Annotated in this window: 44 protein-coding genes and 1 pseudogene; 21 read left to right on the top strand and 24 right to left on the bottom strand. The window is 73.3% G+C overall.

The window, feature by feature from the left end:
• Positions 1-364: 364 nt before the first annotated feature.
• A complete protein-coding gene (locus TR49_RS11745; protein WP_042380550.1) occupies positions 365-1,171 on the top strand; it encodes a class I SAM-dependent methyltransferase in 807 nt (268 codons plus the stop codon).
• Between the two features lie 189 nt (positions 1,172-1,360).
• Here TR49_RS11745 and TR49_RS11750 read toward each other — a convergent pair whose 3' ends face one another.
• The 11 genes from TR49_RS11750 to TR49_RS11800 form a co-directional block, all read right to left on the bottom strand.
• The gene (locus TR49_RS11750; RefSeq protein WP_042380552.1) at positions 1,361-2,650 is read right to left on the bottom strand and encodes a phosphodiester glycosidase family protein; all 1,290 of its coding nucleotides are present in this window, start codon (positions 2,648-2,650) and stop codon (positions 1,361-1,363) included.
• A 124-nt stretch (positions 2,651-2,774) separates the two neighbouring features.
• Complete coding sequence (locus TR49_RS11755) at positions 2,775-3,596, bottom strand: peptidoglycan recognition protein family protein (protein WP_063770069.1); 822 nt, start codon at positions 3,594-3,596, stop codon at positions 2,775-2,777.
• Positions 3,597-3,645: 49 nt separating this feature from the next.
• Complete coding sequence (locus tag TR49_RS11760) at positions 3,646-4,260, bottom strand: 2'-5' RNA ligase family protein (RefSeq protein ID WP_042380554.1); 615 nt, start codon at positions 4,258-4,260, stop codon at positions 3,646-3,648.
• 251 nt (positions 4,261-4,511) lie between these two features.
• Complete coding sequence (locus TR49_RS11765) at positions 4,512-5,132, bottom strand: hypothetical protein (protein WP_042380556.1); 621 nt, start codon at positions 5,130-5,132, stop codon at positions 4,512-4,514.
• A gap of 123 nt (positions 5,133-5,255) precedes the next feature.
• Complete coding sequence (locus TR49_RS11770; RefSeq protein WP_084724826.1) at positions 5,256-5,480, bottom strand: ferredoxin; 225 nt, start codon at positions 5,478-5,480, stop codon at positions 5,256-5,258.
• A 5-nt stretch (positions 5,481-5,485) separates the two neighbouring features.
• Positions 5,486-6,847: an NADH-ubiquinone oxidoreductase-F iron-sulfur binding region domain-containing protein gene (locus tag TR49_RS11775; RefSeq protein WP_236653329.1), complete on the bottom strand. Its 1,362-nt coding sequence runs from the start codon at positions 6,845-6,847 to the stop codon at positions 5,486-5,488.
• Positions 6,844-7,608 carry a ferric reductase-like transmembrane domain-containing protein gene (locus tag TR49_RS11780; RefSeq protein ID WP_063770070.1) on the bottom strand — a complete coding sequence of 255 codons (765 nt, stop codon included), beginning with the start codon at positions 7,606-7,608 and terminating at the stop codon, positions 6,844-6,846. Before TR49_RS11780 ends, TR49_RS11775 begins: the two co-directional genes overlap by 4 nt.
• Entirely contained in the window at positions 7,605-8,600 is a 996-nt protein-coding gene (locus tag TR49_RS11785; RefSeq protein ID WP_042380560.1) for an FAD:protein FMN transferase, read from the bottom strand. The genes TR49_RS11780 and TR49_RS11785 overlap by 4 nt, the downstream gene beginning before the upstream one ends.
• Positions 8,597-9,058 carry a hypothetical protein gene (locus TR49_RS11790; RefSeq protein ID WP_042380562.1) on the bottom strand — a complete coding sequence of 154 codons (462 nt, stop codon included), beginning with the start codon at positions 9,056-9,058 and terminating at the stop codon, positions 8,597-8,599. The genes TR49_RS11785 and TR49_RS11790 overlap by 4 nt, the downstream gene beginning before the upstream one ends.
• 114 nt (positions 9,059-9,172) lie before the next feature.
• Positions 9,173-10,630 (bottom strand): sensor histidine kinase, encoded by a 1,458-nt coding sequence (locus TR49_RS11795; RefSeq protein ID WP_084724806.1) that lies wholly within the window; start codon positions 10,628-10,630, stop codon positions 9,173-9,175.
• Positions 10,627-11,406 (bottom strand): response regulator transcription factor, encoded by a 780-nt coding sequence (locus TR49_RS11800; protein ID WP_084724807.1) that lies wholly within the window; start codon positions 11,404-11,406, stop codon positions 10,627-10,629. The genes TR49_RS11795 and TR49_RS11800 overlap by 4 nt, the downstream gene beginning before the upstream one ends.
• A 194-nt stretch (positions 11,407-11,600) precedes the next feature.
• On the opposite strand from TR49_RS11800, the gene TR49_RS43740 reads away from it, so the two are divergent.
• The gene (locus TR49_RS43740) at positions 11,601-11,915 is read left to right on the top strand and encodes a hypothetical protein (protein ID WP_042380564.1); all 315 of its coding nucleotides are present in this window, start codon (positions 11,601-11,603) and stop codon (positions 11,913-11,915) included.
• Between the two features lie 47 nt (positions 11,916-11,962).
• Here the strand turns inward: TR49_RS43740 and TR49_RS11810 are convergent, their stop codons facing one another.
• Entirely contained in the window at positions 11,963-12,916 is a 954-nt protein-coding gene (locus TR49_RS11810; protein ID WP_042380566.1) for a LysR family transcriptional regulator, read from the bottom strand.
• A gap of 80 nt (positions 12,917-12,996) precedes the next feature.
• Here TR49_RS11810 and TR49_RS11815 point away from each other — a divergent pair, with 80 nt between their 5' ends.
• From TR49_RS11815 to TR49_RS11835, 5 genes are all read left to right on the top strand, one after another.
• A complete protein-coding gene (locus TR49_RS11815) occupies positions 12,997-13,893 on the top strand; it encodes a DMT family transporter (protein ID WP_042380845.1) in 897 nt (298 codons plus the stop codon).
• A 72-nt stretch (positions 13,894-13,965) separates the two neighbouring features.
• Positions 13,966-14,829 carry an SPFH domain-containing protein gene (locus TR49_RS11820; RefSeq protein ID WP_042380568.1) on the top strand — a complete coding sequence of 288 codons (864 nt, stop codon included), beginning with the start codon at positions 13,966-13,968 and terminating at the stop codon, positions 14,827-14,829.
• Positions 14,830-14,837: 8 nt separating this feature from the next.
• A complete protein-coding gene (locus TR49_RS11825; RefSeq protein ID WP_042380571.1) occupies positions 14,838-15,107 on the top strand; it encodes a type II toxin-antitoxin system antitoxin in 270 nt (89 codons plus the stop codon).
• Between the two features lie 55 nt (positions 15,108-15,162).
• Positions 15,163-16,191 carry an ABC transporter ATP-binding protein gene (locus tag TR49_RS11830; RefSeq protein WP_052434208.1) on the top strand — a complete coding sequence of 343 codons (1,029 nt, stop codon included), beginning with the start codon at positions 15,163-15,165 and terminating at the stop codon, positions 16,189-16,191.
• Complete coding sequence (locus tag TR49_RS11835; protein ID WP_042380574.1) at positions 16,188-16,940, top strand: ABC transporter permease; 753 nt, start codon at positions 16,188-16,190, stop codon at positions 16,938-16,940. The genes TR49_RS11830 and TR49_RS11835 overlap by 4 nt, the downstream gene beginning before the upstream one ends.
• A gap of 20 nt (positions 16,941-16,960) precedes the next feature.
• On the opposite strand, the gene TR49_RS11840 is transcribed toward TR49_RS11835, so the two are convergent.
• From TR49_RS11840 to TR49_RS11845, 3 genes are all read right to left on the bottom strand, one after another.
• Positions 16,961-17,170 (bottom strand): SGM_3592 family protein, encoded by a 210-nt coding sequence (locus tag TR49_RS11840; RefSeq protein WP_042380577.1) that lies wholly within the window; start codon positions 17,168-17,170, stop codon positions 16,961-16,963.
• Positions 17,171-17,287: 117 nt separating this feature from the next.
• A complete protein-coding gene (locus tag TR49_RS43745; protein WP_160311578.1) occupies positions 17,288-17,452 on the bottom strand; it encodes a hypothetical protein in 165 nt (54 codons plus the stop codon).
• 49 nt (positions 17,453-17,501) lie between these two features.
• Complete coding sequence (locus TR49_RS11845; protein WP_042380579.1) at positions 17,502-18,956, bottom strand: MFS transporter; 1,455 nt, start codon at positions 18,954-18,956, stop codon at positions 17,502-17,504.
• 276 nt (positions 18,957-19,232) lie between these two features.
• Between TR49_RS11845 and TR49_RS11850 the strand changes: the two genes are divergently transcribed.
• Entirely contained in the window at positions 19,233-20,234 is a 1,002-nt protein-coding gene (locus tag TR49_RS11850) for a glycosyltransferase family 2 protein (RefSeq protein WP_160311579.1), read from the top strand.
• 131 nt (positions 20,235-20,365) lie between these two features.
• Here TR49_RS11850 and TR49_RS11855 read toward each other — a convergent pair whose 3' ends face one another.
• The 3 genes from TR49_RS11855 to TR49_RS11865 form a co-directional block, all read right to left on the bottom strand.
• Entirely contained in the window at positions 20,366-20,611 is a 246-nt protein-coding gene (locus TR49_RS11855) for a hypothetical protein (RefSeq protein ID WP_152627204.1), read from the bottom strand.
• Between the two features lie 199 nt (positions 20,612-20,810).
• Positions 20,811-21,131 (bottom strand): hypothetical protein, encoded by a 321-nt coding sequence (locus TR49_RS43750; RefSeq protein WP_160311580.1) that lies wholly within the window; start codon positions 21,129-21,131, stop codon positions 20,811-20,813.
• Between the two features lie 173 nt (positions 21,132-21,304).
• Positions 21,305-23,158 (bottom strand): cholesterol oxidase substrate-binding domain-containing protein, encoded by a 1,854-nt coding sequence (locus TR49_RS11865; RefSeq protein WP_084724810.1) that lies wholly within the window; start codon positions 23,156-23,158, stop codon positions 21,305-21,307.
• A 184-nt stretch (positions 23,159-23,342) separates the two neighbouring features.
• Here TR49_RS11865 and TR49_RS11870 point away from each other — a divergent pair, with 184 nt between their 5' ends.
• The 9 genes from TR49_RS11870 to TR49_RS11905 all read left to right on the top strand — a co-directional run bounded on the left by TR49_RS11870 (position 23,343) and on the right by TR49_RS11905 (position 31,933).
• Positions 23,343-24,596: a glycosyltransferase gene (locus tag TR49_RS11870; protein ID WP_236653330.1), complete on the top strand. Its 1,254-nt coding sequence runs from the start codon at positions 23,343-23,345 to the stop codon at positions 24,594-24,596.
• A gap of 179 nt (positions 24,597-24,775) precedes the next feature.
• On the top strand, positions 24,776-26,383 hold the full coding sequence (locus tag TR49_RS11875) for a M48 family metallopeptidase (RefSeq protein WP_042380587.1): 1,608 nt from the start codon (positions 24,776-24,778) through the stop codon (positions 26,381-26,383).
• A gap of 120 nt (positions 26,384-26,503) precedes the next feature.
• Positions 26,504-27,811 (top strand): hypothetical protein, encoded by a 1,308-nt coding sequence (locus TR49_RS45475; protein WP_052434210.1) that lies wholly within the window; start codon positions 26,504-26,506, stop codon positions 27,809-27,811.
• On the top strand, positions 27,808-29,025 hold the full coding sequence (locus TR49_RS41380; protein ID WP_236653335.1) for a DUF4132 domain-containing protein: 1,218 nt from the start codon (positions 27,808-27,810) through the stop codon (positions 29,023-29,025). Before TR49_RS45475 ends, TR49_RS41380 begins: the two co-directional genes overlap by 4 nt.
• On the top strand, positions 29,025-29,417 hold the full coding sequence (locus tag TR49_RS11885) for a hypothetical protein (protein WP_042380590.1): 393 nt from the start codon (positions 29,025-29,027) through the stop codon (positions 29,415-29,417). Before TR49_RS41380 ends, TR49_RS11885 begins: the two co-directional genes overlap by 1 nt.
• Before the next feature lie 100 nt (positions 29,418-29,517).
• Entirely contained in the window at positions 29,518-30,123 is a 606-nt protein-coding gene (locus tag TR49_RS11890) for a hypothetical protein (RefSeq protein ID WP_042380593.1), read from the top strand.
• A 79-nt stretch (positions 30,124-30,202) separates the two neighbouring features.
• A complete protein-coding gene (locus tag TR49_RS11895; RefSeq protein WP_042380596.1) occupies positions 30,203-31,210 on the top strand; it encodes an FAD-dependent oxidoreductase in 1,008 nt (335 codons plus the stop codon).
• Positions 31,211-31,337: 127 nt separating this feature from the next.
• Positions 31,338-31,628: a hypothetical protein gene (locus TR49_RS11900; RefSeq protein WP_042380599.1), complete on the top strand. Its 291-nt coding sequence runs from the start codon at positions 31,338-31,340 to the stop codon at positions 31,626-31,628.
• On the top strand, positions 31,625-31,933 hold the full coding sequence (locus TR49_RS11905; protein WP_042380601.1) for a hypothetical protein: 309 nt from the start codon (positions 31,625-31,627) through the stop codon (positions 31,931-31,933). The genes TR49_RS11900 and TR49_RS11905 overlap by 4 nt, the downstream gene beginning before the upstream one ends.
• 44 nt (positions 31,934-31,977) lie before the next feature.
• On the opposite strand, the gene TR49_RS41385 is transcribed toward TR49_RS11905, so the two are convergent.
• The 3 genes and pseudogenes from TR49_RS41385 to TR49_RS11915 form a co-directional block, all read right to left on the bottom strand.
• Positions 31,978-32,427 (bottom strand): GNAT family N-acetyltransferase, encoded by a 450-nt coding sequence (locus TR49_RS41385; protein WP_084724827.1) that lies wholly within the window; start codon positions 32,425-32,427, stop codon positions 31,978-31,980.
• Positions 32,428-32,487: 60 nt separating this feature from the next.
• Positions 32,488-32,919 (bottom strand): annotated as a pseudogene (locus TR49_RS11910) (nuclear transport factor 2 family protein); the annotation flags it as partial.
• 145 nt (positions 32,920-33,064) lie between these two features.
• Positions 33,065-33,892, bottom strand: a complete 828-nt coding sequence (locus tag TR49_RS11915; protein ID WP_042380603.1) for an aldo/keto reductase — start codon at positions 33,890-33,892, stop codon at positions 33,065-33,067.
• 328 nt (positions 33,893-34,220) lie between these two features.
• Between TR49_RS11915 and TR49_RS11920 the strand changes: the two genes are divergently transcribed.
• Entirely contained in the window at positions 34,221-36,284 is a 2,064-nt protein-coding gene (locus TR49_RS11920; protein ID WP_042380605.1) for a phosphocholine-specific phospholipase C, read from the top strand.
• A gap of 95 nt (positions 36,285-36,379) precedes the next feature.
• Here TR49_RS11920 and TR49_RS11925 read toward each other — a convergent pair whose 3' ends face one another.
• The gene (locus TR49_RS11925; protein ID WP_042380608.1) at positions 36,380-36,913 is read right to left on the bottom strand and encodes a hypothetical protein; all 534 of its coding nucleotides are present in this window, start codon (positions 36,911-36,913) and stop codon (positions 36,380-36,382) included.
• A gap of 393 nt (positions 36,914-37,306) precedes the next feature.
• Here TR49_RS11925 and TR49_RS11930 point away from each other — a divergent pair, with 393 nt between their 5' ends.
• Together TR49_RS11930 and TR49_RS11935 are read left to right on the top strand one after the other, a co-directional pair.
• A complete protein-coding gene (locus TR49_RS11930) occupies positions 37,307-38,188 on the top strand; it encodes an SGNH/GDSL hydrolase family protein (RefSeq protein ID WP_042380611.1) in 882 nt (293 codons plus the stop codon).
• 771 nt (positions 38,189-38,959) lie between these two features.
• Positions 38,960-40,315 carry a glycosyltransferase gene (locus tag TR49_RS11935; protein ID WP_052434212.1) on the top strand — a complete coding sequence of 452 codons (1,356 nt, stop codon included), beginning with the start codon at positions 38,960-38,962 and terminating at the stop codon, positions 40,313-40,315.
• 126 nt (positions 40,316-40,441) lie between these two features.
• On the opposite strand, the gene TR49_RS11940 is transcribed toward TR49_RS11935, so the two are convergent.
• A complete protein-coding gene (locus TR49_RS11940; RefSeq protein WP_236653331.1) occupies positions 40,442-41,011 on the bottom strand; it encodes a methyltransferase family protein in 570 nt (189 codons plus the stop codon).
• A 340-nt stretch (positions 41,012-41,351) separates the two neighbouring features.
• Here TR49_RS11940 and TR49_RS11945 point away from each other — a divergent pair, with 340 nt between their 5' ends.
• Positions 41,352-42,860 (top strand): IPT/TIG domain-containing protein, encoded by a 1,509-nt coding sequence (locus TR49_RS11945; RefSeq protein ID WP_042380614.1) that lies wholly within the window; start codon positions 41,352-41,354, stop codon positions 42,858-42,860.
• 87 nt (positions 42,861-42,947) lie between these two features.
• Here the strand turns inward: TR49_RS11945 and TR49_RS11950 are convergent, their stop codons facing one another.
• A complete protein-coding gene (locus TR49_RS11950; protein ID WP_152627206.1) occupies positions 42,948-43,694 on the bottom strand; it encodes a hypothetical protein in 747 nt (248 codons plus the stop codon).
• Positions 43,695-43,758: the final 64 nt, after the last annotated feature.

The raw sequence follows: 43,758 nt of genomic DNA on the forward strand, positions 1-43,758 counted from the left end.
GGCCCGACGGCCCGCCGCTCCCCGCCGTCGCGCAGAAGGTCGCGCGCAGGAAAGTCGCGCCGGCGGGTTTGAACACCGGTGATGCGGTCAGGCGCGCCTGGAAAACAGGAACACCGGGCTCTCGATCGTGAGATCTCCTACAAGCAGTCGGACACGCGGTGCGTCGAGGCGATGACAGTTGGTGGATCTGACCCGGATGGTGCAGATCATGGGAACCGCGATCGCGGAGGAGGACGCGGACGCCGGCGCCCTGGTCCGCGGTGAGATCACCACGCACGACGTGCTGGGCACGCGCCACCGCGACCCGCGCTGAGTCCGCAGGGGAGGCGGCAGGCGTGAAGGCCCGTCCGCGTACAGTGGTGTGATGGGCAATGACACCTGGGCCGATCTCGCCGACCAGTTCGCCGACGGCGCGTACGCCACGGTGAAGGGGCGCGTGCGCACCTACGTGATGCACCATCAGCTGCTGGAGCAGCTGCCGGCGGCCCCGGCGTCCGTGCTCGACGTCGGCGGCGGCGCGGGGCACCAGTCGTTCCCGCTGGCGCAGGCCGGCTACGAGGTGACGCTGATCGATCCGTCCGCCGCGATGCTCGACAAGGCCCGCGAGCGCCTCGCACGGCTCCCCGCCGAGGTGCGCGAGCGGGTGACGCTGCTGCAGGCGGACGGCGAGCACGCCGACGAGGCGGTGGGTGGCCGGCACTTCGACGCCGTGCTCTGCCACGGCATGCTCGGCTACATGGAGGACCCCGAGCCGCTGGTGGACCAGCTCTGCCGGTGCGTCGCGGACGGCGGCATCGTGTCGATCATGGCGGGCAACGCCCACGCGATGGCGGTCCGCCCGGCCATGGAACGGCGCTGGGAGGACGCCCTGGCGTCCTTCGACGCCAGGGCGGAGATCGGCGTGCTGGGCGTGCCGACGTGGCCCACCACGGTGGAGGAGATCAGCGGCCTGCTGCAGGCCCGCGGCGTGGAGCCGGTGCGCTGGTACGGGGTGTGGCTCTTCGTCGACTGGCTCGACTTCGGCGGCGCCGAGCTGGACCCGAACGACCGTAAGCAGGTCGAGGCCGCGGCCGCGGTGGAACTGGAGGCGAGCCGTCGCGACCCCTACCGTGCGATGAGCCGCGTCTTCCACCTCGTCGGGCGCAAGCCGTCCGGCCAGGGCCGGTCTTAGAAGTCGCGTCGGATCGGCCCGGGTCGTCCGGCGCCGGCGTACCTCCCGGGCGAAGGCGGGGGAGCATCGCAACGCGGAGGGTCGGCCTCGTGCCGGGTGTGCCTGGCCGTGCCCGACGACGCGGCGAGGTGCCGTGCCAGGCCGGCCGGGCCCCGCGGGTTCTCACGCCGGCCCTGAGCCGCGCGGCGCTCACTTGGCGTAGACGGCGACGAAGTCGCGGGTGGCCTGGGTGTAGTAGCGGTCGGCGGCCTCGCCGAAGTCCAGGATGTTGCTGGGCTTCGGGTTCGCCGGGTCCGCGCTCGCGTCGTAGCTCATGAACGAGGGCCACGCGCCGTTCATGTCGAGCGGCATCGCGCGCACCGCGCCCGCGTGCTGCATCAGTTCGGCCAGCGTGCGGGCCGACAGGGCCTGGCCGACCACCATGATGATGTCGCCGTTGGCCGTCACGCCGACGCCCGAGCGCTCGACGTACTTCTTGCCCTGGTAGGCCCAGCCGTAGGCGTACGGCACGTCGATGTTCGAGGCGAGCCGGCCGCCGTCGACCATCAGCTGCAGGCACTGGCGCACGCCGACCACGTCCGCCGTCATCGTGACGTCGCGGCCCCAGGTGCCGATGCGGATGGATCCGTCCTTGTAGAACACCTCGGAGGCGGCGCCGTCGCGCAGCGTTCCGTCGGTGCGGCCGTCGAGGTAGAAGCCACCCTTGGAGGTGCCGTCGGTGATCCGGAAGCCACCGTTCCAGGTGGCGATGAGGCCGGTGCGCTGTCCGACGGGGATGGTCGGCGGGACGGCGAACGAGCCGCCAGGCTCGCGGAAGCCCGGGTGCAGAAAGAACGTCGCATGGGAGGCGCTGATCCAGGCGACCGCCGCCTCGTAGGAGGAGTGCTCCGCGTCCGGGCGCACGTAGGTGCCCTGGACCAGTGGCAGGCCGTGGGTGGTGACCAGGGCGCGCCAGACGCCCTCGCCCGGCAGGCGCGGGGTGATGCTGGTGGGCATCGGGGCGCGCAGCGGCACGGCCCCGCCCTCGGGCGAAGCCTGCTGGGTCGCCTTCATTCGGGCCAGTTCGGCCGCCGAGAGCGAGCCGCCGACCCGCGGCGGGTTCAGCGCGTACTGCCAGTCCTCCAACTGGTTGATGACCAGCCCCAGGTGGTGGTCGCGCCCCCACTCCGCCAGCCGCGCCTCGACGCCGTCGCGGCCGGGGTAGGTCAGCGCCTGCCCGATCGACCAGCCGAGCCAGCTCGCGCAGAGCAGGACCGCGGCCAGCGCGCAGCGGGTGACGATCTGCCGACGGCGGCGCTGATCGGGCGTCAGGTCCCTGGGGTGCTTCCACGGCAGAAGCCGACGGCGGCGGCGACGGCGTCGGGGCGCCGCCACGGCCGTGGCGCCCTCGGCCCGGTCGGTTGCGTCGGCGGGGGCTGCGGCGGCGGACGCGTCCGCGCCGGACGCGTCGGGGAGGACGTCCGCGTCGTGGTCGGTCATGGTGATTCCCTCAGGGCGTGCGCGAGCGGCGTACGGATCATCGGATGATGTGTATGCATCACCGGATCTGAGGCCCTGTCACGCCCGGTGGGGGTGAATCACCCGCACGCGCGGGCGGACCCGCTCAGCGGCCCGGGGTCGGCTTGGTCTGCAGCACGGGCCGGTCGGTCCCGAAGACGGGATGGTCGCTGGACTGCTGGATGCGGGCGGCGTCCTGACGAATGCCCGGGAGCGCCGCGTAGAGCGTCGACCCGGGGCAGAGGGTGCAGTCGGCGTCCGTGTGGCCGGAGACGACCGCGAAGCCGGCGCGGCTGCCCACCTTGTAGCGGCTGTCGGAGTCGGTGCAGGTCAGCGTCGTCGACGAGAGGGCGTCGACGCCGTGCAGGCTCAGCTTCCAGGCGACGAGCGCCCCGATGGCCGTCAGCATGGCGGCGGTCGGCGTCGCGCCGTCGGTGAAGGTGCCGATCGCGGCGATGCCCGCGGTGTTGAGGTTGAAGCCGCTGCAGTGGGCGCCGATCACCGGCTTGTCGACCCCGCCGTGGCGTCCCTCGTAGACCGTGCCGAAGCGGTCGACCAGGAAGTTGTAGCCGATGTCGTCCCAGCCCCGCCGGCCCGTCTGGTCGTCGTGGATGCTCCAGATGATGCTCGGGACGTCGCTGAGGGAGTACTCGTTGCCGCTGTCGGTGTGATGCACGAAGACGGCCTTCACCGCCTGGGCGTAGCGCGGTGGGGGCAGCGGGCGGGTGGGCGCGACGGTGTCCCAGTCGGCGCGGCGGACGATGGCGGGCTGGTCGGCGACCCAGTGCAGGTCCGCCGGTTCGGCCCAGACGCGTGCGGGGGCGTCCGGCCCGGCCGCGCCGGAGGCGCGTACCAGCGCCGCCGTGACGCCGCCGACCAGGGTGGCCTGCGCGGCCCGACGAAGGATCAGGCGACGTTCGACGTGCATGAGAAAGACGATAAGCAGATGATCGGCCTGTGCGCGCTTCGGCGGAAGATCACCGGCGTGTCGTGTCCCTGCCCGCCGACCGGCGGATCACGCCCGTGCCGAGCGCGACACAAGCCCGCGGCCGCATCGGATCGTCGGCCCCGCGGCGCGACAGCAGCGCCAACTCGACCACCCGGGCGGAGTACGCGTCGAGGCGGGCCGCGCACTCGGCGGCCACCCGCCGCGGATCGGTGGTCCGGCCCAGGGACAGGTGTGGCGTGAAGGCCTCGAAGCGCCCGCGGCAGCGCGGGAACCGCTCGACCAGCTCCTCGTGCAGGGTCTGCCAGGAGCCGTCGCCCGAGGCGTCCGGGTCGAGCCAGACGGTGCTGTACGCGTGATGCCGGAACGTCCGCACCCCCGCCAGCCGGGCGGTGAACGGCGGCACGCCTGCCAGCGCCTCGGCGATCAGGGGCGCAGCGAGGTCGAAGTCGGCCTCGGGCACGAACCCGAAGAGCACGTTGACATGCGGCGGCCAGCGCCGGATCTGCGGGTCGTGATCGCGCCGAACCGCCTGGACCGGCGGCCACACCTCGTCGGGAGGGAGCCAGGCCAGCGCCGTCCAGGGCGTCGGCGCCACGTCGAAGACGCCGCCGGCCGCCATGCGCCGGGGGTCCGGATCCGTCATCGGCCCACCGTCTCCCGCACCGGATCGTCGCCCGCACCGGCTGCCCGGCCGCTCTTCAGGTGGTGACGCGGTCCCGGGATGCCGGAGTACCCACGTTCCCGGCATCCCGGGTGAGGAGCCGCGAGGATACCTGTCCTTGTCCTCGCGGCACGGGGCTCCGGCCGCTCAAAGCGGAGTCCCCGCAGTGCCCACGTACCCACGCTGGCCTGCGCAAACCATGTCGCTGTCCGTGTCGGACCGGGCCGCGAGGGTCACCTGCCGAAGTGGCCGGGCGCCCAGCCGGAGACCAGGTGCACGCCCAGCAGGGCGACCACCAGGCCCGTGCCCAGGGCCGCGGCGAGCAGCGCCCAACGCAGTCCGCGTCCGGTCACCGCCCGGCGGCCCAGGTCCGAGGCGAGCAGCCGCGGCAGCCGCCACAGGTGCGCCAGCACGTGGATCCCGGCGAGGCCCACCCAGAGGACGAACGACGCCTTGTGCAGGAAGAGCACCTGGTCGGCCGTGCGGCCGCGGCCCAGCAGGGCCAGCGTGATGCCGGTGGTCAGCACCGCCGCCGACGAGAGGACCAGCAACGGGCCCAGCAGGCGCAACGGCATCACGGGCGCGCCCTTGCGCCGGTAGGCGTCCGCTCCGGTGTAGTACCGGAAGGCGCGGTAGCCGGTCGAGCCGATCTTCAGGGCGACCGGGCCGGTCAGCAGCAGGCCGACGAAGAAGTGCACCGTCAGCAACTGCGTCAGGGACAGGATCGTTACGCCCTGGACGGCGAAGAGCACCAGCAGCACGGTGCCGGTGGCGGCCGTCAGCCGTTCGTTGCCCTCGGGGCCGCGCGCGGCGCGGTGCTCCTGACGGGTCACGGCGGCGGGGGCAGTGGTCACCGGGTGCATCCTTCCGGGGGCGCGCTGGGAGCCTGCGCGCAGGACTCGGACTCGTGGCCGAGAGTCTGCCGGACCGGTGACTAAGAACTCGTTCAGCTCCCGTACCGCGCACCGTCCCTGACGTCAGGGACGGGACCGCTCCAGGCGGAGGGCCAGCACCGGGCAGGCGGCGACGGCCCGGCGCGCGTGCGCGGCCAGCCCCGGCGGAACCGCCGCGGAGTGGACGACGGGATATCCCCACTCGTCCAGCGACAGCAGCTCCGGCAGCAGCTCGGCGCAGGCCCCGTGGCCCTCGCAGGCGATGCGGTCCAGCCGCAGGGACAGCTCGGTCGATCGGGTGATCGCCATGCCGGTCACCTCCATTCGTCCGCGCCGGGGACCGAACCCGTCGGCACATGCAGGACGGGCGGCTGGTGCACCGCCGGGCAGGGGCCGTGGTGCAGATGGCGCTCCACGTCGGCGGCGAACGCACGCAGGGCGGTCGCGGCGAACCGGGACGCGCCGTCCGGGTGGCGGCAGGCCCCGCGTCCGGCCAGCAGGCCGACGCGGTGCTCAAGCCGCCGCAGCCCGTCGACGTCGAGCCGGCCGAAGGCGAGCGCTGCGAAGTCCTCCCCGACGGCGGGGAGCCCGAACCGGCACGGGCCGCACTGCTGCGCGCCGTTGCGGGCCAGGAACGCCAGCACGGAGGCGGTCTCCGCCAGCCCGCACGCGCGCTGGGGCAGCGCGACCAGCACCCCCGCGCCGGGACCGGCGCCCAGCGCGGCGAGGTCCTGTTTGGTGAACCGCGTCGGCAGGGCCTCGTTCGCCGGCAGCCAGCTGCCGAAGAAGCCGCCGACCAGCACCGCCGCCAGCGGCTCGCTCGGCCCGCCGCCGTGCGCGAGCAGGCGCCCCAGCGGCGCGCCCATCGGGGCCTCGTAGACGCCGGGATGCCGCACCGCACCGCCGAGGGTGACGAGCGTCGTGCCGGGCGCGTCGGGGGCGCCCGCCTCCCGGTACCAGGCCGGGCCGTAGCGGGCGATCAGCGCGAGGTGCGCCAGCGTCTCGACGTTGTCGATCAGGGTCGGGCGCTTGCCGACGCCCTTCTCGAACGGGCGCGGCGGCGTGGACATCGGCCTGGCGTCGCCGCCGTTCAGCCATCGCACCAGCGCGCTCTCCTCGCTGGAGACGTAGTGGTGCGGCAGCTCGTGCAGGCGCACCGGCACCGGGTCGACGCGGTGGCGCTCGCGCTCGGCCAGGGCCGCGTGGAGCTCGCGCGCCTGCTGCTGCCGGGTGCGGGCGACGCACAGGTGCGCCTCGCGCGCGCCGACCGCCTGGGCGGCCAACGCGATCCCGTCCAGGACCAGGTGTGGCGCGAGCTGGAGCAGCGTCGCGTCCTTGGCGCTCGCGGGCTCGCTCTCCATGGCGTTCGCGACCACCACGGCGGCACCGCGGCCGTCCGCGACGGCCTGCAGCTTGCGGGCGGTCGGGAACGCCGCGCCGCCGCGACCGGTCAGGCCGGCCTGGTCGACGGCATGGATCAGCGGGGACGCGTGGCCCCGGTGGGCGCGGTCGAGCGGCAGGGGGCCGTAGCGGTCCAGATGGTCCGCCAGGTCGGCCGCCCGCCCGGTGGTGAACCAGCCCGACAGGAGCCGGGTGCCGTGCGGTCCCGGCTGCGAGCCGTCGGCGGGGACGGCGGGCATCGGGCGGGTCGACTCGTGGACGCTCTCGGCGGTCATCGCGTCACCTCGTTCGTCGGTCCGGCCGTTCTTGCGTGGGCGGGCGACGCCGACGCCGTGGCAGTAGCCCCTGCCGGGGCCTCGGCGCGGTGCGACCAGCCCGGCGCCAGCGGGCCGACGTGCAGGAAGGCGACCAGCGCGAGCGGGACGGCGAGCGTCGCCGCGCCCGCCGCCAGGCGGACGGTCGCGTGCCCCGGCCCGGCGCGGAACAGGCGCCACCAGACGGCCAGCACGACCACGCCGAGGCAGAGCGCGTACAGGGCGAGCTGCAACGGCTGCCTGGTGTCGGTGCCGGTCCCGGCGGCGTGGAAGACGGCGACGGGCCACGAGCCGTACGCCAGCCAGTGGATCGCCTTCCAGCGCCGTTGCCCGATCCGCAGGCGAAGTCCGGCGGTCGCACTGGTCAGCGTGACGGCCAGCAGCAGGTCGAAGGCGACCGTGCCCAGGCCCAGCCACAGCGTGCGGTAGCCCGAGGTGAACGGCACCAGGGTGATCCACCAGCCGAGGTGGACGAAGGTGTCCAGGACCGCCGTGACGATGTGCAGGGCCAGGAAGACCAGCGTCAGGAACGCCAGGTTCCGGTGCAGGTTGGTGACCTCGAACCGGGCGACCGTGCGCGGGGTGTGCCGTCCGCCCACGGCGATGCCGAGGGCGACGGTCGCGGTCAGCAGCACCAGCGCGACGGTGCCTCCCGCGCGGGTGGCGTACCAGAGCGGGCTGGGCGCGGTGCCCGCGGCGAGCAGGGCCGTGGTGGGGGTCATGCCGCGCCTCGCTCGTTCGGGGTGTCGTCCGGCGCGCTGGTCGCGCCACCGGCCGGCACGTCGTCGGGCCAGCCGCCGACGCGGACCACGCCGCCGTCCTCGCGGACCAGGCGGGCAGGCAGGCCCGCGTGCCGGAGCGCGGCGGGAGCCTCGGGGCCGAGGATCATCGCGGCCGTCGCGGAGGTGTTCGCGGCGACGCAGGACGGGGCCGCGACGGTGACGGTGCGCCAGCAGGCGGCCGGGTTCCGGCCCGTGCGGGGATCGACGATGTGGTGCACCCGCCGCCCGGCGCGCTGCCAGGCGCGGGCGACGGAGCCGGAGGTCGCCAGACCGCCGCTGTGCACCGCGACCACGGGGGAGTCGGGCGCGGGCGCGCGGTGGTCGTCGGCGACCGAGACACGCCAGCCGCCGGCCGGGGTCCCGCCCGCGACGGAGAGGTCGCCGCCGAGGTTGACCAGCACGCCGCAGCGCACCGCGGCGGCGATCCGCTGCGCGGCACGGTCGGCGGCCCACGCCTTGGCGGTCGCCCCGAGGTCCAGCGCGCTCCCGGCCGGCAGCCGGACGCGCCTGCGGGCCGGCTCCCACTCGACGTTCCGGTAGCCGGGCGCGGGCGAGGTCGCGGGCGCGCCGAGCTGCTCGGGGCGCAGTGAGGCGAAGGTGCGGTCATAGCCGAGGCCGATGACGGACGCGCCGACGGTCGGATCGACCAGGCCGCCGCTCTCCGCCGCCGCCTGCCACGCCACGTCCAGCGCCTCGGCCAGCAGCGGGCCGACGACCACGGCCGCACCGGCGGCCGCGTTGACGCGGGACAGCTCTGAGTCGGCGCGGAACCGGCTGCAGGCGGCGTCGATCGCCGCGAGCTCGGCGTGCAGCAGCCGGAGGGCGGGCGCGAGCCGCGTCGGATCGGTCACCAGCAGGTGGGCGGTGGTCCCGAAGACGGGGAAGGTCGCCTGGCCGGGCTGGCCGTCGTGATCATGGGAGGGCGTGCTCATGAGCCACCCGAGGTCGTGTGGGTCGGCTGCGGCGCCGGGGCCGGCGGGGGAGCGGCGGCCGTGTGCGTCGGCGCGACGGGGGTCGGCGGGATGTAGGGCGCGGCGGAGGTGTGCGCAGGCACCGGGGCAGGGGCGGTGCTGTGCGTGCGGTGGGGCGTCGCCGAGTGCGTCGCGGGCGCCTGGGTGTGCGGAGCCGTCGCCTCGGGGGAGGCGGACGCGCTGGTGCTCGGACTGCTCGAAGCAGCGGTCGAAGGCGTCGAGGGCGCAGGGGTCGGCGCCGCGGTGCCGCCGCTCGCGCCGCCGCCCGTGGTGGAGGCCTGGGCGTAGCCCGTGGCGAGCGCGACCGAACCGAGGGCGGCGGCCGCCGTCACCCAGCGGGTGGTGTTGCCGACGCGGCGCACCGACCGGTCGCGGCGGTGGGCCCGGGCGCGGGCCGCGGGCTGCTCGGGGGCGTCCATCTGGCGTCTCCTCGGGGTTGGCGGGCGGCTACCGCACCAGCCTGCACACCCGGACCCCGGGATTTCGGTTCAGGAAGTCTTAAGAACCGGTAAACATCGGCTGTGGTGCGGTGATCAACCGTCTGGAGTTCCGGGTTCGCCTCCGCCGCGCTCCCCGCCTCCGCCGCGCTCGCCGCGTGACGGGCGGCGCTCGCGGCGGACCGGGCGTGCGGGTCGTGCGGCGCGGGACTCGGACGGGCCTGCGGGCAGCGAGAGGCGGACGGTGAGCCCGCCGCCCGGCGTCTCCTCCAGCGTCGCCCGGCCGCCGTTCGCGGTGACCAGGCGGTGCACGATGGCCAGACCGAGCCCGGTCCCGCTCTCCCGTCCGGTGTCGAAGCGCCGGAACGCGCGCTCGCGCGCCGCCTCGTCCATCCCCGGCCCGTGGTCGATCACCGCGAGCTCGACCGTGCCACCCTCCGCGTCGCGTCCGGTGCGGATCTCCACCTGCCCACCCGGCGGCGCGGCCTCCAGCGCGTTGGCGAAGAGGTTGTCGAGCGCCTGCTCCAGGTCCCCGGGGCCCATCGAGGCCGTCAGGCCCGCCGGTCCGCTCGCGGCGAACCGCACCTCGCGCTCGGCGGCCACCGGCTCCCACGCGGCGACCCGGTCGGCGACGACGCGGTCCAGCCGCACCGAGGTCGCCCGCGGCACCGAGTTCTCGGCGCGGGCCACCGCCAGCAGGCCGTCGACCATCCGCGACAGGCGCGCGATCTCCTCCTGCGCGCCGGCCAGCTCCACGGCGACGTCGTCCTCCACGTCCGCCGCCAGCAGGTCGAGCCGCAGGCGCAGCGCGGTGAGCGGCGTGCGCAGCTGGTGCGAGACGTCGGCGATCACCGCACGGTGGCCGTGGATCAGGTTCTCGGTCCGGGCCGCCATGGCGTTGAAGGTGGCCGCGAGCCGGCGCACCTCCGGCGGCCCGTCCGTGACGGTGGCCCGCGCGCCGAGGTCGCCCTCGCCGAGGCGCGCGGCGGCGTCGTCCAGGTTGACCAGCGGCCGCCCGACCCAGCGGGCCAGCCGGGTGGCCACGAAGAGGGCGGCGGCCAGCGCGCCCAGCGCGCACAGGGTGAGCCAGCCCCAGACCGTCAGCAGCTGCCGGTTCAGGTCGTCGGTCGGCCGCGAGTAGAGCAGCGCCCCCGAGGGCGGGACGGTGTCGTCGACCGGGATCGCCATGGTCAGCCAGCCGCCGTCCTGGCGGCTCTGCGCCTTCCCGGTGCGCAGCACGTCCGCGACGGCCGAGGGCGGGAGGGCGGTGGTGTGGCACGGGGTGGAGAGGATCAGCGTGCCGTGCTTGTCGTAGACGAGGGCGCAGTCGCCGTGCTTCGCCGCGTTCGCGACCTGCTCGGCGGCCTCGGTGTCGGGATGGTTGTCGGACAGGTGCTCCTCGGCGGCCGAGGCGACGGAGCGGGCCCACGCGGCGGTCTCCTCCCGGAAGGAGTCGTGCTCGCGGTCGGTGATCGAGATGCCCAGCGGCACCACGGCCAGCACCAGCAGGGCGACGATCAGCGCCCCCACGCTGAGGGCGATCCGTCGTGTCACGGCCGGGCGTCCGGCGCGGGGGAGCCGTCGCGGTCGGCGTCGTTGCCGTCGCCGTCCTCGCGGTCGTCGGTGTCCGCCACCCCGGACGGGTCGCCCAGGCGGAAGCCGCGACCGTAGACGGTCTCGACCAGGCCCGGCGCGCCGAGCTTGCGGCGCAGCGCGGCGATGTGGACGTCCAGCACCTTGGTCGGCCCGTACCAGTGGGCGTCCCAGGCGCGCTCCAGGATCTCCTGCCGGGTGACGACCCGGCCGGGATCGACCGCGAGGCAGTGCAGGATGTCGAACTCCTTGGGCGTCAACGCGATCTCCTGGCCGCCGACGGTGACGCGCCGGGTGCGCGGGTCCACGGTGAGGGGGCCGTGCACGATCAGTTCCGTGCCGCTCGGGCGGGTGCGGCGCAGCACCGCGCGCAGCCGGGCCAGCAGCTCGGCCAGGCCGAAGGGCTTGACCAGGTAGTCGTCCGCACCCTCGTCCAGGGCCGCGACCCGGTCCGCCTCCTCACCGCGCGCGGTCACCACGATGATCGCCGCGTCGGAGTGACGGCGCAGTCGGCGGCAGACCTCCACGCCGTCCAGGTCGGGCAGTCCCAGGTCGAGCAGGACGACGTCGGGGACGGGCCGCGCGCCGAGCGCCTCCGCCCCGGTCCCCGCGCAGCGGACGGCGTAGCCGGCCCGGGTCAGCCCGCGCACGAGGGAGTCCGCGATGCCCTGGTCGTCCTCGACGACCAGCACGGACAGGGCGGCGCTCGCCGCTGCGGTGTCGGTGACCTGTGCCATTGCCCCAGCGTAGAGCCGCCGCCGGGGTGCTCCGGGCCGCTGCGGGCGGCCGGGCCCGGATCTTAACCGGATTTGAAGACGTTCCGTACCGGCGGCTGACAGGCTTTCACGCACACTGGAGACATGAGGCGAGGAGCGCGCCGTGCGCGCCTCCCGCTGTCCGCGTCTCCCGCACGCCGGGGGAGGAGGCTGCCATGTCCGCCGCACAGCCGCAGCGACCGACCGGTCCGTACGAGCGCCGCCGCGCCGGGCTGCTGCGGGTGCGCCGGTTGACCCGGTGGACCGTCGTGGGCTCGGCCGCCTCTGCCCTCGTGCTGGGCCTCGGCTACGCCCACGCCCTGCCGGACCTCGCGTCCCTGCTGCCTTCGCACGCCTCGGACGGCGGCGGTAGCGGCGGTGTCGGCGACTTCACCGGCGGCTCCGGCGCGAACTCCGGCGGCGGCGCGCAGGCGCCCACGCTCCCGGGAGCGGGCTCCGGCGGCAGCCACACCTCCACCGGCGCATCCTGACGCCCCGTCCGCCCCGCTCGCACCCCGGACCGGGCTTGGACCGGGGTTCACCGGGCTGACGGGTCTGCGGCGGCGCCTGCATCGGGTTGGGACGCGTCGCTGTCCTGGCCCTGGATCTGCGCGGCGGCGCGGTGCAACTCGGCGAGGACGGTTCGGACGGCCTGTCGTGCGGTGCGCTCCGGTCGGTGGAGGACGTCGATGTGGCGGCGGGCGTGGACCGCGCCCAACGGGCGCAGGACCAGGTCGGGGTGCGGGCGCGCCGTCCAGCGGGGCATCAGCGCCAGGCCGCCCCCGGCGGCCACGGCCTCGGCCGCCACGGCGAACTCGTTGATGCGGTGGACGATGTCGAGACGACGGTTCGCGACGCTGCCGATGGCCTCGATCGTGGACATGAGCGGGAAGCCGTCATGGACGGTGATCCAGGGCTGGTCGGCCACGTCCTGCGGCAGCAGCACCGCCTTGGCCGCGAGCGGGTGGCCGGTCGGCAGGGCGACGTCCAGCGGCTCGCGCAGCAGTGTTCCGGCGGTGACGGTGCGGGGCCAGGGCGGGCTGTGGTCGAGGCGGTGGGCCAGCACGAGGTCGTGGTCGCGGGTGAGGGCGGGGAACCGGTCCTGGGCGACGTCCTCGTCGGCGAGAGCCAGCCGTGGGCGGCCCGGTCCGGCGAGGCCGCGCAGCAACAGGGGGAAGAACGCCGAGCCCGCGCTGTGGAACGCCGCCAGCGAGACGTCGCCGTCCGGTCGTTGGGCGAAGTCGGCGACGGTGTGTCGTGCTCGGGCCAGGGCCGTCTCCACCTCGATGGCCGCGCGCGCCAGCGACTGCCCGGCCTCGGTCAGCACCACCCGGCGCCCGGCGCGCTCGGTGAGCGGGACGGGGACCGAGCGCTGCAACAGGCGCAACTGCTGGGAGATCGCTGAGGGCGTCACATGCAGCGCCTGGGCGACCGCGCTGACGCTGCCCAGCTCGCCCAGTTCTCGCAGGATCCGGAGTTGCCGCTCGTCCATGCGCACAGTGTAGGGCTGCTACAGCTTTGCTTTAGAAGCTGGTGATTGTCTTCAACATGCTGGTGGTGCAGCGTGGGGACATGCCCGTCGCCCGCCGTACCGATGCCGTCCTGTTCCTGATCGCACTGGTCTGGGGTTCCAGCTACCTGGCGGCCAAGACGGCCACCGAAACGCTCCCGGTCACCACCGTGCTGTTCGCCCGCTACGCGATCTCCGCCCTCGCGTGCGGAGCCCTGGTCGCCTCCCGTCGCCGGGCGCGCCGCTGGACCCGCGCGGAGGTCCGTGCCGGGGCGGTGCTGGGGGTCACGCAGGCCGCCGTGCTGGTGCTGGAGACCTACGGGGTCGCGCACACCAGCGCGGCGAACGCCGGGCTGATCATCAGCCTGACCATCGTGCTGACACCCCTGCTGGACCGGACCGCAGGAAGCGGCAGACTGCCCGGAAGGTTCTTCGGCGCCGCCGGCCTGTGCGTGCTGGCGGTCGGTCTGCTCACCGCCGGCACCGGATTCCACGCGCTGCGGCTCGGCGACGCCCTGGTGCTCGCCGCCGCGCTGGTGCGGGCGGGGCACGTCGCACTCGTCGGACGGCTCACCGCCCACCGTCCCATGGACCCGCTCCACCTGACGACGGTTCAGACAGTTGTCGGCTCGGCGCTGTTCCTCGCGCCCGCCCTCACCGATCTGCCCGCCCTCGCCCACAGCAGCGCCGCGACCTGGTCGCAGCTGGTCTACCTGGCCCTGTTCTGCAGCGTGTTCGCCTTCCTGGCGCAGACCTGGGCCGTGCAGCGCACGTCCGCGAGCCGGGCCAGTCTGCTGCTGGGCACCGAGCCGATCTGGGCCGTCGCGATCGGGATCAGTCTCGGCGGCGAAAGGCTCACCGTGTGGGCCTCCGTCGGGGCGGTCCTCATGATCGTCGGAACGTACTGGGGCCAGGCCGTCGAACGTGCCCACCGCACCGCTCTTCCGCAGCCCGTTTAAAGTGATATCTCTATAATGGCGCTGTTGGATGCCCGAGGCATTCGGGCTGAGTCGAGAAGCGAGGCGGTCCGGATGGACGCGGTGGCGGGGGCGATCAGCGAGCGGGTGGCGCGCAGCGTGACGGGGGCGGTCGGCCTCGTGGCCGGGGTCGCGTTGCTCGCCGCGGGTGCGGCGTTGGTGGGGAGTGCGCGGGCGGCCGGGGTGGTGCTGCTCGTGCTGGGGGTGCTGATGCTCGGAGGGCTGACGGCCGTCGCCCCGGGGCAGGCACGGGTGGTGTCGTTGTTCGGCCGGTATGAGGGGACGGTCCGCGACACGGGTCTGCGCTGGGTGAACCCCTTCACCAAGCGCCAGCGCGTGTCGACCAGGATCCGGAACCACGAGACGGCGACGCTCAAGGTCAACGACGCCGACGGCAACCCGATCGAGATGGCCGCGGTCGTCGTCTGGCAGGTGGCCGACACCGCGAAGTCGGTCTACGGCGTCGAGGACGTGGTGAAGTTCGTCGCCGTGCAGGCCGAGACCGCCGTCCGGCACGTCGCCGGCAGCTACCCCTACGACGCGCGCGGCGAGTCCCGTCTCTCGCTGCGGGAGAACGCCGAGGAGATCACCTCCCGGATGTCCGCGGAGATCGCCGAGCGTGTCGCGATGGGCGGCGTGTCCGTGGTCGAGTCGCGGATCACCCGCCTCTCCTACGCGCCCGAGATTGCGCAGGCGATGCTGCGGCGCCAGCAGGCCGACGCCGTCGTCGACGCCCGCCGCCGGGTGGTGGAGGGCGCGGTCGGCATGGTCCGCATGGCGCTCGAACAGCTCACCGAGGAGGAGCTGGTGGAGCTGGACGAGGAGCGCAAGGCGGCGATGGTCTCCAACCTGCTCGTCGTGCTGTGCAGCGAGACTGCGACCCAGCCGGTCGTCAACACCGGCACCCTCTACCAGTAGGCGGGGCCGTGGGGGAACGGAAGAGCATCCTGCTGCGGCTGGATCCGGCGGTCCACGACGCGCTGGCCCGGTGGGCCGGGGACGAGTTGCGCAGCACCACCGCCCAGATCGAGCTGCTGCTGCGCCGCGCCCTCGCGGACGCCGGGCGGCTGCCGGGCAACGTCGGCGGACTGCCCCGCCGCGGGCGTCCGCCCAAGCGGCCGCGTGCGGAGGAGGCCGCCGACGGCGACGGGGAGGTCGATGGCGGGGACGGCGGCGAGGCCAGCGGCGGGGCGTGAATGCGCACGTCGCAGGCTGTGGACCGGCACCGTCTAAAGTGATATCACTTTAAGTGTGACGGTGAAACGAGACGGTGCCACGACGCGCACCGCGGCGGCCCCGACCGGTCCCGCGATCGTCGTGGACGGACTGACCAAGCGCTTCGGCGAGCGCACCGCGTTCGCCGACGTGTCCTTCGACGTGGCCTACGGCGAGGTCTTCGGCTTCCTCGGGCCGAACGGGGCGGGCAAGACCACCACGGTGCGCACCCTCGGCACCCTGCTGGCGCCCACCTCCGGCAACGCGACGGTCGCGGGCCTGCCGCTGACCGAGGCCAACGGCGTCGAGATCCGCCGCCGCATCGCGGTCATGCCCGAGTCGCCCGGCCTGTACCTGCGCCTCAGCGTCGCGGAGAACCTCGAGTTCTTCGCCGGGCTCTACGAGCTCGACGACCGGCGCGGGCGCATCGAGCGCGCCCTGCGCGCGGTCAACCTGCTCGACCGGGCGGGCGATCCGTGCCGCGCCCTGTCCAAGGGCCTGCGGCAGCGCGTCGGCCTGGCCCGCGCCCTGCTGAGCGACCCGCAGATCCTCTTCCTCGACGAGCCGACCTCAGGCCTCGACCCGCTGGCCGCCCGCGACGTGCACGGCCTGATCGACGGCCTGCGCCGCCAGGGCGTCACCATCTTCCTGACCACGCACCGCCTGGCCGAGGCCGAGGCGCTGTGCGACCGCGTCGGCATCATGAACACCACGCTGCGCACCATCGGCCGCCCGGACGAGCTGCGCGAGCAGTTGTTCGCCAAGACCCTGCAGATCACCACCCGCACGCCGCTGGACGATCCTGACGCCGTGTTCGCCGGGCTGCCCGGCGTGGAGGGCTGGCACGCGCGCACCGCCGATCCCGGCGGCCCCGGCGGTGCGGGCGGTGCAGGCGGTGCGGGTTACGTGCTCACCCTCTCGGACGCGGAGCTCGCGGCTCCCGCCGCGGCCCGCGCGGTGGTCGGAGCGGGCGCGGACCTGCTCGCGCTCAGCCCGTCCCACCACTCCCTGGAGGACGTCTACCTCCAGCTCATCGACGAGGACGTGGAGGCACGGACCCGATGAACGCCCTGCAGAGCCCCCTGAGCTGGACCCGCATCCGGGCGCTGATCCGCAAGGAGGTCAACGACTACCGGCGCAACCGCTTCATCGCCGTCACCATGGCGGTGCTGCCCGTGGTGTTCATGATCAGCCCGGTGATCACCATCTTCAAGCTGCCCGCGGACGCGCCCGCGTCGAGGATCGACACGGTGGTCGGCCTCTCGCTGCTCTACCTCATGCTGATCCCCGCCCTCGTCCCGGCGGTCGTCGCCTCCTACGCGGTGGTCGGCGAGCGCGAACAGGGCACCCTCGAACCGGTGCTGACCACCCCCGTCCGCCCCACCGAGTTCCTGCTCGGCAAGGCGCTGGCCGCCCTCCTGCCGACGCTGCTGATCTCGTACCTGATGTACGGCGTCTTCCTGGCGGCGGTGGGGGCTTTCGCGCACGAGAACGTCGTGCACGACATCTTCCAGGCGCCCAGGATCCTCGCCCAGCTCCTGTTCACCCCGCTGCTGGCCGGCTGGTCGATCTGGGTGGGCATCGCCATCTCCACCCGCAGCAGCGACGTCCGAGTCGCCCAGCAGCTCAGCTCGTTCGCGAGCCTGCCACCGCTGGCGGTGGCCGCGCTGGTGGGCTTCGACGTCATCAAGCCCACGCTGACGGTGGCTCTGGGCCTGGGCCTCGCCCTGCTGGTGATCGACGTGCTCGCCTGGCGGGTGGTCTCCACCCTGTTCCACCGCGAACGCCTGCTGACCGGCGGCGTCAAGGCCTGACGCCGCCCGGCCGGCCGGCCCTACCTCCAGCGGCGCCGCCGCCGGCCGAAGAACCACCCCGCCGGCGGCTTGTCCGCCCGCCACGGCTCCGGCTCCGGCGCCTCCCGCCGCCACCGCGCCGCCAGCATCCGCGCCCGCGCCGACGGCTCACTGTGCTCCGCGCCCCGCACGAACGCCTCGTCCAGGACGACGCCGTCCCAGTCCCCCACGGCCCCGCCGTCCTCCGCCATCCGTCCTCCGCCCGTTCCCGACCCGACCCCACACGGGCCGACGATGGGCCAAGTCTGCTCCACCGCCCGTCAAGTCCACGTGAGGGCCGTCTCGGAGCAGCGGAGCCGCGTCTCGGGTCAGCGGCGACCGACGCCTTGGCGGTCGAGACAGCCGATCAGTGCGGCCTCCTGGCGCAGCAGCCGTTCGCGGTCGTCCGGCGAGCACATCGCGCAGACGGAGCGCTGCCCGTCACGCCCCACCGGCCAGTCGCACCCCTGCGCCAGGTCGCGGGCGATGTCCATTCCGTGGTGACGCCCCTCGCGCTCGTCGGCAACGGCGTCCCCGCTGAACTCAGACGGGGGAGTGGTCGGTGTCGGCGAGGGCGACGCGGGGTGCGGGGGTGGATGCCTCCGGCGTGGGCTTGCGGAGCGGGATGCAGGAGGCGACCGCCGCCGCGGTGAGGGAGACGGCGCAGCCGACGAGCATGCCGGTGCGGAATCCGTTGAGGGAGGGGACAGCGTAAGGGCCGAGGTGGGTGGTCATGTGCGAGAGGACGACGCCGACCACGGCCGCGGACAGCGTGGTGCCGATGGAGCGCATCAGCGTGTTGAAGCTGTTGGCCGAGCCCGTCTCGGAGAGCGGCACCGCGCCCATGATGAGGGCGGGCATCGCGCCGTAGGCGAGGGCCACGCCGCTGTTGATGACGATCGAGACGGCCAGCAGCCCCCAGACCGAGCCCATGAGCGCGACCGAGGAGCCGTAGCCGAGGGCGATGACGAGGCTGCCGACGACCAGCGTGGTCTTCGGGGTGCGCGCGGCGGAGAGCTTGGCGCCCAGCGGTGAGACGAGCATCATCATCAGGCCCGCCGGGGCCATCCACAGGCCGGCGGCCTGCATGGACTGGCCGAGGCCGTAGCCGGTCGCGGTCGGCAGCTGGAGCAGCTGAGGGGTGATCAGGGCGGAGGCGTACATCGCGAAGCCCACCACGATGGAGGCGGCGTTCGTCAGCAGCACCTGGCCGCGTGCGGTGACCCGCAGGTCGACCAGCGGGGAGGCGGAGCGCAGCTCCCACCAGGCCCAGGCGAGCAGCACGAGGACGGCCGTGCCGAACAGGCCGAGGGTGGCGCCGCCGGTCCAACCCCAGTCGGCGCCCTTGGAGATGGCCAGGAGCAGGCAGACCAGGCCACCGCCGAGCCCGAGGGCTCCGGGGATGTCGAAGCTGCCGTCGGCCCGCGCCGGGACAGCGGGGATCAGGGCCCAGATCAGCGCGCCGACCAGGATGCTGAGCGCACCTGCGGCCCAGAACAGCACGTGCCAGTTGGCGTGCTGCGCGACGGCGGCCGAGATCGGGAGGCCGAGCGCGCCGCCGATGCCGAGCGAGGAGCTGATCAGGGCGATCGCGGAGCCCATCCGCTCCGGAGGCAGCACGTCGCGCAGGGTGCTGATGCCGATCGGCACCAGGCCCGCGCCGATGCCCTGCAGGCCCCGGCCGACGATCATCGGCGCGAGCGAGCCCGCCGTCGCGCACACGACCGAGCCCGCGATCACCGGGACCATGCAGATCAGCAACATCGGCTTCTTGCCGTGGAGGTCCGCCAGGCGGCCGATCGCCGGAGTGGTGACGGCGGCGGCGAGCAGCGTCGCCGTGACCGCCCAGGACGTGTTGCCCGCGGTGGTGTGCAGCAGCCTCGGCAGCTCGCCGATCAGCGGCACGATCAGGGTCTGCATCAGTGAGACGACGATCCCGGCGAGGGCCAGCACACCGACGACGACGCCGGTGCGGGGTGCCGGCTGCGAGCCGTCCATGCGGTTCTCCTTGCGATGACTGCGAGCGTGACGGTGGAGCGTGGAGCATGAGCGCCAGCGATATGCACAGTACATACAGCGTGCGTGATGCACAATCGATGCATCGTGAATGCTGCTTTGGCGTGATCGTCCGGTGGATCGCTCGCCGCCTGGTCGCGCAGGCCTTGACGGCTTCGTGCTGACGCTGTGAAGGATTACGGGAGTTTGTATAACAATGCAGTTCGGCGGCCTTGGCGATCTTGTGGCCCTCTTTCCTGGCCCCTAAGTTCCCTTGGCGTGTCCACCTCGCCATTGATCAGTGTCATCGTCGCCGCACACGACCTCCAGGGCACCCTGGGGACCTGCCTGCAGTCGGTGCTGGGACAGTCCTTCCGCGACATCGAAGTCGTCGTCGCCGCGGACGCGTCCCCTGAGTGCCCGCCAGACGTGATCGGCGCCGCGGAACTGGAGGACGGCCGGGTGTCGGTCGTGCGCCTGGACACCGTCGCCTCCGTCGGCGCGGCCCGGAACGCCGGCGCGGCGCGGGCCACGGGCGCGTACCTGCTCTTTCTCGACGCCGACCACGTCCTGTGGGACGGCACGCTCCAGGCCATGGCCGACCGGCTGCGCGCCTGCGGCGGGCCCGACGTGCTGCTCTTCGGCCACACCCGGCTGCACCGCGGCCGCTCCTGGCCCGGCGGCGCGGCCGAACTGCTGGCCGGGCAGGGGGCGGCCACCTTCGCCCCCACCGGCCAGCCCCAACTGTTCGGCGCGCCCGCCTACATGTGGGACCGGCTGGTCCGCCGGGACCTGTGGCTCCGGTCGGGCGCGGCGTTCCCCGACGGTCTGCACGAGGAGATCTCCGTCCAGCACCGCCTGATGCTCGCCGCGTCCACCGCGGCCGTCCTCAAGTGGGACTGCGCGCAGCTGCGCCGCCGCCACACCGCCCACCCGGCAGGCGGCCCCGGCGGCACCCACTTCGACGTCTTCGACCGCTACGAGGAGAGCTTCGGCCTGCTGGAGGCCCACGGGCGCGCGGACGTCGTGCCCCACCTCTTCACCCGGATGATCCGTCAGTACCTCTTCCTGCTGGCCCTGTCGGACTGCCTCTCCCGCAGCGAACGCCAGGACTTCTTCCAGCGGGCCGCCGCGCACTACCAGCGGTACGTCCCCGCCGGGTACGAGCGTCCGGCCGGCAAGGAGGGCGTCAAGTTCCAGCTCCTGGCCAACGGAGGCTACGCCGCCTTCCAGACCGCGCGGATGCCCGCCGTCGCCAGGGTCGTCCTGTCGCGCTCGTAGGCCCTGTCCGGCCGGACGCGGAAGACGGGCTCAGCCCGTTCGAGCCGCGGGAACACGAAACCGTCGCCGCCACTCCGACGGCGGACACCGGCGGCGCGGCAGCGACGGGCGGGCCGCTGCTACGGATCCTGCTACTGCGCGAGGCGGCAGTTGCTCAGCGTCATGCCGAAGAGGGTCGGCATGACGGTCTGCGCGCCGTTGATGTCCGTCGTCTGGACCGTGGCCGTGGAGCCCGAGTCGCCGACGTCGCAGAGGTACGTCTGCGACTGGGGAGCATTGCTGCCGGTGTCGGCGGACGCCGTGGTCGGCAGCGCCGTCAGACCGACGATCGTCAGCAGCAGGCCGCCCGCCAGCACGGTTCCAAGACGACGGATCATGACCTCAGACCTCTCAGGGGGTGAAGGAAGAAACGCGAGGAATCGGTCAAATCCTCCTGCCCGGAGACGCGGAATCACTCGCGCGACACGAGTGAACCTGTCGCGACCTGCGTTGACGCCGCCGATTGGACGAGGCGCGCCGCGAATCCGGTCAGGTCATCGGATCAGCGCCGCCGGGTCGCTTCGCGGGGCCCGGGGCTCACGCCGAGGCGGTCAGGTCCTCGTCGGTGTCCCGGGCGGCGTCGCCGTCGGTGTCGCGAACGGCGTCGCGAACGGCGTCGCGGACGGTGTCGCGATCGGCGTCCTCGTCGGCGGTCTTCATTGGGTCGTCTGCGGCGTCCGCTGACGTGTCGGCGTCGGCGGAGGCGTCAGCCTCGGCCTGGGGCGCGGCGTCGTCGCTGTTGTCCCGGCTCGCGAGCGCGGCGCGGATGCGCTGCAGCAGCGCCTCGTCCACGGGGGACGAGGCGCGCAGCGACGCGGCCTCGGCGGCGGACATCGGGCGGTGTCGTCTGTCGTGCATCCGCGCACTCTACCCAAGCAAACCTGCTGATCAGCGCCCCGGGGTGGGGAGGGAGCGTGCACCGGTTGTGGAGATGCTGCGCACGCGCACGGAACCTCGCGCAGGAGCTGCTACCGGGCCCGCGCGCACTCCGCGCCAGACTCCGCGCCAGACCCCGCCCCAGGTCCCGGACTTCAGGATCCCGGCACCAGGACGCGGTCGAGGAACGGGCTGCCGAAGACGCCGTTCGGGTCCAGCGCGGTGAAGGTCGCGACCGCTGCGTTCCAGCCGTCGCCCGCCGCCTGGCCGTCGGTGTAGGAGGCGGGGATGGCCTCGCCGATCGCCGCGCTGTCGGTCCAGGCGCCGGAGGGGCCGTTGGCCCACTCCTTCGGCCACTCGTTGTGCACCGCCCCGTACGAGCCGGTGTAGTGCGAGCGGAACCACGTCTCCATCTCGCCCATGAACTGGTGGCAGCCGGGCGTGATCGGCACCGTCGTCATGTCGAACCAGACGGAGGTGTCCCACTCCGGGTGGTCCGGGCGGGTGCGCAGCGGGGAGAGCTGCGCGCCGAGCGCGCCGGGGACGGCGCAGTCGCCGGGCTGGTCGAGGCCGGTGACGCGGATCTCCAGCGGGGCGTTCATCGGGTACTGGCCCTGCGCGGCGTAGGCGGCCAGCTTTGCGCTGTACTGCGCGTAGAAGTCACTCACCACCTGCTGGACCCGGGCCCGCGAGGTGACGACGTTGCAGCAGGTCGAGGTGATCCGCAGCGTCGTCGGGCGGACGTACAGCAGGACGTCGCTGGACCAGCCCCAGATGTCCCAGGTGCCGGTCGCGATCAGGCCGGCGCTGATCGCGTCCATCTGCGCGGCGGTGAACTGCGGCGTCGCCGCCGCGTCGCCGGCGACGATCTGGGAGAGCAGGTCCGAGACGTTCTTCGGCACGATGTCGTTGAAGGTGAAGTCGTACGGCCCGGTGACCGCGCGCGACACCCACGGCTGGTTCGGCGTCGGCGTGAACACCCGCAGCCAGGGCGAGGTCGTGAAGGGGAACCAGATGCAGACGACGCGCCCGCACTGGTCGACGTAGGAGGCCAGCGACTTCGAACCGGCCGAGGCCGGCGGCGCGAACAGGTCGGTGGCCGCGACGTTGAACCAGCTCTGGCAGCGCAGGCGCTGGTCCGGGCCGACACGCAGGGTGGCCTGCGTGACGAAGACCCGGCCGAGGTTCACCAGCAGCGCCTGGATCTGCGGATCGGTCCGCTGGAAGGTGCGCAGCGTGTACGCGCCCTGCGTCGGATCCCAGACGACGGCGGTCAGGCTCAGGATCAGATTGCTGAGCGAGCCGTAGGTGTGCCCCGGGAGCCGGGTCTCGCCGACGGCCGGGACGCCCGTGCCGCGACCGCCGGTCGCCAGCGCCCCGCCGACCGTCCCGGCGCCGATCACCGGGAAGCCGGTGAAGCCGAGCCCCGCCGACTTGAGCGTGCCGAGCAGGGTGTCCATCGTCGCCCCGGGCTGGACGGTCACGCTGGCGCCGCCGGTGGCGGCTCCGGCGCTGTTGACGCTGATGCCCGTCAGGTTGGAGGAGTCGACCAGCAGCACGTTGGCGGGCGTCCCGGCCGGGGTGACCAGCGGGGACCAGCTGTAGCCGCCCCCGCGTGGCCGCAGCCGCCAGCCGTTGGCGTGCGCCCAGTTGGCCAGCGTCACCACGTCCGCGGGGGAGGCGGGCGAGGCGCTCCACAGGCCCTCGACGAGGACCTCCTCGGACCAGTTCTGGAAGGTTTGCTGGTACAGGGCGATGCCGGAGGGGAACTGCGGCGGCGCGGGGATGGTCGTGGCCGCGCTGGCCGCGGCGATGCGCCCCAACGGCGTCCACTGCGCGGTCGTCACGGCCAGCGCGGCCGCGCCCGCGCCGAGCAGGGCGCGGCGCGAGAGAACGGGGGAGCCCGAGCGGTTCCCCGCTTCGGAGGCTTCGGAGGCTTCGGAGTGGGCGGAGGCTTTGGCGGGTTCGAGGTGTTCGTGGTGCTCGGAGTCCTTGCGCACGTGTCCCATGGCTTGCGTAGCCGTCCCTCCTGACGGGCCGCGCCTGGCTGCGTGCGGTCAGCTGACAGCGGTAGCTGATGGATCGTCAGATTGTACGGTGGGGCGGGACGGGCCAGAAGTCAAGCGTCCCCCGATGGTGGGGTGATCCGGCGCGCCCGTCATGGGGACGCGGTCGGCGGGGAAGACTGTTCGCATGCGTGTGGCACTGATGACGGCGGGCTCACGAGGCGACGTCGCCCCCTGCACCGGCCTCGGGCACGCCCTGGCGCGCGCCGGGCACGAGGTCACACTGGTGACCCACGGCCGGTTCGAGGGGCTGGCCAAGGAGGCGGGCCTCGGCTTCCACGCGCTCCCGGTCGACCCGCGTGCGGAGTTGGAGTCCGGCGCGGGCCAGGGCCTGCACCGGGCCACGACCGGAGCCGGCAAGCTCGCCCGCATGATCGCGCTGGCGCGCTCACTGGTCGCCGACCTCGCCGACGCGATGGTGGCCCCCGCCCGTCAGGCGGACGTGCTGCTGCTCTCCGCCGTCCTTGCACCGGTCGGCCACGTCCTGGCCGAGGGCTTCGGCCTGCCCAGTCTCGGGGTCTACCTCCAACCCCTCGCCCCGACCGGTGAGTTCCTCGCCCCGGTGGTGGGAGTCCGCTCCCTGGGGCGCACCGGCAACCGGCTCAGCGCGCGGGCCGTCAACGCCGCCCTGGACCTGATCTTCGTCGAGGCTGCACGCGGCATGCGCAGCCGCCTGGGCCTCCCGCCCGCGGGAGTCCGCGCCACCCGGCACGCCCGCGAACGCCAGCAGTGGCCCGTGCTGCACGGCTTCAGCCCGCTCGTCGTGCCGCGCCCGCGCGACTGGCGCGCCGGGCTGGACGTCTGCGGCTACTGGTGGCCCCACTGCCCGCCGACCACGCAGCTGCCTTCATCCGTACGGGACTTCCTCCTCGCCGGACCGCCGCCGGTCTTCGTCGGCCTCGGCAGCGCGACCGTGCCGGACCCCGAGCGCACCTCCGCCGACCTCGTCGCCTCGCTGCGCGCGGCGGGCCTGCGCGGGATCGTCCAACGCGGCTGGGCCGGCCTGCACGCCGAGGGCGACGACATGCTCACCGTCGACGAACTCCCGCACGCCCTGGTCTTCCCCCACACCGCCGCCGTCGTCCACCACGCGGGCGCGGGCACCACCGCCGCCGCCCTCCGGGCGGGGGTGCCCTCAGTCCCCGTGCCGGTGCAGTTCGACGCGGCCTTCTGGGCCTCCCGCCTCAAGGCCCTCGGCGTCTCCCCGGGCTCGGTCCCGCTGCGCCACCTCGACGCCCGCGCCCTCACCCCGCTCCTCACCCGCGCCGCCCGCTCCGACCCCCACCGCGACCGCGCCCGCCACCTCGGCGCCCTCATCCGCGCCGAGGACGGCTGCGGCCCCGTCCTCTCCTGGCTGGACCGCCTGGACCGGGTGGGCTGAGTGCGGCGAGCGGTCGCCGGCGGCAGGGGCCGAAGGCGCGCAGAAGGACGGAAACTGTCACACCTCGAACCCGGCCGCGGCCACCGCCGGGAACGCGGCTGACCTGCGCGGCAGGGCTCGGGGTAGGATCCGCCGACACTGTGGCCCGTGGGCCGCCAGGCCATGTGGGGGCTCTTGCGATGACGTTCCGACTGCGCGCTGTCCGCGCGCTCGTGCTGCTCGCCGGGTTCTACCTGCTGGGCCTGGTGCTGCTGGTGGTCATGGGGGTCGCCGACTGGCTGCTGGTGACCCGGCTGTTCGTCGCGCCTGCGGCCTGGCTCATCGCCGTGATTCTCATGAGCACCGTGGTGGCCGCCACGACGATCCTGCGAGGCATGTACGCCTTCCTGCGCGCCGGCCGGTTCGGACCGGTGGCCGACGCGATACGGGTCACACCTGCCGACGCGATACGGGTCACACCTGAGGAAGAGCCCGAGCTCTGGGAGCAGGTGCGAGCCGCCGCCTCGGTGACCGGGGAGTTGCCGCCGGAAGAGCTCTACCTGACCGCGAAGGTCAACGCGAGCGTCGCCGAGGAGAGCCGGCTGCTGGGACTGCTTCCCGGACGCCGCCGGATGTTCCTGGGCCTGCCGCTGCTGGCCGGACTGACCGTCCCGCGGCTCCAGGCCGTCCTCGCCCACGAGTTCGGACACTACGGCAACCTCGACACCCGGCTGGGCGCGATCACGATGCGCGGGCGGGCGGCGGTCCTGCACACGGTGCGGGTGTTCCACCGGGGCAGCACCCGGTTGCAGCATCTGATCGGGGCCCTGTACGGGGCCTACGCCACGATGTTCCTGCGGACCTCGCAACCGGTGGCCCGCAGGCAGGAGTTCGCGGCGGACCAGGCGGCCGCCCGGCACGCGGGCCGCGACGCGACGGCCAACGCGCTGCGGGCGTTGCCCGTCCTCGACGCGGCCCACCAGCACTATCTGCGGACGTACGCCGGGATGGGCTCGAAACTCGGTGCGCTTCCGCCCGTGGGTGAGGTGCACGGCGGATTCCGGCGGCTGCTGGCCGCCCGCTCCGAGGAAGGGCTCGCCGTCCTCCGCAACGGGCAGCGCGCCCCGCGTCCGCACGAGTACGACTCGCACCCGCCGATGGCCGAGCGGATCGCCCGGATCGAGGAACTGCCCGCGGACGGCCGCGCCGACGAGTCGGCCGGCGAGCCGAGCGCCCTTGCGCTGCTGCACGACCCGGACCGGGTGTTCGCCGAGCTGGAGAAGTGCGTGCTCCCGCCGGCGACGGCGGAGCTGCGCCGCCTGAGCTGGGACGACCTGGCCATGATCCGCGCACTCGCCGACGCCGACGGCTGGTCCAAGCCTTTGCGTGTCGCCGTGGCCCGGTCGCTGCGCAGCGAGGTCGGTGGTCGAGCCGGGGGTGAGCTGGTGCCGGACGACGAGCTGCCCAGCCTTGCGGAGGTCCTCGATGCGATCGACCGCGGCCTGCTGTGGACGGAGATCGCCAACCGGATGCCCAAGCCGGGCCAGGCCTCACGACTGACGGGCGAATCGGCCCGCAACTTCATCCGCCCCAAGGTCTTTGACGGTCTCGCGGGCATGGTCCATCTCCACCTCGCCAAGGCCGGGCACGCGGTCCCGGACGTCGCCTGGTCCGGTATCCCCGGCGTAGCCCTCCCTGAGGCCTGGGAGGCAGGCATGGACAACGCCCTCGACGCGGCCGTCTCCGACACTCCCGACACCACGCCCCTCCGGGCCCTGCTCGCCACCGATGCCCAGGTGCCGGCGTAACACCCACCTCGCCGGCCCCATCGGTGCGTGGCTGCCCGTCTATTGATGATCACCTGCTGCCGCTCGTCCAGCTGTCCACCGGCGGCTGTCAATGTCAGTCACGTCTGCCACGATCTCGCCATGCTCGACGAATCCCCGGTCACCGGGACCCTGAACGACGACGCGCCTTCGGCCCGCCGCTCGGCCGATCCGGGCTGTCCGCTGTGGTTGGCGGAGTTCCTGGAGCGCCGACGGACCGAGCCGCGCTTCGGCTTCGCCGACTGGCAGGGGCAGGAGGAGTACCAGCGTCACCGCGCGCGGATCGACGCCGCCTGGGACGTCGTCGAGCAGCGGCTTTCGGTCAGCACCGAGGAGGAGCAGCGGTCCGCCGTGGTTGCGCTGCTGACCGCCGACGGGCTGGACAGCACGGACGCCTGGCGGGCCCGCGAGGGCGTCACGCCGCTGGTGGCGCTGCTCGACGGGTGGACGCCCGAGGAGGTCGAGGCACTGCTGCGGCGCGCGTGCGCCGATGCGAGCAGGCCGCTGGCGGCGCGGGACCTGGGCCTGGCGCTGGACGCCGCCGAGCGGCTGGACGCCGATGGATGCCGCGCCGTGGCGGCGTGGGTGCGTCACGCCCGCGGGGAGGTCGCCGCACTCGAGGCCGACGCGCGGCGGCGGGGTCGACTCACCGCCAGGCTGGACGCGCTGCTCGGCCGCGTGGAGGAGGCGGTGATCCCCGCAGGCCTGATCCCCGCGTACGACGTGTGGGCCGCTGCGCTGCGGGAGCAGGCCGGGAGGGCGGCGACGCCGGAACTCGCGGCGTTCCTGCGCCACATGACGGGCCTTTCCGGGCCGCGGCCGACACAGCGGTGGCGGCGGGCGTGCACGGAGCTGGCCGACGCCGCGTCCGCGCGCGACCTGGCGGCGGAGGTGCTGCGCAGCCTGGCCGAGGACGAGCCGTTGTGCAGCAAGGAGCGCGGTGCGCACGCGGACTGGATGGGGGAGGGGTCGCACTACCACTTCCTGGTCCACCAGGACGACCGGGACCTGGCGCGGGGCCTGATCTGGACGTCGGCCCTGACCGGCGGCCCGGCGACGGTGGCTCACCTGGTCGCGCTCGCGCTGCGCGTCGGCCTGCACAGCGGTGGTGGCGTGATCGCCGACCTCAAGCTCGCGGGTGCGGCCATCAACGCACTGGCGGAGGTCGAGGACGCCTCGGCGTTGGCGGCGTTGTGGCGTCTACGGTCGCGGATCCGCGACCGCGCACTGCGCAAGCAGGTGGACACGGCACTGACCACGGCCGCCGCCCGCGCGGGGATCACTCCCGCCAGCTCGTCGAGCGCAGCGTACCCGACCACGGGCTGGCCCCTGACGGCTCGTCGGAGCGGACGCTCACGGGCGGCTACCGCGTCCGGCTGGCGATCGAGGACGGCACGACGGTCCGCCTGACCTTCACCGCGCCCGACGGCCGGTCCTCCCGCACCGCTCCGGCGGCCGTCAAGGGCTCGGAGCAGCTCGGGCCGCTCAAGGTACTGGCGAAGGAGGTACGTGGCACGCTGTCCGGCGAGCGGGCCCGGCTCGAGGCGCTGATGTCGGCGGACCGCACCTGGCCCTACGACGAGTGGTGCCGCTACTACCGCGACCACCCCGTCACCGGCACCCTGGTCCGAAGCCTGATCTGGGAGTTCGCGGACGCGGACGACGGCCCCTGGCAGGCGGCGGCGCCCGGTCGCTTGCCCGTCGGCAGCCCCGCACGGGTCCGGCTCTGGCACCCGGTCCGCGCCACCGTGGACGAGGTCCGCGCCTGGCGCGAGCGGATCGTGACGGACCAGTGGCGGCAGCCGTTCAAACAGGCCTTCCGGGAGATCTACCTGCTCACCCCGGCAGAGGAGGAGACGGGCGGTTACTCCAACCGCTTCGCTGCCCACATCGTCCACTACCAGTGCCTCTACGCCCTGTTCAAGGAACGCGGCTGGCAGGCCAACTACCTGTGCAACCACGATGGCGGCTGGGACGGCGAAGCCCGAGGCGAGTTCGGCGACGGCGGGTGGCGGGTCCGGTTCGACCACGAGCCGGCCGACGACCAGTTCCACTACAGCCCCGACCACGCCACCACCGACCAGGTCCGCTTCGACCGCCGCACAGGCCGCCGCTGGGAGCCGGTCCCGCTGACCGACGTGCCGCCCGCCGTCTTCACCGAGGCGATGCGTGACGTCGACCTCTTCGTCGCCGTCACCTCGATCGCCGCCGACCCCACCTGGACCGACCGCGGCGACGACCGGTACGCCGCGTACTGGCAGTCCGCCGTCTTCGGCGACCTCACCGCCAACGCGCAGGTCCGGCGCGAGGCTTTGGAGCGGATCCTGCCGCGTCTGCGGATCGCCAAGAAGTGCTCGCTGGAGGGCCGTTTCCTGGTCGTGCGAGGTGAGTTGGCGACGTACCGGATCCATCTGGGTTCGGCGAACGTGCTGATGGAGCCCAGCGGCGCGTATCTGTGCGTCGTGCCTTCCCGGAAGGGTGGCGCGGGTGCCGGGACGGGGCGGGTGTTCCTGCCGTTCGAGGACGAGCGGCTGTCGTTGGTGCTCAGCAAGGCCTTCCTGCTCGCAGACGACGCCAGGATCACGGACGAGTCCATCCTCAGGCAGATAAGGCGGGCGGTCTGATGGCCACCGTGAAGTTCCGGGACGAGACCGCGACGGGGCGGGCGATCGCGGCGTTCGAGGTCGGGGGGCTGCCGGGGCGGGTGACGGTGCGCGAGCTGGTGCGGGTCCGGGTGCGAGAGGAGGTCGCACGGCACAACGCCCAGCCGGGAGTTCGCTACCACGGGTTGGTGCGCCCCACCGACGCGGAGGTGGAGCTGAACGGCTACTGGCTCAGCGCGTCCCGGCGCCTCGACTGGGAGGAGCAGGCCGACGTCGCCGAGCGGGCGTTCGCGTCCAACGGGTTCTTCGTCCTGCTCGGCGACCGTCAGGTCGAGAGCCTGGACGAGGTGGTCGACCTGGATGCCGATCCCGTGCTCGTCTTCATCAAACTGGTTCAGCTGGTGGGCGGATGACGAAGGGTCAGGGAGTGGACGGTAACGCCTGCGGGTGATCTTCGTCTGTTACCCTCGGCCGGTCGGCAGCAACGCGTGGTCCACGGCGGAAGGTTGGCGCATGTCGGTTCCTCAGCTGGACGCCGTGACGGTGGTCGCCAGGAACGAGCGCGACAGCAGCACGTTCGACGTGCTGCCCGTGGGGTCGGACACGCCGGCGGTGCGGCTGTTCAAGCCGTACTTCTACGACTCCCTGCACCCCATGGAGGTGCTGGTCGGGCCGCGTCTGGACCAGCTGGCGGGGTGGGTCACCACCGTCGGGGCCAAGGGCGTCGACGGGACGAAGCACGGCACCGTCAGCCACCACGCGGGCTCGCAGTTCCAGCAGGAGTCCTGGACCGTCGAACAGCCCGGGCTCCCGCCGCTGACCGGGACACCGCATGGCAGGGGCGCGCGGTTACGCCACACGACGGCCCTGGCCGTCCTGCCGTTCGCGGGCGGCGCGCTCGATCTGCTCCTCGACTACCGGATCGCCTTCGAGGGGCCCGGCAGTGACGGGTTCGAGCTCTCGCGGTCGAAGGGTGTGCACGCACGCTACGCGCTGCGGCTGCACGACCGGCGCGTGAGCCTGCTGCTGGCCCTTGCCGCGGTCGTGCGGTACGACTGGCTGCTCGCGCCCGACCCGAAGAAGGGCCTGATGGACCTCACGTTCCCCAAGCGGAGCTGAGCCGAGCGGCGCCTCGCACGGCCGTCGACGCCGAGAGGCACCGGTGCGCGGACGAGGGCCGGTGTGCCATGGTCGGGGAATGAGCGCGAGCGACGAGGTGGGGCGTCCCGACGTGGTGGTGGTCGGGGCGGGGGTCATCGGGTTGACCACGGCGGCGGTGCTGGCCGAGGCCGGGCTGCGGGTGCGGGTGGACGCCGAGCGGTTGCCCGGCGCGACCACCTCCGCGGCGGCGGGGGCGACCTGGGGCCCGTTCATGATCGGACCGGAGGACCGGGTCGCGGCCTGGGCCGCCACCAGCCTCGCGGTCTTCGAGGAGCTGGCGGCCGGCCAGGAAGAGACCGGCGTGGCCGTCATCGAGGGCACGCACCAGTCGATGACGCCCACCGAGCCGCCGCGCTGGGCCGTCTCGGCCGGGGTCCGGCCCTGCACGGCGGCCGAGCTGCGCCCGGGTTACGTCACGGGCTGGCGGCGGCGGTCCCCGGTGGTCGACATGCCCCGCTACCTCGCCTGGCTGGAGCGGCGGTTCACCCACGCGGGTGGGCGCGTCCGCGCCCACGCCTACCGCTCGCTGGCCGAGACGGCGCAGGAGGCACCGGTCGTCGTCAACTGCTCCGGAGTCGGCGCCGCGACGCTGGTCCCCGACCCCGGCGTCACGCCCGTGCGCGGGCAGGTTGTCGTGGTCCGGCACGGTGGCGCGCTGCGCGAGTTCTTCGGCGACGATACCCCCGACGCCCCGGAGCTGACCTACGCGTTCCCGCACGGGGACACCGCCGTCCTCGGCGGCACCGCGCAGCGCGGGGACGCGACGCTCGAGCCGTCACCGGCCGTCAGCGAGGCGATCCTGCACCGCTGCAGGGCCGTCCTGCCCGAGCTGCGCGGCGCCGAGGTGCTCGGCACGCGCGTGGGGCTGCGCCCTGCCCGCGAGGCGGTGAGGCTGGAGACGGCCCGGGTCGCCGGGGCGGACGGGGCGGACGGGGCGGTCCTGGTCCACAACTACGGTCACGGCGGCGCCGGCGTCACCGTCTCGTGGGGCTGTGCCGCCGAGGTGCTGGACCTGGTCAAGCAGGCTGGGATTCCCGGCCACTGAGCAACCGCTCAGGAGTGCGGCGCGAACCGGCGCTGCCACCGGCCCGCGCCGCGCGTCCGGGAGATCCCCATGGGAAGGCCCGGACCGGTACGTTGGTGGGAGCATCCGGCGACCCAGGAGGCAGGCGTTGAGCGCACAGCCGGTCCACCGAGCCGACGACGACCCGCGCGTCCCGGCCATCGCACGCAGCATCCAGGCCGTCGGCAACGCGCTCAGCAGCGAGAAGCGCCTCGCCTTCTACGCCGAGGTGCTCGGCGCGGAGGCCGGGGAGCCGATCAACCTGGTGATCGAGACCTGGTGGCGCGAGGCCATGCTCGACCAGCTGCCCGGCCGCGCCGAGCGCCTTGCCGACGCGCTGGCGCGGCGCGGCGGCGTGACGCTCGATGAGCTCGCAGCCCGCGCCGGCGGGCTGGATTGACCGGGCCCGAACCGACGCCGCACCGCTGGAGTCTGGTCACCGGACCGGGCGTGGACGACGTGCTGCTCGACATGCTGAAGTCCGGCGACGTGGGCGAGGCGCTGTGCCGCTCCGTGCTGCGCTTTCTGCGCGCCCTCGCCCTGGAGGCCGGGGCCGCGGTCGACGCGGGCCGGGAGGCGCCGGGCGTGCGACTCTCCGACGGGCGGCTCTCGCTGGTCATACCCCGCGAGCCGGTGCTCGTCTCGTACGTGGCGCTGCCCGAGCACCGCGAACTGCGTGTCACCGACGTGGTCTGGATGGCCTGAACCGCAGGGGGCGGCGCAATGGTTCCGCCGTCACCGTTCCGGTCTCACCCCTCCAGCGTCGCCGCCATGCGCGGAACCACGCGTCCCGGGATCGACCCGGACGGGGACGTGCCGACCACCTCGGCGCCCATGGCCCGGTAGAACGGCTCGGCGTTCGGATCGGCGTCCAGCTCCAGACGGGTGCAGCCCAGCTCGCGCGCGGTCGCCTCCACGTGCCGGTAGAGCGCCCTGCCGACGCCCCGCCCCATCGCCTCGGGCGCGACGAACAGCATCCCGAGCTCGCCGACCGGCGGCTCGCCTTCCAGCGTGGCCACCCCCAGCAGTCGTCCGTCCACCTCCGCGACCACGGCCCGCCGGGCGGCCAGCTCCTCGCCGTGCACGGTCAGCTCCTCCCGACACGACGCCAGGAACGCCTCGTCGTAACCCCAGTGCCCCTTGGACCGCAGCACCAGCTCACTCAGCGTGGCGGCCTCCGTCGGCAGCGCGGGCCTGATCCGGAACCCGCCCTGGTCGCCGGCACCGCCCTCGCGGCCGTCACCGCCCTCGCCCCGAGGCCCGACCGGCGCGAGGCGCTCGGTGTCCGCGCCGAACGGGAGGTGGACGGTGCGGGTGGCGAGCAGCCAGCGACCCTCGACCTTGCGGAACGTGTCCTCGTAGTGGCCGACGTTGGTGGGCAGCCGGGGCTCGACCATGCCGCCGGTGTAGCCGTCGACCCGGTACGTCGTCAGGTACGAGACGGCGCGGGCCGTCGTCGCCGACTCGACGGTGACCAGGATGTTCGTCATCAGCCGCCGGGACAGCCGGTCCGCCGGCCGCCCGGCGAAGTAGGCGCGCAGCGCCTCGCGTCCCTCGACCCGCCGCTCGCCGTCCGGCCAGCGCCACACCCCGTCCTCGGTGAACAGCTCCGCGACCGAGCCGGGATCCCCGAGGTCGAGGCGGTGGACGAAGTCGACGACGACACGCTCGCAGGCCCGCTCGGCGAGCATCGTCGTCAGGGCGTCGTCGTGATCCTCGTGATGGTGGGCTTCGTCGGTCATGGGCCCTTCCTACCAGCCCGTTCGCGGCGTGGACGAACGGATTTCCGACGGTGACGTCTGCAGGAAGGACCGAGGGGACGCGCCCCGCGCGCGATCAGCCCATCCAGTCGAAGGTGTCCGGGTCCGGGCCGATGCGGCCGCCGCGGTCGAGATCGGCGATCGCGGCCAGGTCCTCGGCGTCCAGGGTGAAGTCGAAGACGTCGAAGTTCTGGTGGATCCGCTCCGGCGTCACCGACTTGGGGATGACGACGTTGCCCAGCTGGAGGTGCCAGCGCAGCACGACCTGGGCGGCGGTCTTGTCGTGCTTCTTGCCGATCGCGACCAGGGAGGCGTCCTCGAGCAGGCCGCGCCCCTGACCGAGGGGGCTCCAGGCCTCCGTGGCGATCCCGTGCTTCTCGTGCAGGGCGCGCAGCTGCGTCTGGGGGAAGTACGGGTGCAGCTCCACCTGGTTGACGGCCGGGACCAGGTCGGTCTCGGCGAACAGCCGCTCCAGGTGCTTGGCGTTGAAGTTCGACACGCCGACGGCCTTCGCCCGTCCGCCGGCGGCGATCTTCTCCAGCGCGCGCCAGGCGTCCGCGTACCGGTCGCGCGACGGGACCGGCCAGTGGATCAGGTACAGGTCCACGTAGTCGAGGCCCAGTCGCGTCAGGCTCGCGTCGAAGGCGCGCAGCGCGTCGTCGTGGGAGTGCTCGGTGTTCCACAGCTTGGTGGTGACGAAGAGCTCCTCGCGCGGCACCCCGCTCTCGCGCAGCGCGAGCCCGACTCCCTCCTCGTTGCCGTAGATGGCGGCGGTGTCGATGCTCCGGTAGCCGGCGCGCAGCGCCTCCGCGACGACGCTGCGGGCCTCCGCGTCCGGCACCTGCCAGACGCCGAAGCCCAGCTGGGGCATGGTCAGACCGTTGTTCAGCGTGATCGTCTGCATGGAGCTCAGTCTGCCAGCCGGGAACCCCGACGCCCGCCAGGCACGGCCCGCGCCGCGGCGGATCGCGTGCCGCCGAAACGCGACGCGCATTCAGCTTTCTCTGCCCGGGCCGCAGTTAGGGTGACAGCGCGCGCCACCCCGGCGGTCGGAGGTCTCCGCGACACGGTCACCCGTGCGTTCGCCGTTCGTTCGTCTGTGCGCTGCCGACCGGCCCTTGCCCGTTCCCGCGCGACTGCAGAGAATCCTCCAGGCACCGTGCAACTTGTTCAGACAGGTTGCCCGGCGCTCGGAGTCCCGTAGCCGGCAGCACCAACACACCGGAGCCGACATGTCCTCGCTTAACCGACGCCGCTTCCTCCAGCTCGCGGGCGGTACCGCAGCCGCCACCGCGCTCTCGTCGAGCATCGCGCGCGCCGCCTCGATCCCCGCGAACCGCGCCAGCGGGAGCCTGCGCGACGTCGAGCACATCGTCGTGCTGATGCAGGAGAACCGCTCCTTCGACCACTACTTCGGCACGCTGCGCGGCGTGCGCGGCTTCGGGGACCCGAACCCGGTCACCCTGCCGTCCGGCAAGGCCGTGTGGTACCAGAACGACGGCGGGGCCAACGGCGGCAAGGACGTGCTGCCGTTCCACCCGGACGCGCCCGACATGGGCCTGCAGTTCCTCGAGGACCTGCCGCACGACTGGAACTCCACCCACGGTGCGCTCAACCACGGCCGCTACGACCGCTGGGTGCCGACCAAGAGCGCGACCTCGATGGCGCACCTGACCCGTGACGACATCCCGTTCCACTACGCCCTCGCCGACGCGTTCACCGTCTGCGACGCCTACCACTGCTCGCTGCTCGGCCCCACCGACCCGAACCGCTACTACATGTGGACGGGCTACTGCGGCAACGACGGCAAGGGCGGCGGCCCCGTCATCTCCAACGCCGAGGCCGGCTACGCCTGGACGACCTACCCGGAGCGCCTGGAGGCGGCGGGGGTCTCCTGGAAGATCTACCAGGACGTCGGCACAGGCCTGGACGGCAACGGCTACTGGGGCTGGACCAGCGACGCGTACATCGGCAACTACGGCGACAACTCGCTGCTCTACTTCGACCAGTACCGCAACGCCCAGCCCGGCGACCCGCTGTACGACAAGGCCCGCACCGGCACGAACGTCAGCGCCGGCGACGGCTTCTTCGACGTCCTGCGCGCGGACGTCAAGGCCGGCAAGCTGCCCCAGGTCTCCTGGATCGTCGCGCCGGAGGCCTTCACCGAGCACCCCAACTGGCCTGTCAACTACGGCGCCTGGTACCTCTCGCAGGTCCTCGACGCGCTGACGGCCGACCCGGAGGTGTGGAGCCGCACCGCGCTGCTGATCACCTACGACGAGAACGACGGCTTCTTCGACCACGTCGTCCCGCCGTTCGCGCCCGAGAGCGCGGCGCAGGGCGCGTCGACCGCCGACATCACCCAGGAGCTGTACACCGGCAGCGGCGGCGTGTCCGGGCCCTACGGCCTCGGGCCGCGCGTGCCGATGCTGGTGGTCTCGCCCTGGAGCACCGGCGGCTACGTCTGCTCGCAGACCTTCGACCACACCTCGATCATCCAGTTCATCGAGCAGCGCTTCGGTGTGCACGAGCCCAACATCTCGCCCTGGCGTCGCGCGGTCTGCGGCGACCTGACCGCCGCGTTCGACTTCCGTCGCCACCACGCGGGCACGCCGAGCCTGCCGTCCACGGCCGCGTACGTGCCCAAGGACGCCGACCGCCACCCCGACTACGTGCCGACGCTGCCCGCCAACCCGGTGCTGCCCAAGCAGGAGCCCGGCACCCGTCCGGCCCGGCCGCTCCCGTACGACCTGTGCGTCGACGGCGGCGTGGACGCGAAGGGCGCGCTGACGGTGGACTTCGCCAGCCACGGCCGCGTGGGCGCGCAGTTCCTGGCCACCTCCGCCACCCGCACCGACGGCCCGTGGAGCTTCACGGTCGAGGCGGGCCGCGAACTGTCCAACGCCTGGACCGCCCCCGCCAGCGGCCCGTACGAGCTGACCGTGCACGGCCCGGCCGGCTTCGTGCGCCAGTTCCGGGGCGACGCGGGCCGGCGCGGCGTCGAGGTGACGGCCCGCCACGAGGGCGACTCCGGCCACCTGCTGCTCACCCTCACCAACCACGCCGCGACCACGCTTCGCGTCGCCCTCGTCGACGCCTACGGTTCGCAGCACCAGGCCACGGTCCAGCTGCGTCCGGGCGCCAAGGTCGAGCACCGCATCGACACCGGCCGCACCTCGGGCTGGTACGACATCTCCGTCCTGACCGACGGACATCCCACCGCGCTGCGCCGCCTCGCCGGCCACGTGGAGACCGGCCGGGCCACCACCAGCGACCCGGCCATCGGCCGCCGCTGATCACCCGGTAGTCCGGGTAGACCCGGTAGCAGGTGCAGGACGTGCGGCCCCGGCGGACCACCGCCGGGGCCGCACGCGTCCGCGTCGCGCGAGCGCTACCGGTAGTCCTCGGGGTAGGACTGCATCCAGGTGTTGATCTCGTCCCGGGTGGTGACGAGGAGGCTCTGGTGCTTGTCCAGGTTGGTGAAGGAGAAGTCGCCGCCCAGCACGGTGTGCAGGTGGCTGATCCAGGCGAGTGGCCGGCTGAAGTGGGCGGTGCCCTCGGAGCTGGCCTTCATCGCGTTGTCGAGGTCGTCGAGGTTGTCCAGCAGCCGGTTGAGGAAGTACGAGCAGTTCCCTGGCGTGCCGCAGCTGTCGTTGTACGTCGCCTGGAGCACCGCGAACGCGTCGCGCACCTTCATGGGCGGGGTCCCGGGAGCCGCTTCGGTGGTCGGGTGGACCACCGAAGCGGACGCGCTGGGCGTCGCGATCGGCGCGGACGCGGAGGCGGGGGACGCCGGGGAGGGGCTCGAGGAGGCCGCCGTGACGGGGGCGGACGCGCTGCCGTGGCCGCTGGAGCAGGCGGCCAGGACCGGCAGGGTCAGCAGCGCTGCGACGACGGGGCGGACTACGGACAGGCGGCGCGGCATCGATGACGTCCTCGGGTACGGGTGGCGCGGCGTGACGGGCGTCAGCCGCGCGACGGATCACAGGTGCGAGATCGCATACTGACCGACTGCCGCGCGGCCGGTCCAGGGCGGTCTGCCGTTCGGTGTCGATCCGTTACCCCACCGGGGCGACGTGGGCTGCCGATGCGACGGCGGGAGCCGTATTTCGTGCGAAAGAGGGCAGCTGACGCGCAATCAGCTGAACCGTGTCACGGATGGCGTCACGTCTATTGCTCTCCCATGAACCAGTGGGTAACTTCCCGGCCAGTAACTTAGCGGAAACGTCGGCGACACCTGATCTCTCTCCGGGTGCCGTCGATTTTTCTCCGGCTCTTCTCCTGTCACGGCCCCACCCCCGGTTCAAGGAGATCCCGTATGTCGCTCAGTGCCCGCTCCCGTCGTCTCGCCGCGGCCGCCGTGGCCGTCTCCGCCGTCGCGGGGATGTGCCTCACGGTCCCCGCCCAGGCGCAGGCGGCGTCCGCGCTCAACTACGTCGCCATGGGCGACAGCTACAGCGCCGGCTCCGGTGTGCTGCCGCTGGACCTCAGCGCGCCCCTGGAGTGCGCCAGATCGGCCGTCAACTACCCCCACGACCTGGCGAGCAGACTCGGGCTCGACCTCACCGACGTCACCTGCGGCGGCGCGAAGACGCAGGACTACGCCGGCTCGCAGTACCCCGGCGTCGCCCCGCAGCTGGACGCACTGAACGACAGCACCGACCTGGTCACCATGACCATCGGCGGCAACGACAGCAACACCTTCATCGACGCGGTCCTCGCCTGCGGCTCGGCGGGCGTGGTCACGCTCGGGTTCGGTCACCCGTGCCAGTCGATCTACGGCGACAGCTTCGACAACACGATCGACACCACGACCTACCAGTCCCTCGACGCCACCCTGGCCGCCGTCAAGGCCAAGGCCCCCAACGCCCGCGTCGCCATCGTCGGCTACCCGTGGATCGTCCCCGCGCAGGCCGTGCCCGGCTGCTTCGCCAAGATGCCGATCGCCTCCGGCGACATCCCCTACCTGCGGGACCTCGAAGCCCACCTCAACGCCGCGGTCCAGCGCGCCGCCGCCGACAACGGCGTCACCTACGTCGACATGTCCGCCGTCTCCAACGGCCACGACGCCTGCGAGCCCTCCGGCACCCGCTGGATCGAGCCCATCCTCTTCGGCACCAACTACGTGCCCGTCCACCCCAACGCGACCGGCGAGTCCGCGATGGCCAACCAGATCGCCACCACCCTCGGCCTCGGCTGACGCCGCCCCTCCACCGCGCCGGCCCCACCGCACCGGGGCCGGCCCAGGTGACCGGGTTTCCCGCTGCTGCGCTCCTGCGGGGCTGTCATCATGACGGGACCGGTCCTCTGCGGGAGGGGGAGCCATGCCTGGTTGGACAGGCGGAGGCGCCGACAGCGGTGCCGCCGAGGGGCCCGCGTCCGACGCCGAGCAGGCCGAAACGCGGGGAGCAGGCGAGGCGCCGACGACAGGGTCGGACGAGTCCGAGCCGCCAGCGGGAACCAGCGAGTGAACTGACCGGCCCTCCGCGCTGATTCTCGGACGCGGGCTGGACCTCGCCCGGCAGCAGGAGACCATCGCGGTCGTCGACGCGCACCACGAGCGACGCCGCGCGGAACTCACCGTCCACGGCGCGATCGCGCGGCAGGCGGCCGAGCGCACCCACGCGGACGCGGTGAGCGGCGTCGTCACGGAGCGCGCCCGCACCACGGCGTGGCCGCTGCCGGGCGGCCGGGCGGCCTGGGACGCGTTGGCGTCCATCCGTGCCCCGGAACTGCTCGACTGGTCTTTGACCGCTGGCCATTGACCCCTGGCCGCTTCGGGGCCGACGCGGACGTCAGGCGTTCACCGACTCGCCGTTCAGTGCTCATCCGAAACAGGACGGGACGACTCCGGATCTCCCCTAGGGTACGGCGCAAGACGTGAGGCCGCGCCCGACCGGCGAGGGCCCGCGTCCGCCGTGCCTACCCGGGCACCGTCCAGGCGTCATCGTCGTCGTCGAGCGGAAGATCCATGCAGGCTGTGCAGACTACCGCGCCCCCGGCCGCCGCCCCCGTCACCACCCCCGACCCCGTGCGGGCCGTCCGGCCGCGCCGCGCCCGTCGCGGCGACGACGGATGCGAGCGCCACCCCGCCTCGGCCGACCGGCCGCCGCGTGTGCTGGTCGTGACCGGCAGCGTCGGCGCAGGACACAACGGGGCCGCCAACGAGCTGACGCGCCGTCTGACCGGCCTCGGCCTCGAGGTCAGCTGCCGCGACTACCTGGACACCCTGCCGCGCCGCTACCGTCGCCTGCTCCAGGACGGCTACGAGTTCAGCGCCGGAAAGATGCCCTGGTTCTTCGAGTGGCTCTTCCAGAACGAGGAGCACGACTCCGTCGTGCGCTCGCTCACCCTGTACCTGTGCCGGCTCGCCTCCCGCGAGCTGGGACGCTGGGTGGACGAGGGCTGGGACGCGGTGGTCACCACCTTCCCGTTCGCCGCGCAGAGCATGGGCCTGCTGACGGAGGAGGGCGCGCTCACCGTCCCCACCGTCTGCTACCTCACCGACCCCGCGCCGCACCGCCTCTGGATCCACCCCAGGGTGCAGGTGCACCTCACCGTCACCGAGGCCACCGCCGCCGAGGGCAGCGAGCGCTACGGCATCCCGATGGCCGCCGCCGGGCCCCTCGCCTGCGACAGCTTCGCCGCCCCGCTCCCCACCTCCGATCGCGCCACGCTGCGCGCCGAACTCGGCGTGCCGGCAGACGCGTTGATGGCCCTGCTGATGACCGGCTCGATGGGTCTCGGCGACGTCACCTCCAGCGTCGAGGCGCTGCGCGCCGTCGACGGTGTGACGCCCGTCGTCCTGTGCGGCCGCAACGAGCGGCTGCGGCAGCGGCTCTCCGCCTTCCCGGACGTGGTCGCGCTCGGCTGGCGCACCGACGTGCCCGCCCTGATGGGCGCCGCGGACGTGCTGGTCCACAACGCCGGCGGGCTCTCCTTCACCGAGGCGCTCGTCGCGGGCCTCCCTGCCGTCAGCTACGAGGTCATCTCCGGCCACGGCCGCGCCAACGCGGCCACCCTGGCCTCCTCCGGCCTCGCCCCGTGGCCACGCGACCCGCAGGCCCTGGCACACGCCCTCGCGGAGCAGGCCGCGCGCGGCCGCGTCCACCTCGCGCCGTTGCCCGAACACCGCCAGGCCGCGCACGTCGTCGCCGACCTCGCCCGCGACTGGCACGCGAGGCACGCGACGTCGCGCGCCTCCATGGGCACCACGCGCGGGGGCTCCCGCACCGCCCGTCTGCTCACCGCGAGCGCCGAACGCCTCCGCCTCCGTCGCCCCGCGCCCCTCACCGAGCCGGCGGCCACCGTCCCGCGGCGCGTGTGAAGCCCCCGCGCCGGACGACCCCTGCCGGGCGCGGCGGCGCGCCACGTGGCCTCCCGCGCCCGCGCAGCTGCGCGACGGCCGGACGGTGACGGGCCACAGCCCGAGGCGTCGCCCGCGGCGGGCGGTTCAGTAGACGAAGGGGATCAGCCGCTTCGTGTGCACGCGGTAGTCCGCGTAGGCGGGGCCGAGGGCGGTGAGCAGGAGCTGTTCCTCGGCGGTGATGCGCCAGACGTACGCGGTGCCGAGGATCGCGGCGGTGAGGACGGTCGCGGGCCAGCTGCCCAGGCCGAAGGCGTAGCCGATCCACACCAGGAGACTGCCGCAGTAGCCGGGGTGGCGGATCAGGCGGTACGGGCCCTGCTGCACGACCCACTGGTCGTCGACGGTGCGCAGGGTGCGGGTGTAGTACTCCGACAGCGTCCGCATGCCCCAGGCGCGCAGGGCCAGGCCGCACGCCAGGACCGCGACGCCGATCCAGCGCACCGCGTTCGGGACCATGCCGACCGAGGCCGCGCCGAAGGCGACGTTCACCAGCGCCGCGGCGAGGTAGCACCCGATCAGCAGTCGGGTCGAGCCGCGGTCGCGCTCGTCGGTCTCCCAGGTCGCCGCGTCCGCGACCTCGCGGCGGCGCAGCAGCACCTCGTAGCCGATCCAGCAGAGCAGGCCCAGCACGGACAAGAGACTCGGCAGATCCACGGAAGCGCTCCCCACGGTCGACGACGGCATGCCTCCACGGTCTCCCACCGCCCAACTCGCCCGCACCCCACCACGGGTGGACACGCCGCGCTCCACCCGCAGGTGGAGGAACCGGGCGGCGCGCGCCCTGGGCTCATCGAATCGCACAGGCGTTTTGACGCGCGGCCAACAAGGTGAACCTGGTCAACCCGAGGGCGGGAAAGGCGACGGACTGCGCAACGGAGGGGTCTGATGGTGCACGAACAACTGTGGCGGTCGGCCGGGCGCACGTCTGCCCTGACGCCGTCGAAAGGCCGTCCCGCCTCCCCACTGGCAACAGATCCGAGGAGCAGACACGACGATGGCATCCGATCCGGCAATCGCCCAGGTGACCATGACCCTGGCCGCCCTTGCAGCCACCGCGAACACCCCGCGTCCGTCCGGGGAGAAGCTGGAGCAGCAGACCGAACGCATCATCACCGGCATCGACGCGCAGCTGAGCGATGCCAGCCTTGCCACGCAGGGCGTTTGGGAGCTGGCATGGCTCGCCCTGAGCCCCGCCAACGCCAACATGGCGTACATCGCACGCAGCACCGATGGCACGAACCAGTTCGCCGTGGTCGCTCGCGGCACCGACGCCGATCTGACCGACATCTTCGAGGACCTCGAGGTCGGCATCGTGGTCCCGTTCCCCGAGAGCGGATCGCCGAAGCCCATCGACGTGTCCCTGGGGGCGAAGAAGGCGTTCGACCGGGTGGTCAACGCCTACTCGACCGCCGCCTCGCCCATCGCGAACCGCAAGCTCGTCGATGCGCTCGCCATCGCAGTGAAGGCGGCGCCCGTCTCGCCGCCGCCGACCGTCTATCTGACCGGTCACAGCCTGGGCGGCTGCATCGCCAGCATGCTCGCGCTGTACCTGCAGGCCCAGCCCTGGCCGCAGGGGACGCAGTTCGGGGTGATGACCTTTGCCGCTCCCACCGCCGGGGTGCAGAACTTCGTCGACTACTTCGACTCCCGGTCGTGGTTCGTCGACGAGCGCCAGAACAACGCCTACGACCTGGTGCCGCACGCCTGGGCCGATCTCGACGTCACCAAGGACTGGTACCCGAGCCCGGGACCGCAGGCGACCGACGACGTGAAGAGCAAGATCGACAAGATCTCCAAGCGCACCAACGGCCACACCTACGTCCAGCCCGGCACGCTCTGCCTGATGAACCCCGGATACACGCTCCTCGACGACAACCTGGTCAACAAGACCACCCAGGACTACCTCGGCCAGGTCGCCTTCCAGCACGCCAACGACACCTACCTGGAGCTGGTGGGGGCGCCTGTCGTCCCGGCCGGGCCGGCGGTGGAGTACGTGACCCCGACCTTCGGCGCACCGGGCCAGGAGGTGACCATCTACGGCAGCGGCTTCAGCCCGGACAGCCTGGTCGACTTCGGCCCCTTCGCCTGCAAGGACAAGGAGCCCGTCATCGACCCCTCCGGCACCAAGATCACCGCACGGGCCCCTATCGGGATCGGCGTCGTCCACGTCCGCGTCACCAACACCCTCGGCACCTCGCCGGCAGTCGCGATGGGGCAGTTCGCCTACGGCGGGCCCGCACCCGTGGTGGTCAGCAAGGTCGGCCCGCGCAGCGGGAACGTCGGCACCCCCGTCACCGTCAACGGCTCGGGTTTCGCGGACGGCGCCACCGTGCACTTCGGGGACCAGGTGTCCGACTCGGTCAAGTTCGTCTCCACCGGCCAGCTCATCGCCACCGCGCCCGATCAGCCCGACGTGTCGCAGACGGTGGACATCACCGTGACGGTCGGCAAGGCCACCTCTCCCACCAGCCCGTCCGACGAGTTCACCTACACCGGGCGGTAGCCTCCGGACGCCCTTTCCCCGGGCGGTGGCCATAGGAAGCGCGGGAACAGGTCTCCCCACCGATCACCGAGACCTGGGCCCGCGCTCTCATGCGGAGGCGACCAGCCACACCGCGAGCGCGCCGAGGAGCGCCGCGCACAGTGGCACCAGGATGGTGAGGGCGAAGTCGGCCGTGGCCCGGTCGGCACGCTCGGTTGCACTGGGAGCGGAGGCCAGGCCCAGCCGAATCGCGGCGAAGCGTGAGACCTCGACCCCAGGGCCGTCCGGAGTCTTCGAGGCGCGGGAGCGGCGCACGGCCGCTGCAACGCGCTCGGCGAGGTCCCGGTCGTCGAAGCGGAAACCCACACCGGACCGGTCGGTGACGGCGAGCTCGTCGACCCAGCCCACCCGCGACCTCGTCCGAAACCGGCGGACCCGGGCCAGCCGGTCCAGATCAACCGTCCGCAGGCCGGTCAGCGTGCGCGCGGTGACCAGATCCGCGTCCGGTCCGCCATGCCCGACGGTCTGCCGCGCGGAGGGCAGCAGGTCCAGCACCAGGCTCGCCGCCACACCCGTCATGACGCCCAGCCAGGGCGCGCCGCTGTGCATCACGTGGAACCGCGCCAGCAGACCCGGCACGACGATCCCGGCCGACACCGCCACACCCAGCGCGAGGTAGCCCACCCGCGCCTGCCGCCGCGCCCGCGCGGGCGGCACGCCCTGTTCCCCGGCCCGCGCCAGCAGCTCCGCCGCCCGATCGGCGCGCCCCACCTCCCGCCGCGACGGCGGGGGCACGGGCGCCTTCGGCTTCCGGCCCGGCTGGGGACGCCTGCGGCGTTGGGTCCGACTCGTCACCGCGCCATGGTGACACCACCGGGACCCACCTCAAGCGCCTGCGGCGGGAACTGTGACACAGCTC

The organism is Streptacidiphilus melanogenes, assembly GCF_000787835.1.
GTDB lineage: Bacteria > Actinomycetota > Actinomycetes > Streptomycetales > Streptomycetaceae > Streptacidiphilus > Streptacidiphilus melanogenes.

What these genes read in the sequence shown, in the direction of transcription:
- TR49_RS11745 (WP_042380550.1), top strand. Translation starts at nt 365, where the DNA reads ATGGGCAATGACACCTGGGCCGATCTCGCCGACCAGTTCGCCGACGGC.
- TR49_RS11750 (WP_042380552.1), bottom strand. Translation starts at nt 2,650, where the DNA reads ATGACCGACCACGACGCGGACGTCCTCCCCGACGCGTCCGGCGCGGAC.
- TR49_RS11755 (WP_063770069.1), bottom strand. Translation starts at nt 3,596, where the DNA reads ATGCACGTCGAACGTCGCCTGATCCTTCGTCGGGCCGCGCAGGCCACC.
- TR49_RS11760 (WP_042380554.1), bottom strand. Translation starts at nt 4,260, where the DNA reads ATGACGGATCCGGACCCCCGGCGCATGGCGGCCGGCGGCGTCTTCGAC.
- TR49_RS11770 (WP_084724826.1), bottom strand. Translation starts at nt 5,480, where the DNA reads ATGGCGATCACCCGATCGACCGAGCTGTCCCTGCGGCTGGACCGCATC.
- TR49_RS11775 (WP_236653329.1), bottom strand. Translation starts at nt 6,847, where the DNA reads ATGACCGCCGAGAGCGTCCACGAGTCGACCCGCCCGATGCCCGCCGTC.
- TR49_RS11780 (WP_063770070.1), bottom strand. Translation starts at nt 7,608, where the DNA reads ATGACCCCCACCACGGCCCTGCTCGCCGCGGGCACCGCGCCCAGCCCG.
- TR49_RS11785 (WP_042380560.1), bottom strand. Translation starts at nt 8,600, where the DNA reads ATGAGCACGCCCTCCCATGATCACGACGGCCAGCCCGGCCAGGCGACC.
- TR49_RS11790 (WP_042380562.1), bottom strand. Translation starts at nt 9,058, where the DNA reads ATGGACGCCCCCGAGCAGCCCGCGGCCCGCGCCCGGGCCCACCGCCGC.
- TR49_RS11800 (WP_084724807.1), bottom strand. Translation starts at nt 11,406, where the DNA reads ATGGCACAGGTCACCGACACCGCAGCGGCGAGCGCCGCCCTGTCCGTG.
- TR49_RS43740 (WP_042380564.1), top strand. Translation starts at nt 11,601, where the DNA reads ATGTCCGCCGCACAGCCGCAGCGACCGACCGGTCCGTACGAGCGCCGC.
- TR49_RS11810 (WP_042380566.1), bottom strand. Translation starts at nt 12,916, where the DNA reads ATGGACGAGCGGCAACTCCGGATCCTGCGAGAACTGGGCGAGCTGGGC.
- TR49_RS11815 (WP_042380845.1), top strand. Translation starts at nt 12,997, where the DNA reads ATGCCCGTCGCCCGCCGTACCGATGCCGTCCTGTTCCTGATCGCACTG.
- TR49_RS11820 (WP_042380568.1), top strand. Translation starts at nt 13,966, where the DNA reads ATGGACGCGGTGGCGGGGGCGATCAGCGAGCGGGTGGCGCGCAGCGTG.
- TR49_RS11835 (WP_042380574.1), top strand. Translation starts at nt 16,188, where the DNA reads ATGAACGCCCTGCAGAGCCCCCTGAGCTGGACCCGCATCCGGGCGCTG.
- TR49_RS11840 (WP_042380577.1), bottom strand. Translation starts at nt 17,170, where the DNA reads ATGGCGGAGGACGGCGGGGCCGTGGGGGACTGGGACGGCGTCGTCCTG.
- TR49_RS43745 (WP_160311578.1), bottom strand. Translation starts at nt 17,452, where the DNA reads ATGGACATCGCCCGCGACCTGGCGCAGGGGTGCGACTGGCCGGTGGGG.
- TR49_RS11845 (WP_042380579.1), bottom strand. Translation starts at nt 18,956, where the DNA reads ATGGACGGCTCGCAGCCGGCACCCCGCACCGGCGTCGTCGTCGGTGTG.
- TR49_RS11855 (WP_152627204.1), bottom strand. Translation starts at nt 20,611, where the DNA reads ATGATCCGTCGTCTTGGAACCGTGCTGGCGGGCGGCCTGCTGCTGACG.
- TR49_RS43750 (WP_160311580.1), bottom strand. Translation starts at nt 21,131, where the DNA reads ATGCACGACAGACGACACCGCCCGATGTCCGCCGCCGAGGCCGCGTCG.
- TR49_RS11865 (WP_084724810.1), bottom strand. Translation starts at nt 23,158, where the DNA reads ATGGGACACGTGCGCAAGGACTCCGAGCACCACGAACACCTCGAACCC.
- TR49_RS11870 (WP_236653330.1), top strand. Translation starts at nt 23,343, where the DNA reads ATGCGTGTGGCACTGATGACGGCGGGCTCACGAGGCGACGTCGCCCCC.
- TR49_RS11875 (WP_042380587.1), top strand. Translation starts at nt 24,776, where the DNA reads ATGACGTTCCGACTGCGCGCTGTCCGCGCGCTCGTGCTGCTCGCCGGG.
- TR49_RS45475 (WP_052434210.1), top strand. Translation starts at nt 26,504, where the DNA reads ATGCTCGACGAATCCCCGGTCACCGGGACCCTGAACGACGACGCGCCT.
- TR49_RS11885 (WP_042380590.1), top strand. Translation starts at nt 29,025, where the DNA reads ATGGCCACCGTGAAGTTCCGGGACGAGACCGCGACGGGGCGGGCGATC.
- TR49_RS11890 (WP_042380593.1), top strand. Translation starts at nt 29,518, where the DNA reads ATGTCGGTTCCTCAGCTGGACGCCGTGACGGTGGTCGCCAGGAACGAG.
- TR49_RS11895 (WP_042380596.1), top strand. Translation starts at nt 30,203, where the DNA reads ATGAGCGCGAGCGACGAGGTGGGGCGTCCCGACGTGGTGGTGGTCGGG.
- TR49_RS11915 (WP_042380603.1), bottom strand. Translation starts at nt 33,892, where the DNA reads ATGCAGACGATCACGCTGAACAACGGTCTGACCATGCCCCAGCTGGGC.
- TR49_RS11920 (WP_042380605.1), top strand. Translation starts at nt 34,221, where the DNA reads ATGTCCTCGCTTAACCGACGCCGCTTCCTCCAGCTCGCGGGCGGTACC.
- TR49_RS11925 (WP_042380608.1), bottom strand. Translation starts at nt 36,913, where the DNA reads ATGCCGCGCCGCCTGTCCGTAGTCCGCCCCGTCGTCGCAGCGCTGCTG.
- TR49_RS11930 (WP_042380611.1), top strand. Translation starts at nt 37,307, where the DNA reads ATGTCGCTCAGTGCCCGCTCCCGTCGTCTCGCCGCGGCCGCCGTGGCC.
- TR49_RS11935 (WP_052434212.1), top strand. Translation starts at nt 38,960, where the DNA reads ATGCAGGCTGTGCAGACTACCGCGCCCCCGGCCGCCGCCCCCGTCACC.
- TR49_RS11945 (WP_042380614.1), top strand. Translation starts at nt 41,352, where the DNA reads ATGGCATCCGATCCGGCAATCGCCCAGGTGACCATGACCCTGGCCGCC.